The 52,904-nt window shown below is 68.2% G+C and carries 41 protein-coding genes, 1 tRNA gene, 2 rRNA genes and 1 pseudogene (1 of these 45 only partly in view); 17 read left to right on the forward strand and 28 right to left on the reverse strand.

Annotation, left to right across the window (positions count from 1 at the left end; all coding sequences use genetic code 11):
- Positions 1-118: 118 nt before the first annotated feature.
- Genes OG210_RS04745 through OG210_RS04760 form a run of 4 tightly spaced genes read right to left on the reverse strand, consistent with a single transcriptional unit; the run spans position 119 to position 3,544 of the window.
- Positions 119-1,123 (reverse strand): Gfo/Idh/MocA family protein, encoded by a 1,005-nt coding sequence (locus OG210_RS04745; RefSeq protein WP_371535038.1) that lies wholly within the window; start codon positions 1,121-1,123, stop codon positions 119-121.
- Positions 1,120-2,271 (reverse strand): DegT/DnrJ/EryC1/StrS family aminotransferase, encoded by a 1,152-nt coding sequence (locus tag OG210_RS04750; RefSeq protein ID WP_328332137.1) that lies wholly within the window; start codon positions 2,269-2,271, stop codon positions 1,120-1,122. The genes OG210_RS04745 and OG210_RS04750 overlap by 4 nt, the downstream gene beginning before the upstream one ends.
- A complete protein-coding gene (locus tag OG210_RS04755) occupies positions 2,264-3,064 on the reverse strand; it encodes an inositol monophosphatase (protein WP_328332135.1) in 801 nt (266 codons plus the stop codon). Before OG210_RS04755 ends, OG210_RS04750 begins: the two co-directional genes overlap by 8 nt.
- An 18-nt stretch (positions 3,065-3,082) precedes the next feature.
- Positions 3,083-3,544 (reverse strand): NUDIX hydrolase, encoded by a 462-nt coding sequence (locus tag OG210_RS04760; RefSeq protein WP_371535039.1) that lies wholly within the window; start codon positions 3,542-3,544, stop codon positions 3,083-3,085.
- A gap of 412 nt (positions 3,545-3,956) precedes the next feature.
- On the opposite strand from OG210_RS04760, the gene OG210_RS04765 reads away from it, so the two are divergent.
- The 3 genes from OG210_RS04765 to OG210_RS04775 all read left to right on the forward strand — a co-directional run bounded on the left by OG210_RS04765 (position 3,957) and on the right by OG210_RS04775 (position 6,821).
- Complete coding sequence (locus OG210_RS04765) at positions 3,957-4,943, forward strand: diiron oxygenase (protein WP_328332131.1); 987 nt, start codon at positions 3,957-3,959, stop codon at positions 4,941-4,943.
- A 68-nt stretch (positions 4,944-5,011) separates the two neighbouring features.
- On the forward strand, positions 5,012-6,241 hold the full coding sequence (locus tag OG210_RS04770) for an MFS transporter (protein WP_328335634.1): 1,230 nt from the start codon (positions 5,012-5,014) through the stop codon (positions 6,239-6,241).
- A gap of 409 nt (positions 6,242-6,650) precedes the next feature.
- Positions 6,651-6,821, forward strand: a complete 171-nt coding sequence (locus OG210_RS04775) for a helix-turn-helix domain-containing protein (RefSeq protein WP_371535040.1) — start codon at positions 6,651-6,653, stop codon at positions 6,819-6,821.
- A 942-nt stretch (positions 6,822-7,763) separates the two neighbouring features.
- On the opposite strand, the gene OG210_RS04780 is transcribed toward OG210_RS04775, so the two are convergent.
- Positions 7,764-8,273 carry a transposase gene (locus OG210_RS04780; RefSeq protein ID WP_371540170.1) on the reverse strand — a complete coding sequence of 170 codons (510 nt, stop codon included), beginning with the start codon at positions 8,271-8,273 and terminating at the stop codon, positions 7,764-7,766.
- A 133-nt stretch (positions 8,274-8,406) separates the two neighbouring features.
- Between OG210_RS04780 and OG210_RS04785 the strand changes: the two genes are divergently transcribed.
- A protein-coding gene (locus OG210_RS04785; RefSeq protein WP_328322989.1) for an IS5 family transposase occupies positions 8,407-9,215 on the forward strand; the annotation gives its coding sequence in 2 pieces (ribosomal slippage) (positions 8,407-8,746 and positions 8,746-9,215; 810 coding nt in all).
- 5 nt (positions 9,216-9,220) lie between these two features.
- On the opposite strand, the gene OG210_RS04790 is transcribed toward OG210_RS04785, so the two are convergent.
- Both OG210_RS04790 and OG210_RS04795 read right to left on the reverse strand, forming a co-directional pair.
- The gene (locus OG210_RS04790; protein WP_371535041.1) at positions 9,221-10,618 is read right to left on the reverse strand and encodes an ATP-binding protein; all 1,398 of its coding nucleotides are present in this window, start codon (positions 10,616-10,618) and stop codon (positions 9,221-9,223) included.
- 15 nt (positions 10,619-10,633) lie between these two features.
- Positions 10,634-11,323 carry a response regulator transcription factor gene (locus OG210_RS04795; RefSeq protein WP_328332123.1) on the reverse strand — a complete coding sequence of 230 codons (690 nt, stop codon included), beginning with the start codon at positions 11,321-11,323 and terminating at the stop codon, positions 10,634-10,636.
- A gap of 331 nt (positions 11,324-11,654) precedes the next feature.
- Here OG210_RS04795 and OG210_RS04800 point away from each other — a divergent pair, with 331 nt between their 5' ends.
- The 8 genes from OG210_RS04800 (at position 11,655) to OG210_RS04835 (ending at position 18,595) form a co-directional block, all read left to right on the forward strand.
- Positions 11,655-12,449: an amino acid ABC transporter ATP-binding protein gene (locus tag OG210_RS04800; RefSeq protein WP_328332121.1), complete on the forward strand. Its 795-nt coding sequence runs from the start codon at positions 11,655-11,657 to the stop codon at positions 12,447-12,449.
- Between the two features lie 55 nt (positions 12,450-12,504).
- Positions 12,505-13,425 (forward strand): glutamate ABC transporter substrate-binding protein, encoded by a 921-nt coding sequence (locus OG210_RS04805; RefSeq protein ID WP_328332119.1) that lies wholly within the window; start codon positions 12,505-12,507, stop codon positions 13,423-13,425.
- A 138-nt stretch (positions 13,426-13,563) separates the two neighbouring features.
- Complete coding sequence (locus OG210_RS04810) at positions 13,564-14,211, forward strand: amino acid ABC transporter permease (RefSeq protein ID WP_328332117.1); 648 nt, start codon at positions 13,564-13,566, stop codon at positions 14,209-14,211.
- Positions 14,208-15,095, forward strand: coding sequence for an amino acid ABC transporter permease (locus tag OG210_RS04815; protein WP_328332115.1), 888 nt, complete (start codon positions 14,208-14,210; stop codon positions 15,093-15,095). The genes OG210_RS04810 and OG210_RS04815 overlap by 4 nt, the downstream gene beginning before the upstream one ends.
- Positions 15,096-15,442: 347 nt before the next feature.
- On the forward strand, positions 15,443-17,332 hold the full coding sequence (locus OG210_RS04820) for an FAD-dependent monooxygenase (protein WP_328332113.1): 1,890 nt from the start codon (positions 15,443-15,445) through the stop codon (positions 17,330-17,332).
- A gap of 47 nt (positions 17,333-17,379) precedes the next feature.
- A complete protein-coding gene (locus tag OG210_RS04825) occupies positions 17,380-17,451 on the forward strand; it encodes a putative leader peptide (protein WP_327299548.1) in 72 nt (23 codons plus the stop codon).
- 128 nt (positions 17,452-17,579) lie between these two features.
- The gene (locus OG210_RS04830) at positions 17,580-18,119 is read left to right on the forward strand and encodes a cysteine dioxygenase (RefSeq protein WP_328332111.1); all 540 of its coding nucleotides are present in this window, start codon (positions 17,580-17,582) and stop codon (positions 18,117-18,119) included.
- Positions 18,116-18,595 (forward strand): rhodanese-like domain-containing protein, encoded by a 480-nt coding sequence (locus OG210_RS04835; protein WP_328332108.1) that lies wholly within the window; start codon positions 18,116-18,118, stop codon positions 18,593-18,595. The genes OG210_RS04830 and OG210_RS04835 overlap by 4 nt, the downstream gene beginning before the upstream one ends.
- 88 nt (positions 18,596-18,683) lie before the next feature.
- On the opposite strand, the gene recX is transcribed toward OG210_RS04835, so the two are convergent.
- The 4 genes from recX to OG210_RS04855 all read right to left on the reverse strand — a co-directional run bounded on the left by recX (position 18,684) and on the right by OG210_RS04855 (position 22,366).
- Complete coding sequence (gene recX / locus OG210_RS04840) at positions 18,684-19,373, reverse strand: recombination regulator RecX (protein ID WP_328332106.1); 690 nt, start codon at positions 19,371-19,373, stop codon at positions 18,684-18,686.
- A 3-nt stretch (positions 19,374-19,376) separates the two neighbouring features.
- On the reverse strand, positions 19,377-20,510 hold the full coding sequence (gene recA / locus OG210_RS04845; RefSeq protein WP_328332104.1) for a recombinase RecA: 1,134 nt from the start codon (positions 20,508-20,510) through the stop codon (positions 19,377-19,379).
- 220 nt (positions 20,511-20,730) lie between these two features.
- Positions 20,731-21,903 (reverse strand): AI-2E family transporter, encoded by a 1,173-nt coding sequence (locus tag OG210_RS04850; RefSeq protein ID WP_328335633.1) that lies wholly within the window; start codon positions 21,901-21,903, stop codon positions 20,731-20,733.
- A gap of 268 nt (positions 21,904-22,171) precedes the next feature.
- Positions 22,172-22,366, reverse strand: coding sequence for a DUF3046 domain-containing protein (locus tag OG210_RS04855; protein WP_328332102.1), 195 nt, complete (start codon positions 22,364-22,366; stop codon positions 22,172-22,174).
- Positions 22,367-22,445: 79 nt separating this feature from the next.
- On the opposite strand from OG210_RS04855, the gene OG210_RS04860 reads away from it, so the two are divergent.
- Positions 22,446-23,360: a hypothetical protein gene (locus tag OG210_RS04860; protein WP_328332100.1), complete on the forward strand. Its 915-nt coding sequence runs from the start codon at positions 22,446-22,448 to the stop codon at positions 23,358-23,360.
- A 66-nt stretch (positions 23,361-23,426) separates the two neighbouring features.
- Here the strand turns inward: OG210_RS04860 and OG210_RS04865 are convergent, their stop codons facing one another.
- Genes OG210_RS04865 through OG210_RS04875 form a run of 3 tightly spaced genes read right to left on the reverse strand, consistent with a single transcriptional unit; the run spans position 23,427 to position 25,430 of the window.
- Positions 23,427-23,732: an AzlD domain-containing protein gene (locus OG210_RS04865; protein ID WP_328332098.1), complete on the reverse strand. Its 306-nt coding sequence runs from the start codon at positions 23,730-23,732 to the stop codon at positions 23,427-23,429.
- Positions 23,729-24,538 (reverse strand): AzlC family ABC transporter permease, encoded by an 810-nt coding sequence (locus OG210_RS04870; protein WP_371535042.1) that lies wholly within the window; start codon positions 24,536-24,538, stop codon positions 23,729-23,731. The genes OG210_RS04865 and OG210_RS04870 overlap by 4 nt, the downstream gene beginning before the upstream one ends.
- Before the next feature lie 16 nt (positions 24,539-24,554).
- Positions 24,555-25,430 (reverse strand): AraC family ligand binding domain-containing protein, encoded by an 876-nt coding sequence (locus OG210_RS04875; RefSeq protein WP_371535043.1) that lies wholly within the window; start codon positions 25,428-25,430, stop codon positions 24,555-24,557.
- A 59-nt stretch (positions 25,431-25,489) separates the two neighbouring features.
- On the opposite strand from OG210_RS04875, the gene OG210_RS04880 reads away from it, so the two are divergent.
- Positions 25,490-30,115 carry an ATP-dependent helicase gene (locus OG210_RS04880; protein ID WP_371535044.1) on the forward strand — a complete coding sequence of 1,542 codons (4,626 nt, stop codon included), beginning with the start codon at positions 25,490-25,492 and terminating at the stop codon, positions 30,113-30,115.
- Between the two features lie 62 nt (positions 30,116-30,177).
- On the opposite strand, the gene OG210_RS04885 is transcribed toward OG210_RS04880, so the two are convergent.
- The gene (locus tag OG210_RS04885) at positions 30,178-31,071 is read right to left on the reverse strand and encodes an LLM class flavin-dependent oxidoreductase (protein WP_371535045.1); all 894 of its coding nucleotides are present in this window, start codon (positions 31,069-31,071) and stop codon (positions 30,178-30,180) included.
- A gap of 190 nt (positions 31,072-31,261) precedes the next feature.
- On the opposite strand from OG210_RS04885, the pseudogene OG210_RS04890 reads away from it, so the two are divergent.
- Positions 31,262-32,050: pseudogene (locus tag OG210_RS04890) on the forward strand (DNA-formamidopyrimidine glycosylase family protein); the annotation flags it as partial.
- Between the two features lie 191 nt (positions 32,051-32,241).
- The gene (locus tag OG210_RS04895) at positions 32,242-33,021 is read left to right on the forward strand and encodes an SDR family NAD(P)-dependent oxidoreductase (protein ID WP_371535046.1); all 780 of its coding nucleotides are present in this window, start codon (positions 32,242-32,244) and stop codon (positions 33,019-33,021) included.
- 497 nt (positions 33,022-33,518) lie between these two features.
- Here the strand turns inward: OG210_RS04895 and OG210_RS04900 are convergent, their stop codons facing one another.
- The 9 genes from OG210_RS04900 to OG210_RS04940 form a co-directional block, all read right to left on the reverse strand.
- Positions 33,519-33,989, reverse strand: a complete 471-nt coding sequence (locus OG210_RS04900) for a DNA starvation/stationary phase protection protein (protein ID WP_328332083.1) — start codon at positions 33,987-33,989, stop codon at positions 33,519-33,521.
- Between the two features lie 126 nt (positions 33,990-34,115).
- Positions 34,116-34,499: a helix-turn-helix domain-containing protein gene (locus OG210_RS04905; protein ID WP_164266895.1), complete on the reverse strand. Its 384-nt coding sequence runs from the start codon at positions 34,497-34,499 to the stop codon at positions 34,116-34,118.
- 109 nt (positions 34,500-34,608) lie between these two features.
- A complete protein-coding gene (locus OG210_RS04910; protein WP_328332080.1) occupies positions 34,609-35,118 on the reverse strand; it encodes a nicotinamide-nucleotide amidohydrolase family protein in 510 nt (169 codons plus the stop codon).
- Positions 35,115-35,771, reverse strand: a complete 657-nt coding sequence (gene pgsA / locus OG210_RS04915; protein ID WP_266852389.1) for a CDP-diacylglycerol--glycerol-3-phosphate 3-phosphatidyltransferase — start codon at positions 35,769-35,771, stop codon at positions 35,115-35,117. The genes OG210_RS04910 and pgsA overlap by 4 nt, the downstream gene beginning before the upstream one ends.
- A complete protein-coding gene (gene rimO / locus OG210_RS04920) occupies positions 35,768-37,231 on the reverse strand; it encodes a 30S ribosomal protein S12 methylthiotransferase RimO (RefSeq protein WP_328332077.1) in 1,464 nt (487 codons plus the stop codon). Before rimO ends, pgsA begins: the two co-directional genes overlap by 4 nt.
- Before the next feature lie 48 nt (positions 37,232-37,279).
- A complete protein-coding gene (locus OG210_RS04925) occupies positions 37,280-38,089 on the reverse strand; it encodes a helix-turn-helix domain-containing protein (RefSeq protein ID WP_328332075.1) in 810 nt (269 codons plus the stop codon).
- Positions 38,090-38,320: 231 nt separating this feature from the next.
- Positions 38,321-41,098, reverse strand: coding sequence for a DNA translocase FtsK (locus OG210_RS04930; protein WP_328332073.1), 2,778 nt, complete (start codon positions 41,096-41,098; stop codon positions 38,321-38,323).
- A gap of 144 nt (positions 41,099-41,242) precedes the next feature.
- Positions 41,243-41,923, reverse strand: coding sequence for a response regulator (locus tag OG210_RS04935; protein ID WP_328332071.1), 681 nt, complete (start codon positions 41,921-41,923; stop codon positions 41,243-41,245).
- A gap of 255 nt (positions 41,924-42,178) precedes the next feature.
- Complete coding sequence (locus tag OG210_RS04940; RefSeq protein WP_328332069.1) at positions 42,179-47,662, reverse strand: HAMP domain-containing protein; 5,484 nt, start codon at positions 47,660-47,662, stop codon at positions 42,179-42,181.
- Positions 47,663-47,924: 262 nt separating this feature from the next.
- Between OG210_RS04940 and OG210_RS04945 the strand changes: the two genes are divergently transcribed.
- Positions 47,925-50,582 carry a SpoIIE family protein phosphatase gene (locus OG210_RS04945; RefSeq protein ID WP_328332067.1) on the forward strand — a complete coding sequence of 886 codons (2,658 nt, stop codon included), beginning with the start codon at positions 47,925-47,927 and terminating at the stop codon, positions 50,580-50,582.
- Positions 50,583-50,643: 61 nt separating this feature from the next.
- Here the strand turns inward: OG210_RS04945 and OG210_RS04950 are convergent.
- The 4 genes from OG210_RS04950 to OG210_RS04965 all read right to left on the reverse strand — a co-directional run.
- Positions 50,644-50,716: transfer RNA gene (locus tag OG210_RS04950), tRNA-Thr, on the reverse strand.
- A gap of 95 nt (positions 50,717-50,811) precedes the next feature.
- Entirely contained in the window at positions 50,812-51,498 is a 687-nt protein-coding gene (locus OG210_RS04955; RefSeq protein ID WP_328332065.1) for a DegT/DnrJ/EryC1/StrS family aminotransferase, read from the reverse strand.
- A gap of 96 nt (positions 51,499-51,594) precedes the next feature.
- Positions 51,595-51,711: ribosomal RNA gene (gene rrf / locus OG210_RS04960) — 5S ribosomal RNA — on the reverse strand.
- A 78-nt stretch (positions 51,712-51,789) separates the two neighbouring features.
- Positions 51,790-52,904: ribosomal RNA gene (locus OG210_RS04965) — 23S ribosomal RNA — on the reverse strand (it continues 2,010 nt past the right edge of the window).

Raw genomic sequence — 52,904 nt, forward strand, 5'->3', positions numbered from 1 at the left:
GAATCTCCCCGCTTCGTCACCCTGCAGCCCTCCGTAGGAGATAAGACAGGCACTGCCTCTCTTGCACGGGTTGCGCCCGTGATGTCCCGGTCTCCCGGGCTCTTGCACTCCACCACTGCTACCGGAGGATCTGTTCCGGAGCTGTTTCTCCGGCCGACGCCTCCGCGGAATCGAGTATTGCGGCGATCATTTCATGGCTCGGCAGGATGGACAGAGCCTCCGCGGATGCATCCGCTTTACCCTCTATGAGATCCACGAACTTACTGCACTGGGCGGCCAGGGGCTCACCGCGATCGGAGCACTCTATTCGTTCCAGGATTTCGTGGGCGGAACTGGATTCATCCGCAGGGCAGGAGGGAACACAGTCCGGCCCGGAGTAAATAGTGACAGACGGGTTCAGGAGATCTGCCACAATACTCCTGCCCTCGTCCGATATGACCAGTTGCCGGACACGCTGAGCTGAAACCCGGCTTGCCGACAGAGCTGCGGTCCGGGACTCCGAAAACTGCAACAGGGCAGCCACGGTGTCCTCTCCACTTCTGCCTTCGCCACTGTAGCGCCCCGTGCAGGCGTTTATGATTTTTGGCGATCTGTCGTGGAGGAGGCGAATAGCAATGTCAACGTCATGAACCAGCAGGTCCCAGGAGACACCCGCGTGCATGCGCCGGGAGTAACTCGAGAGCCGGCGCGTCCGCACAGCACTCGGAGATTTCACACGCGACAGAGCCTCAAGCACTGCGGGGTTGAATCTCTCGATGAACCCGCACATGAGTGGCACACCGCTGCTCAGCGCGGTATCAACAATCTCCCGGCTTTCGACCAGACTCGCGCACAAGGGCTTTTCCACGAACAACGGGATGCCCTCAGCCAGTACGTCAAGAGCGATGCTCCGATGCTGGTCGGTCGACGAAGCGACAACAACAGCGTCCACGCCGGCCAAACTCTCGACCTTGGGCATCCAACGCGCCCCGAAACGCCTGGCCAATTTACGCCCACGGTCCTCCGTCGGGTCCACCACGGATACCAGATCGCAGCGGGCGCTCTCAGCAATGACCCTGCTGTGGTGGCTCCCCATCACCCCGGCCCCGACGAGAAGGATGCGGGGCAGGGCGGGCCCTGTCATGAGAGGAGAGCCGCTCGGGTCTCGGCAATGATGGAATCCAGGTCCGCATCCGTCAGCCGAGGATGCACCGGAAGGGAGAGAACCTCCGACGTGATCCTCGATGCGACGGGAACTTCCGCTGCCCTTACCTGTGGATGGTCCTTGTAGCACGCGTAGTCGAACACCGGCCGGGGATAATGAATACCCGAAGCGACGCCTCGGACAGTCAACTCGGATGCCAGCTCGTCTCGCGTACAGGAGGCGTCACCAGTGATACGAACCGTGTATTGATGCCATACATGGCTACGCCCGTCCAAAGTCCGGGGAAGCACAAGACCCTCTATCCCTTCGAGCCCTTCGGAAAGCTTCTGCGCATTATATCTTCTCCGTTTGGAGAACGTCCGGAGATGGGCGATCTGCGAAAGCCCGATTGCCGCGTGGACATCGGAGAGCCGATAATTGCCACCAGCGCAGGAGTAGTCATAGCGGCTGCGCATGCCCTGGTTACGGAGCAGGCGAACACGCTCGGCAAGATTCCTGTTGTCCGTCGTGATGACACCGCCTTCACCTGCGGTCACGTTCTTGGTCGCGTACAACGAGAAGCAACCCACGCCGAAACTTCCCGCTGATCGGCCGTTGAGACTCGCGCCCAAGGACTGAGCCGAATCTTCCACGACCGCGAGCCCGCGCCCGGTCGCCAGCGTCTCTATTTCCGCCATATCCGCCGTCTGGCCGTACATGCTGACAGGCAGCAGCACCTTCGTCCGCTCGCTCAGTCGATCTTCAATCAATGCCGGATCAATATTGAAATCGTCAGGGCGAATATCCGCGAATACCGCCGTGGCGCCACTGGCCAGGATGGCGTTCAGGGTGGCTACGAACGTGAACGGAGAAGTGACCACCTCGTCTCCCGGCCTCAGATCCAGAGCCGCCAGGCTGAGGGTCAGTGCTGCCGTCCCGCTGTTGACTGCCACTGCCTGCTCGACGCCGGTCACCTTGGCGACAGCCTGCTCCAGCCGCTCCACCATGGGCCCCTGGGTTATTTGTCCGGACCGCAGGACTTCCAGAACCAGAGGCTCCGCATCCTGCACATCAACAGAAACCAGCGGGATCAATGGATACTCTCCCCTAAGTGAATGATGAAGGTCTGAGCTGATGGTTTCAGTCAAGAAGATGCTGTCGAGTTATACCTGTTATAGCGTCATGGAAACTGGGCCCTGAGGCCAGCATGGAGAAGTTGTCCGCCGTCTTTTCCAGCGGATCCGTGAAGTCAAGCGCGCTGCCGTCCATGGCAGAGAACACTCCACCGGCTTCTTCAACGATCACCTGCGCGGCGACACAGTCCCAGATCCGGTTGTGGCGAGTCATGAATCCACCGTATGAGCCATTGGCCACCATCATGCAGTCAAATATGCTGTTGCTCATGCGGATACCCCTGCAACAGAGTCCGATACCAGTAAAAATGCGGTAGTCAAGTGCTATCTCAGACGGATAGATATCAATTCCATAAGCGACCAACTGCTGTGCCAGATCACCTTCCTCCTTGATCTGCAGTCTGTTTCCATTCTTATGGGCTCCCTCCCCGTCTTCTGCGACATATATTTCGGAAAATGCAGGCAGAGCCACCCCGCCGGCCACCGGCTTCCCGTGCTCGAGGATCCCCACCATGACACCGAACAACGGGCTTCCCGCAGCGAAGTTGGAGGTTCCGTCGATCGGATCGATGACCCACGTGACGGGCGACGTCCCTCGTACCGGGCTCGACTCCTCGTCAATGACGCTGTCGTATGGAAATTTTTGACGTATCCGACGCTTCATCCGGCTTCCGATAACCATGTCCGCCGGCGTCACCACCTGATTCACATCTGCATCTTTTATGCGTTGTGGCATATGTCGCGGAAAGGTCATGGCGAGTTGGCCTGCATCGTGGAGCAGGGACTCCAGAAAGGACAGATATGTCATTCAGGAACGCTCCAGCAGCTATCGAGAATTTTTGACCATTCTGGAGTAATGCTCCATGATCGGCACCTCTGGATCGATCAGATCGGACGGAAGGCTGTCCACGGAAAAGAGCTCTGCCCTCGTTGCTTCCAGGGGATCAAGGCGAAAGGACCAGTGACGCGCTGTCGCCGTGTACACGGTGGTCACGTTGAACACCTGATCACCGTTCGGATACTGGAAGTACTGCTCGGGTCCGGAGAACACATTCATGAGGGTCAGTTCCCCCAGTTCCAGGCCCGTCTCTTCTGCGACCTCTCTCCGCGCCGTCTCCTCGAGGCTCTCCCCCGGTTCCGTGAACCCGCCGGGAAGCCCCCACCCTCCTGTGTCGGCTCGCCCCAGGAGCAGAACACGGTGATCGTCGTCGACAACTATGACGGCTGCCCCGGGAAGAATGAGAGGACGCGTACCCACCAGAGCACGCAGTTCTGGGATATAGGTCATCCAAGATCCTTCGACTGATTGAAGTGTGGCCTCGCCGTCGACCCGCATCAGTGACCTCCGCCGGGAAGAAAAGTGCGGATGGCTTCGACAGGCAGCCAGAGTAATGGCATCCGTATGCCGGCGCACAGTCATTCGTTCCCGGCCGAATCTTCCGTTTTGATCCCCTCGGATTTCGGTGTGCCAAGAGCCTCCGCTCGATGCCACCGAAAAATTTGGATCCGCACTCTTGACACTACGTCGGTTCCTGAAATGATAAGTGGGTCGGCCGGAGCTTGCCCGCGAATGACCAAGCGGTGCCCGCAGCCCATCGGTCAATTGAACAGATACGCAGGAAATTCCACAGACCGTACGTCGAAATCACTGCACGGATTCCGCGGTCACCTTTTGCTTGAGCACGAGACGGGATATGCGCGTGAATAACGTACAGCCCCACGAATTCGTTTCTCAGAATCCCGAAGCCGATACCGATCCGCATGTCGGCCCCAGCACTCTCAAACGTATCGTCGCAGCATGGCCTCGACGAGCCACCATCCGTACGGACATGGCTGCTTTCATGGATTCTGGAATTGACGATTCAGGGGCGACGGACTACCCCCTCCACCTCATTCCGTTCGTCCGGCACCCGAATTTCCTTGCCGCTTCCGACGAGTCGCGTCAGCTCGTGAACACCTTGGCATGGCAGGCATACAACGCCCGGGTGATCGCCGCGGAGGAGTACGTCGCCAACCCGACATTCGAGATGCTTGCCCACGGGGTGTTCCCGGGCGTCGACCGGTATGAAGCCAAAGAGGCGGTGCAGCAGTCGCATATCGATGAGGTGTGGCACACCTATATGCACATGATAGCCATGCAGCGCACAAAAGAAGCACACGGACTTACCGCGCAGCCTGACTACTCCCACCCGATAACGAACAGGCGGCTCTTCGACCTGGTGGCTGAGCGAAGTGAGAAATGGGAGCGCGACATACTGTTCCTGGTCTGGACAGTAGTCGGCGAGCTGCACATCAATAATTTTCTCGAACTACTCGCACATGACAAGACCATCCAGCCCATGCACTCGCTTGTGGCACGTTTGCATGCAAGGGACGAAGCTGCGCACGGGCCAATAGTGGCAGAGGTCATGAAGGATATTTTTGTCCATCTCAACAAAGACCAGCGCGATCTCTTCATCCATACACTGCCCGCTGCCATAACAGCCCTCGGGGCACAGGACTATGAGATCTGGTCCGACATCTTGAAATTCGTGGGGATCGCAGGTGCCACGGAAATCGTCGCGGATACGCGCCGGCTTCCCGGCACGGAAATGATGCTCACTGATTTCTCCACGGTGGAGCGCCTGATCCGTGACCTGGGGATCGAAGACCGAGTGGACTATGATTTTTCGAATACAACAGCGTAGCGAACCGAGGGAGAAGACACACATATGCGGGGACATCACTCCGCGACCCGAGGATAGGATTGTTCCTGGTGCTGCTCCGCACTCCCGAAACGATTCAACCGCCAGAGCGTCTCTGGTCTCGTAATTTCACGCTTCTTTTCGCTGCACGGACCATTTCGGCCCTCGGCGATCAGATGCTTGTTCCGACCGCGATCACTGTCGCGGTGCTGCACGCGGGTTACGGCGTGACTGGTGTGGGATACGCACTCGCCAGCCAGGCTGCGCCGCTGGCCATCTTCGTCATATTCGGCGGTGTTCTCGTCGACCGCTTCACGCCGGTGCGAGTGATGATCATCGCGGACATAGCCCGGCTGATTCTCCATGGCACCCTGGCGTACTCGTTCGCCGTCGGCAAACCAAGCCTCTGGCTGATCGTCACGTTACTTGCATTGGGCGGCCTCGGGACTGCCGCCTTCCAGCCTGGTTATGTGAGCGTCATCCCGCGCACGGCCCGAGATGTCCAGAAGGCCAACGCGGCTATCCGTGTCTCAGAATCGCTCATGACAGTGGCTGGGCCTGCCATCGCCGGGGTGCTTCTGGCCTTCTCGCCCATTGCGCTCGTCCTGGCGATCGATGCCGCCACATTCGGAGGCAGCGCCATCTGTCTGCTCGCCCTGCGGCTGAAGATATCTCGTTCGACGCAGCGGACTTCTCTCCGCCGCGATCTCGTCCAGGGATGGCAGGAGTTCTCTTCGCGCACGTGGCTCTGGGGCGTCATCGTAATTTTCATGCTTTACCAGATGACTGTGAACGGCCCTTTCCTCACTCTCGGGCAGAGCCTCATCACGATCGATCACGGAGAAAGCGATCTCGGCTTCATCATGTCGATGTTCGGCCTGGGCAGCGTTCTGGGTGGGCTAGTCGCCGCACGCATCAAGCCACGGTATCCGCTGCGCTCAGGCGCCATCGCCTTGTCCTGCACAGTCTTCGGCATTCTCGCGGTCGCCCTGCAGCTTTCTCCGACGATGATCGCGGCCGGCTTCGGTCTGTGGGGCATGGGGGCCGCGTTCTGGCTGGTGATGTTCCACTCGAGCGTCCAGACGAAAATTCCTCCCGATGTACTCGGGAGGGTGCACGCCTACGACGTCGCGGGATCGGTCATTATGCGGCCCGCGGGCCAGATGGCGGCCGGACCCGCCTCCCTGTGGATCGGTGCCATTCCCGTTCTGTTTTTCTCCTCGGCGTTGCTCATCGTCACCGTCGGGCTGCTGCTCGCCGTTCCCGCGATCCGTAACCTTCGACGTGGGGAGACCGACTGACCGGCTCCGGCGTCCTGGCGCGCAAGCGACTTCTTCTCGTACGCGCACCTGCCGCAGGGCCGGCCAGGCAGGCTCGTTCCAGACGTAGCGGCGACAGCTCCAGGGTGAGCACGGCCTGGCCGGCGGCCACCGCGACGGCCGCGACCGATCGACGGTCCGGTCGGCGGGCCGCGGTGTTCGTCACGGTCGCCCGCCACCGGCACCGTCCGCCGCGTACACCTGCGCCCGCACGATCACTCAAGGGCCCGGGCGTCAAACTTTCCGATCCGGCCGCAGCCGAGCGCCGTCCGGCGCAGCGCTCAGGCCCGCCCAACCTCGATGAGCCGACCTGCCCATGCAGCCGCAGTCGAACAATCGCCACATCGAGACCAGTCGCTCACGCGAGAAGCAGCCCGCAGAACCTGTCCTTATGGACACTTCCGAAGTCGCCGCGATGCTCAGCATGTCCACGAGCTGGGTCTACAAAGAGGCGTCGAAACTGGGCTTGAAGGGCTACAAGCTCGGCCGGGGCAGGAACGCCATGGTGCTCTACGGACGGGCTGAGATTCTCAAGTGGCTGGAGCAACAACGGGTTCGCTGAACCTTATTCAAAGTCAGAATCCTGACCGCCGCACCCCCCTGCGAAATCGCATTTCACAGGGCGTGCATGGCGCCGATCACTTGTACGTCAAGCAAAAGGAGACAGCGCGGGGCGGGCTCGCCGTGAACATCATCGAGTGTTAGGGAAACAGGCCCTGACCAGCGCCTTGGCGCCTTTCAGCGCTGTCAGGGCCTTCCCTGCTTACGCGACGGAAAATCTCTGTGCCAGACGTGAAAGTCCCTGAAAAGTCCCTGGGATATCTCCGGTGCGCCTTGCTCTTGAGAAGGTCTGCGCCGCTCCGAAGGGCCATGCCGCCTCATCGTGGGGCACGCAGCTGGCCGCAGGCGGCCATGTCACCATACCCACGCATTACGAGACCGAGAGCGTTCCTGCCGCGTCATGTCCTTAGGTGCCGCCAGATCTCGTTTTCCCTGATCAGAAGACGTGAGCAGAGTTCGTCTGTGTTGTCTCGTGCCGGCAAGTACAAAGGCGTCCGCGCTCCCCCTGCGCTCCCCTACTTCTCTCAGCAAGTCTCGTCTCGAAGCGGGGTTCGCCAGCAGTGGGCCGCCATGGCGCTGTTCTCCCGACCGTACGTGCGGGAGCTCTTCGGGTGAGGGCCGGCGTTTGGCCTGCTGGCGGCGCCTAGAACTCTTAGCATCGTGCGGGTTGTAGCGTTCTCACAAGTTCAACCGTCTCCTTCCCCGGCCGAACGGCCTATGCAGATGCCCGGTGGCGGTATGACAGCCGCCACGGGGACCGCACGCCGCTGGCAGAGGACCTGTCCGAGCATGACCTGGCCCGGGCCCGGGTGCGGCTGGAGCACCTGATGGAGGCCGAGACCGGCTTTCGCAGCGGCAGCTGTCACTGGGCCAGGCCGGGTGAGCCCGGGCACGCCGCACAGCGCCGCGCGGGACGGACCCCGGGCCACCTGATCAGCACCCCTTAGAGGTCCTGACAAAGGCGTTGGACGTGGCGGTGAGTGACGAGGCAGGTGGCGAGGCCGAGGAAGGCTTCGTGGATGTCGTCGCGTCGTTCCCATCGGATGCGGAGTCGACGGAAGCCGTGGAACCAGGCGATCGTGCGCTCGACGACCCAGCGGTGAGCACAGAGGCCGGAGCCGTGTAGGACTCCGCGACGTGCGATCACTGGTTTGATGCCCTGAGCCCGGAGCTTGCCCAGCAGCACGACATGCAGCCGATCCCAGACGCCGGCCGCGTTCCACGCGGCGAGACGCCGCCAGCACGTCATGCCCGAGCCGAAGCCCAGCTCCTGCGGCAGGTACTCCCACTGGATCCCCGTATGCAGCACGAACAGAATCCCGCACAACGCCTGCCGATCAGGCACCCTCGGCCGCCCTGCCACCAACTTCGGCCCTGACCCGGGCAGCAACGGCTCTATCAGCAAACACAGCTCGTCCGAGACGATCCACGGACGCGACTCCCTCTTCGCCACGAACAGACCGACGAGCAACCAGGCCGACAGTCACACCATCAGAGACTTCTGTTAGGAGTTCTAACTGATCGTTTCAGAATGAAGTTTCATGTGTCCTTTGGCAGTTGGGTGATGTGTCGGCAGGATCTGTTGGGTGTCTGCTGATCTTGTGTCTGATGACCTGTGGGAACGTGTGTCTCCGCTGCTGCCGGTTCGTGCGCCGCGTCGGCACCGCTACCCGGGGCGGTTGCCTGCCGATGACCGTGCTGCTCTGCGTGGGATCGTTTACGTGCTGCGCAAGAGTGTGAGCTGGCGAGACGTCCCCGCTGAGCTGGTCGGGTGCAGTGGGGTGACGGCCTGGCGTCGTCTGCGGGACTGGACCGAGGCCGGAGTGTGGCCCCGCCTGCACGAAGTCCTGCTGGCAGAACTTCGTAGAGAGGGACTGCTGGAGATGGACGACGCGGCGATCGATGCCTCGCACGTCAGGGCCCTCAAAGGGGGGCTCACACCGGACCTTCGCCGGTTGACCGAGCGCGGCCGGGCAGCAAGCACCACCTCATCGTCGACCGGAACGGAACTCCGCTCGCTGTCTCTCTGACCAGCGGAAACCGTCACGACGTCACTCAGCTCATGCCCCTGCTGGACGCGATGCCCCGTATCCGTGGTCTGCGCGGCCGGCCACGGCACCGGCCCCGGCGGCTGTTCGCCGACCGCGGCTACGACTACGACAAGTACCGCCGTCTCATCCGAGCTCGCGGCATCACACCCAAGATCGCCCGCCGTGGAGCCCCGCATGGTTCCGGCCTGGGCAAGACCCGGTGGGTTGTCGAGCGGACCTTTGCCTGGCTCCACCAGTTCAAACGGCTCCGCATCCGCTACGAGATACGCGCCGACCTCCACCTGGGACTCCTCCAACTCGCCTGCAGCATCATCTGCTTGAGACGACTCAGAACCTCATTCTGAAACGATCAGTAAGTCTCCGGGGCCGAGCGCGGCAGCGTCACGGTCACCCGGAGCCCGTGCGGTTCGTTCTGCTCGTACGAGATCGTGCCGCGGCCCGCCGTGAGCAGGGCGCGCGAGATGGAGAGGCCGAGGCCCGAGCCCTTGATGTTCTGATGGCGGCCGCTGCGCCAGAAGCGGTCGCCGATCCGGGCGAGTTCGTCCTGGCCGAGGCCGGGTCCGCCGTCGGCGACCGTGATCCGGGAGGTAGAGCCGCAGGAGTCTGCCTCGACCCGCACCTCCTCCCCCTCGGGGGTGAACTTCAGAGCGTTGTCGATCACCGCGTCCAGAGCGCTGGAGAGCGCTACGGGGTCGGCCCAGGCGGTGACCGCCCCGGCGCCTCCCCCGGTGAGCCGGACGCGCTTTTCCTCCGCGACCGGGCGCCAGGCCGAGATCCGCTCGGCCGCCAGCTCGGCGATGTCGGTGAGCCGCAGCTCCGCGGCGGTGTGCTCGGCCAGCGCGAGGTCGAGAAGGTCGTCGAGGACCTGGCCGAGGCGCTTGCCCTCGGTACGCACGGAGGCGATCTCCTCGTTGCCCTCCGGGAGTTCGAAAGCGAGCAGTTCGATCCGCAGCAGCAGCGCCGCCAGCGGGTTGCGCAACTGGTGCGACGCGTCGGCGACAAAGGCGCGCTGCTGCTCCAGCACGTCCTCGACGTTGTCGGCCATCTCGTTGAACGACCGGGCCAGACGGCGCAGTTCCGGCGGGCCGCTGCCGGATGCGACCCGTGACTTCATCAGCCCGGTCGCGATGCCGTGAGTGGCCGCGTCCAGGGTGCGCACCGGAAGCAGCACCCAGCCGGTGAGCCGGAAGGCGGCGCCCACCGCGAGCAGCATCGCCCCCGCCTCGCCCGCGGCGATCAGCAGCCAGCCGCGGAGGGTCCGGGAACGCATCTGGTCGGTGGGCGAGTCGGTGACCACCACCGCGATGACATCACCGTTCCTGACGACGGGCGAGGCGACGATCAGCCGCCCGTGCTGCCAGGGCCAGATCTGCCCGGGGTCCCGGCTGCGCCGTCCCGCGAGCGCGTCCTCGAAGGCGATCCGGCCCTCACCGCTGACCGGCACCGTCCAGGACTGCGGGGCCGCGGCCATCGCGATCCGGTCGCGGTAGAACACACCGGCCCGGATGCCGTACACCGTCTCGTAGCGGGCGAGTTCCTCCTGGAGCGTGTCGTGCCGCTCCTGTTCACTCGCCGGTATCTCGGTGACGAACTGCGCCTCCTCGGCCATCCGCGCGGTGTCGTCGATCCGGTCGACGACCACGTTCTGCTGCGCGGCGGCGGCCACGCTCAGCGCGAGCGGGAAGCCGAGCGCGAGCAGCACACCGGCCATGAGGACGATGAGCAGCGGAAGCAGTCGGGCGCGCACGGGCCTTGACGCGCCTCAGGCCGGGACGACGAGGCGGTAGCCGACGCCACGCACCGTCTCGATCAGGGCGGGCAGATGCAGTTTGGAGCGCAGCGACGCGACGTGCACCTCAAGGGTGCGGCCGGTCCCTTCCCAACTGGTCTGCCAGACCTCGCTGATGATCTGCTCCCGGCGGAACACGACGCCGGGGCGCTGGGCTAGCAGCGCCAGCAGATCGAACTCCTTGCGAGTCAGCTGGATTTCGCTGCCCTCCACGCTGACCCGCCGGGTGGGGAGCTGGATCTCGACGGAACCGACCCGGAGTGCGGCCGCCGGGATCGCCCCGGTGTCCTCGCCCGCGCTCTTGCGCCGGCTGACGGCGTGGATCCGGGCGAGCAGCTCACCGGTGTCGTAGGGCTTGACGACGTAGTCGTCGGCGCCGAGGTTCAGGCCGTGGATGCGGGACCGCACATCGGCCCGGGCTGTCACCATGATCACCGGGGTCGCCGTGCGCTTGCGGATCTTGCCGCAGACCTCGTAGCCGTCCAGGTCGGGCAGGCCGAGGTCGAGCAGTATGACGCCGAAGGGCTCCTGTTCGTCCGGCAGGAGGGACCGGAGTGCCTCCTCGCCGTTACGGGCGTGCACGACTTTGAAGCCGTGCCTGGCCAGTACGGCGGACAGGGCGGCGGCCACGTGGTTGTCGTCCTCGACGAGCAGCAGTCTCATGGGCCCCTTCCGTGGTGCGCGGTTCCGTCATCCGTACGTTCCGTGATCGGTACGTCCCGTCATCCGCACGTCCCGCCATGCGTACGTCCCGTCATCCACGCCGATGGCTCCGTACCAGTCAAGAGGGTTCCGGATACTGCCGGGTTTCCGTTACGCACCCGGTACTCCGGTCATGATCCCGTTCACCAGGAGTGCCCGGCCCGTGCCCACATGCAATCAGATCGTGATCCTCAATTTCCGCTCAGATGTAATGACGCTGGTAGAAGCGCCTCATTACTGTCCTACCAACCACGACCGCACTTGCGGTTGAGGAGGACGGAGCGAACAGCCGATGAGCGGAGTGCCAGTGACCAAGTCCGCCGAATCCACCGAAAATCCCCTGCCGGTGTCGGACGACCTGGTCGTACTGAGCAACGTCAACAAGCACTTCGGCGCGCTGCATGTGCTCCAGGACATCGACCTGACCATCGCCTCTGGCGAGGTCGTGGTCGTCATCGGACCCTCGGGGTCCGGTAAGTCCACACTGTGCCGCACCATCAACCGTCTGGAGACAGTCGACTCCGGCGCGATAACGATCGACGGAAAGCCCCTGCCCCAGGAGGGCCGGGAACTGGCCAGGCTGCGTGCCGATGTCGGCATGGTCTTCCAGTCGTTCAACCTCTTCGCGCACAAGACCGTTCTGCAGAACGTGATGCTCGGCCAGATCAAGGTGCGCAAGACCGACAAGAAGGTCGCCGAGGAGAAGGCGCGTGCGCTGCTGGACCGGGTGGGCGTCGGCACTCAGGCCGACAAGTTCCCCGCACAGCTCTCCGGCGGCCAGCAGCAGCGCGTCGCGATCGCGCGGGCGCTGGCGATGGACCCCAAGGTCATGCTCTTCGACGAGCCGACCTCGGCGCTCGACCCCGAGATGATCAACGAGGTCCTCGAGGTCATGCAGCAGCTGGCTCGTGACGGTATGACGATGATCGTCGTCACCCACGAGATGGGCTTCGCCCGCTCCGCGGCAAACCGGGTCGTCTTCATGGCCGACGGGAAGATCGTCGAAGAGGCCGTCCCGGACCAGTTCTTCAGCAACCCCCGCAGTGACCGCGCCAAGGACTTCCTGTCGAAGATCCTTCACCACTGACGAGACAACTGATGAGACAGACGTCCAACGTGCGCCGAAATAGAGGATGTTCAGCATGAAGTTCCGTAAGTCCGCCGCCTTCGCGACGATCGCCGTGCTCGCTCTCACCGGAACCGCCTGCGGCGGCAAGTCGGGTTCGGCCGGCGACAACGGCGCGGCGGAGCCCGGCGGTGCAGGCGCTCCCAAGCTCCCCGCCTACACGGTCGCCAAGAACGTCTCCCTCGACTCCCCCACGCTCAAGAAGGCTCAGAAGCGCGGCAAGCTGGTCATCGGCGCGAAGGCCGACCAGCCGTACCTCGGCTTCGAGGACCAGTCGACCAAGGAGCGCTCCGGCTTCGACGTCGAGGTCGCCCGGATGATCGCCGCGGACCTGGGCTTCTCGAAGGACCAGATCGAGTGGAAGACCGTCGACTCCGGCATCCGTGAGACCGCCATCTCCAAGGGCCAGGTCGACTACTTCGTCGGTACGTACACGATCAACGACGAGCGCAAGAAGCTCGTCGGATTCGCCGGCCCCTACTACAAGGCGGGCGCCGCGCTGCTCGTCCGCAAGGACGAGAAGGCCATCACGGGTCCGGAGACCCTGAAGGGCAAGAAGGTCTGCTCGATCAAGGGCTCCACCCCGCTCGCGGAGATCGAGAAGCCGAAGTACGGAGCGAAGACCACCGAGCTCGCCAAGTACTCCGACTGCGTGCAGGAGCTGCTCACGAAGCAGGTCGACGCGGTCACCACCGACGACGCGATCCTCAAGGGGTACGCGGCGCAGAACCCGAAGAAGCTCCAGGTGGTCGGCAAGCCGTTCACCGAGGAGCCCTACGGCGTCGGTATGGGCAAGAGCGACAAGGCACTGCGCGACTTCATCGACTCCTCCCTGGAGAAGCACGTCAAGGACGGCACGTACAAGAAGATCTACGACGCCACCCTGGGCCTGTCCGGCTCCTCGTACGTCGCACCGCCGGCCGTCGAGCGCTACTGACCCACCCCGGCACCGCGGACCGGCCGGCCCGACGGCCGGCCCGTCCCGCCTGTCCTTGAGCGCTGAAGCGCCCCGTACCCGGGTACGGGGCGCCACGCCCCCTGTCTTCCAGCTGCTGCCCGCCGACGCGGAGACCTCATGAACGTACTTTTCGACCACTTCTCGGCGTTCCGCGACGGCTTCATAGGAACCCTGGAGATCACCGTCATCAGCACGGTCATCGCCTGTGTCCTCGGCATCGTCATCGCCGGCTGCCGGGTCTCGCCCGTGCCCCCGCTGCGGTTCTTCGGAACGGCCTGGGTCACGATCCTGCGGAACACCCCACTGACCCTGCTCTTCCTCGTGGCCACCTTCGTGGTCCCCGAGATCTTCTTCCCGGGCATGAGCCCCTTCCTCCTGGCATCGCTCGCGCTCGGCTTCTACACCTCGTCGTTCATCTGCGAAGCCATCAGGTCCGGTATCAGCACGGTCCCGCTGGGCCAGGCCGAGGCGGCCCGCTCGCTCGGTCTGAGCTTCTCGCAGACCCTGCGGATGGTCGTGCTGCCACAGGCCACCCGTACCGTCATCGCCCCTCTGAGCAGCATCATCATCGCGCTCACCAAGAATTCCGCCATCGCGGGTGCCTTCAGCGTCACCGAACTCTTCGGCTGGCAGAAGGCCATGAGCGATCTGGGGTACGGGATCGTCCCCATCTTCATCTGGGTCGCCATCGGCTACCTGATCATCACCTTCGCGATCAGCGGCATCTTCCGCCTCGTCGAGAGCCGTATGGAGGTCGCCCGATGAGTGCCAGCGTGCTCTACGACGCACCCGGCCCCAAGGCCGTCGTACGCAACCGCATCTACTCGGTCCTCGGCAGTGCGGCTATCGTCGCGCTGATCGTCGTCGCCGTCGTACGTCTCTCCAGCAAGGGAGACCTCGACGGCGGTATGTGGGACATCTTCAACTACAGCGGCATCCGCACGAACATCGCCGACGCCGTCGTCGCCACACTGAAGGCGTTCGCGCTGGGCGCGGCGGGTTCACTGGTCCTGGGTGTGGTGCTGGTCGTCGGGCGGCTCTCCGACCACCGCCCCGTACGGTGGCTGGCGACCGCGTTCATCGAGCTGTTCCGTTCCCTCCCGCTGCTGATCACCATCTACGCGATCTGGGTCGGGTTCCTCACCGACTACTCGATGTGGGCGCTGGCGATGGGTCTGGCGATCTACAACGGCTGTGTGCAGGCCGAGGTGCTCAGGGCCGGCATCAACTCCGTGCCGAAGGGGCAGCGCGAGGCCGCGTACGCCCTGGGTATGCGGAAGTCGCAGGTCGTGGCGACGGTGCTGATGCCGCAGGCCATCCGCGCGATGCTGCCGACCATCATCAGCCAGCTGGTCGTCACGCTGAAGGACACCTCGCTCGGCTACATCATTCTCTATCCGGAGCTGCTCGCGACCGCACGGCTGATCGCCAGCAACACGCCGGTCAACGGGCAGTACCCGTACGTCTCGACGATCGTCGTCATCGGCACCATCTATCTGGCGATGTGCCTGCTCCTGTCGGCGCTCGCCACCTGGATCGAGAAGCGCGGCCGCCGGGCGAAGACGGGGATCGCCGTCGGACCCTCGTCCGTACCCCCCGAGGTTCAGGGCGCCGCCGACGCGGTCGAGGGCGGCAAGGTCGGGGTCTGACCACGGCCCGGGTTCCGCTCCTCCGCATCCTCCGCGCACAGGCGGGGCCGGTGAGGTGATCCCCGGTCAGGACGCGCTGGACACCCACGCGTTCGAGGCGTAGGCAATTCCAGCCACGGACACGTTCCGGGCACGGACGGCGGGCAGCTGCGATGGCTGCCCGCCGTCCGGCTGTCCCCGGTGCCTTCCACAGCCCGGGGGCCTGCTCAGGTGGCGGACAGCGGCTCCGCCGCATCCCGCCGTCACTTGACGCAAGCACGCGCAGTGGGTTGCATACGTTCTGTGATCGCGCACCGGGCTCTACCTGCCATCAGTCACTTCTCCGCACGGGTTCGAGGAGCCGCACCGTGGACCCGGTGATCATCGTCGGCGCGGGCCCGGTCGGGCTCGCGCTGGCCCTGGCGCTCGCCGCGCAGGATGTCCCCTCCGTCGTGCTCGACGAGGGAACCGGCGAGGACGCGCCGCGCCCCGCCCGCACAGTCGTACTGCGCCCGGAGACCGCTGACTTCCTGGGCCGGCTCGGCTGCACGACAGCCCCGGGTGAGACCGGGCGCTGGGCCGCCTGGCGGTCCATCAGGCGGAGTCAGCAGATGCAGCGTGTCGTTTTCGACGAGCCGGGCCGCGGCTCCGGCGGTTCCGTCGAGTACGGCGGCCGTGGACTCGCCGGCGGAATCGGCGGTCAAGGAGTCGGCGGTCAGGGAGTCGGCGGCCCCGGCACGAGTGGCAAGCAGGGGCGGCCGGACGGCCTTTCGGACACTTCAGCCCCATCCGGCTCATTCGGTCCGCACGGGTTTCGCGGGTCCGACGAGACCGATGGGACAGGTGTGGTCAGCGGGGCGGGTGTGGTCAATGGCTCCGACGGGCCGAACGGGCCCGACCCGGCCGAGGGGTTCGGCGGACCCGGTCCGGGTGGGCCCTCACCATTCCATCTGCCGCAGCACGCCCTGACCCGGGGTCTGCGGGCCGCGGTGGCGAAGCGGGAACAGGTGCGGCTGGTCACCGGCAGCCGGGTGGACACCATCGAACAGGACCACGGCGGCGTCACCGTGCACACCGCAGGCCCGCAGGGCACCTGGTGGCGCGGGAGCCATCTGGTCGGCTGCGACGGAGCCCGGTCCACCGTCCGCAAACTGCTCGGCATCCGGTTCCCCGGCCGTACGGCGGTGGAGCGGCACGCGGTGGCCGCGCTGCGCGCCGAACTGCCCTGGCCCGGCGAGGCGTTGCTGCACCGGCTGCCGCCCTGGCGGACCGGTGGGGAAGAGGTGACGGCCCGCCCGCTGCCGGACGACGTCTGGCGGATCGACTGGCTGCTGCCACCGCGCGCCGAACTGGTCACCCCCGAGGCGCTGGTGGCACGGGTCCGGGCCGCCCTGGCGGGCTGGTGCGGTGGCGAGACACCTCCGTACGAGCTGATCGACACCGGCGTCTACACCCTGCACCACCGGCTGGCCAGGCGCTGGCGGGTGGACCGGGCGTTCCTGGCCGGTGACGCCGCCCATCTGCTGGGCGCACTCGGCACCCAGGAACTGGACGAGGGGCTGCGGGACGCCGGCAACCTCGCCTGGAAGCTGGCACAGACCTGGCACCACGGGGCCTCCGAGCTGCTGCTCGACAGCTACCAGGCGGAGCGCCGCACTGCTGTCGCCGCCCGGCTGCGCGCCGCTGACCAGTCGCTGCCGATACTGCGCGGCGGCGGTGGGCTGCGCGCGTATCTGCCCGGCAGGGCGCGCGGGCACGACGCCCTCCTCGCGGACGGCCATCTGGGCAGCGGCGCGCTGGGCGCGCCCCCGGTGTACGCCCATTCGCCCCTGGCGCCGCCGCGCACCCCCTCGCAGACCACGGTGGGAACCGCTGCCGGCGCTCAGGTCGCCGATGTACGGGTCACGGCGCCGGACGGTACGGCCGTACGGCTGCGCGAACGTCTCGGGCGCGGGCAGCTGCTGGTCCTGCTGATCGCACCGGGTACGGGGGTGTGGGACCGGCGGCACTGGGTGAAGGCGGGCGTGATGCCGAGGCTGGCCGCCGCGGTGAGCGCGCTGCCGGTCAAGGGCGAACTCCTGGTGGCCGAGACCTATCCGGGCGCTTCGGCGCACACGGTGCTGCTGGTGCGTCCCGACGGACATCTGGTGGCGGCCTTCAACGGGGTGCGCCCCGCCGAACTGTACGAAGCGGCCGACGCCGCACGGGGCGGGGCGGCGACGGCGGTCCGGGAGGAGAGCACCGCGGAGGTCAATTGACCGCCCTGGGCGCACATGGTGTACTGCGGAGCGTGACCGACACCGATGTGCGCCTGTGGCGGAGGGTCCATATGGACCTCGTCCGCTATGCGGGCTGCATGTGTCGCCCGTCCCGCTGATTCGCCCTTTCTCCTCGTGCCTGCGCCGCCCTGCGCTGTTCCGGACTCCGGCCCGCTGTTCCGGACTACCGCGTGCTGTTACGGGTTGCCGCGCCGCACGTCCCCGCGAACCATTCCGGACGGTCATCATGTCTCTCTCCGCACCCCTGCCTGCCCCGGCTCCCGCGCGCTCCGCGCCGCCCACCACCAGCCGGCTCCTCGATTTCGTACGCCGTACCGCCGCCGACTCCGAACTCATCCGCTCTCTCCCGCTCGACCCCGACGGCCGCACCTGGATCCGGCTGGACGGTCCGGGCGGGAGCGAGGCCTGGCTGATCGGCTGGCCGCCCGGCACCGGCACCGGCTGGCACGACCACGGCGGCTCCCAGGGCGCGTTCGCCACAGCGGCGGGCGTGCTCACGGAGGACTCGCTGGCCGCGCGGTTGCCCACCGAAGGGTGGAAGACCCTCGAACTGGCCGACGGGGTCGACCGCACCCGGCAGCTGGCGCGGGGCGACGGGCGGGCCTTCGGTGCCCACCATGTCCACCAGGTGCTCAATGAGTCGCCCGCCGAGCACGCGGTCTCGGTGCATGCCTACTATCCGCCGCTGCCGCTGATGCGCCGCTACAGCCGCAGTGGCCCCCTGCTGCGCCTGGAGCAGGTCGAGCACCCCGGGGAGTGGGAATGAGCGAACCGCGCGCCCTGTCCGAACCGCTCCCAGCGTCCGAACCACTCCCCGTGTCGGAACGGCTTCCCGTGTCCGAACGGCTTCCCACGCCCGGACCGCTCTCCGTGGACGAGCTGCTGGAGAGGGTCCGGTCGGAGCTCGACCGGATCGGGCCCCGGGAGGCCTTCGAAGCCGCGGCGCACGGGGCGCTGCTGGTGGACATCCGGTACGCGGAGCTGCGGGAGCGCGACGGACTGATCCCCGGGGCGCTGGTCGTCGAACGCAACGAGCTGGAATGGCGGCTCGATCCACAGGGCAGCCACCGTGCGCCGGAGGCCACCGGCCACGGTCTGCGGACCGTGGTGATCTGCAACGAGGGGTACGCCTCGTCCCTCGCCGCGGCGTCCTTGCGACAGCTGGGCCTGCACCGGGCGACCGACCTCATCGGCGGCTTCCAGGCCTGGCGCGCGGCCGGACTCCCGGTCGACGCGTCCTGAAACGCCCGGGCGGCGGCGCGAGCCGTCGCCCGGCCTCCCACCGCAGCTACCGACCCGCAGCTACCGACCCCAGCCATCCAGCGAACGGCTACCCGTCGCCCTGGAACCCCCCGTGTTCCAGGTCCGCCAGGTCCTCGCCCTCCGCCTCCAGTGCCTGCCGCACCACCCTCAGGGCCATGCCCTCCGGGTACCCCTTGCGGGCGAGCATGCCCGCAAGACGGCGCAGCCGTTTGTCGCGGTCCAGCCCCCGTGTCGAGCGGAGCCTGCGGGTAACCAGCTCCCGGGCGGTCTCCTCCTCCTGCTCGGAGTCCAGCTGTCCTACGGCCTCCTCGATGAGTTCGGAGTCCACACCTTTCGTACGGAGCTCCCGCGCGAGCGCCCGTTTGGCGAGCCCCCGTCCGTGGTGGCGGGACTCCACCCAGGCATCCGCGAAAGCCGCATCGTTGATGAGCCCGACCTCTTCGAAGCGGGACAGCACCTCCTCGGAGACCTCGTCGGGGATGTCCCGCTTCCGCAGTGCTTCGGCCAGTTGCTTACGGGTGCGTGCGGTCCCGGTGAGCAGGCGCAGGCAGATGGCCCGCGCCTGCTCCGCCGGATCCTGAGGTTTCCGCGGTCCCTGGTCCTGGGACCGCTTCTGCTGGGACCGCTGCCGCCGCGGTCCCACTCCTCCGTCCCCCTGGCCGGCCTCGCCCCCGGAGCCCCCGGAGCCCCCGGAGTCCGTGGAGCCTGTAGCGCCCGTAGAGCCTGTGGCCTCCGGCCATTCGGTTCTCCGGACCACGGGTCAGCTCTTGGCTGCGGCGGTCTTGGCCGTCTTGGCCTTGCCGCCGGCCGGAGCGGGAACCGTCTTCGCTGCCTCGTCGGCCACGACGGCGCCTGCGGCGTCCGTGCCCGGCTCGGCTCCGAGCTCGGCCTCCCGCCTGACACCGATGCCCAGCTTCTCCAGGATCTTCTTCTCGATCTCATTGGCGAGATCGGGGTTGTCCTTCAGGAAGTTCCGGGCGTTCTCCTTGCCCTGTCCGAGCTGGTCGCCCTCGTACGTGTACCAGGCGCCCGCCTTGCGTACGAAGCCGTTCTCCACACCCATGTCGATCAGGCCGCCCTCGCGGCTGATGCCCTGGCCGTAGAGGATGTCGAACTCGGCCTGCTTGAAGGGCGGCGAGACCTTGTTCTTGACGACCTTCACCCGGGTGCGGTTGCCGACCGCGTCGGTGCCGTCCTTCAGCGTCTCGATCCGGCGGATGTCGAGCCGTACCGACGCGTAGAACTTCAGCGCCCGGCCACCCGTGGTGGTCTCCGGGGAGCCGAACATGACGCCGATCTTCTCGCGGAGCTGGTTGATGAAGATCGCGGTGGTCTTGGACTGGTTCATCGCGCCGGTGATCTTGCGGAGCGCCTGGCTCATCAGGCGGGCCTGCAGACCCACGTGCGAGTCGCCCATCTCACCCTCGATCTCCGCACGCGGCACCAGAGCCGCGACGGAGTCGATGACGACCAGGTCGAGCGCGCCGGAACGGATCAGCATGTCGACGATTTCCAGCGCCTGCTCGCCGTTGTCCGGCTGGGACAGGATGAGGTTGTCGATGTCGACGCCGAGCTTCCTCGCGTACTCGGGGTCGAGTGCGTGCTCGGCGTCGATGAAGGCCACCTGGCCGCCGAGCCGCTGCGCGTTCGCCACCGCGTGCAGCGTCAGCGTCGTCTTGCCGGAGGACTCCGGTCCGTACACTTCGACCACCCGGCCGCGCGGCAGACCGCCGACACCGAGCGCGACGTCGAGGGCGGTCGACCCGGTGGGGATGACCTCGATGGGCTCGTTGGGCCGCTCGCCCAGGCGCATCACCGCACCCTTGCCGAATTGCCGTTCAATCTGGGCGAGAGCGGCGTCCAGCGCCTTCTCGCGGTCGTTGCCTGCTGCCATGGGTTCCACCCGATTTGCTTGAGTCGATCGCTTCACGTCAATGACGCTAACCCCTGCCACTGACAATGGGCTCCGAAGCCCGTCCCACCTGTGGATAACGTGGCGGACAACTCGGTGGACAACGCAGTGGAGAACACAGTCGACGGTTCGTCCGAGTACCGGGCCAGAACCCCATAAGAACGGCTGTTCGATTTTACTGTCAAGCGCACCACACGGATGTTCAGCCGTCGGTGTCCTCGGCGCCGTTCCCCGGTCGCGGGACCCGCCCCTGGAACAGGGAGTCCCTGAGCCGCGCGGGCGCCGTGGCCGCGTCCCGGAGCCCCGCCACGTCACGGGGTCCGCGCCTGCCGTGGACGCGCGGATCGTCCGTCACGTCGTACCGCCTCACATAGGCGCCCAGGAACGCCTGGAGGGTCGCCACCGCCGGAATGGCGATCAGCGCACCGACCGCCCCCAGCAGCGCGGTACCCACGATGACCGATCCGAAGGCCACCGCGGGGTGGATGTCGACGGCCTTGGCCGTGAGCTTCGGCTGGAGCCCGTAGTTCTCGAACTGCTGGTAGATCACCACGAAGACCAGCACCCACAGCGCGTACCAGGGGTTCACCGTGAAGGCGAGCAGCATGGGCAGGGCGCCCGCCAGGTACGTGCCGATGGTCGGGATGAACTGGGAGACGAGGCCGACCCACACCGCGAGCGCGGGGGCGTACGGAACATTCAGCGCGACCAGCAGTATGTAGTGCGCGACGCCGGAGATCAGCGCCATCACACCGCGCGAGTAGAGGTAGCCGCCCGTCTTGTCGACCGCGATCTCCCAGGCCCGCAGCACCTCGGTCTGCTTCGACGGCGGCAGTACGGAGCACAGCGCGCGCCGCAGCCGTGGCCCGTCGGCCGCGAAGTAGAAGGCGAACAGGAAGATCGTCAGAAGCCGGAAGAGGCCGCCCAGCACGGTGGTCGACACGTCGAGCACACCGCTCGCGCTGTTCTGGACGTACTTCTGCAGCCAGTCCGAGTGCAGCAGGCTGTCCTGGACCTGCACCCGCGACAGCTCGCTGTGGAAGGAGTGGTTGGTCCAGTTGATCACCAGGTCCAGGTACTTGGGGAACTCCTCGACCATGTCCACGATCTGGCCGGCCAGCATCGAGCCGAGCAGGAAGACGAAACCGGCCGCCGCGAGCGCCACCGCGAAGAAGACCAGGAAGGTGGCGAGACCTCGGCGCATCCCGCGCGCCGCCATGCGTCCCACCGCGGGCTCGATCGCGAGAGCCAGGAAGAACGCGATGAGGATGTTGGTCAGCAACCCGATGAGCTGGTAGAACGCCCAGCTGCCCAGCTGGAAGCAGGCGATGAGGGCGAGGGCGAGCACCATCGCCTTGGGCAGCCAGCGGGGCATCGACGCACGGCCCTGCGTGCCATGCCCGGCGGCGGGAGGGTGCGGCTCGGCGCCCGGGGCCCGGTCCTCAGTCATCCCGCCCGCGGTCGTCCGGTCCGCGGTCGTCCGGTCGGCGGTCGTCCGGTCCGCGGCGGTCTCGTCCGGGGTCATCTGGTCCTCGGCAGTCTCATCGGTCATCGGTCGGTAGTCGCACAGGCGGTCGGTGGCACAGGCCCAGTCTCGCGTACCCGTGTGACAGCGCGGGCGCCCGCCCCGGACCCGGCTGCGCTCAGCGCCGGTCCTCGGGGATGCCCGCCGCCGCGCAGACGCCCCGCCAGACGTCCTTCGTCTCCCAGCCGGCGGCCAGTGCCTCGTGCACCGTACGGCCGCCCAGCTCCGCCATCACATGGTCGCGGGCGAACGAATCGGCGTACCCCTCGCCGAAGTGGTCCGCCATTCGCTCCCAGAAAATCGTCAACCGCATGACTTCAGTATCCAGCCCCTGAGAGTGCAGCCTCGCCCGCCGCCCTTGCCCTGGGCTCTTTCCGCTCTACCTTCGGAACATGGCTGGAACCGGAGCATCTCCTCTCGCACGCGCCGAGCACTTCATCTGGCTGACGGCCCGGGTGCTGGAACAGCGGCGGTTCGCGTACCACTTCCTCGACGGACGTGCCGACGCGGTGGAGGCCGCGCTCGCCGCCCATCTCAACGAGGACGGCGGGTACGGACACGCGCTCGAACCCGATCTGCGCGGCCCGGTGAGCCAGCCGCTGCACACGGCGCACGCGCTGCACGTACTCGACTCGGTGGGGCGCTGCGGCGGTATGCGGGTGGAGCGGGTGTGCCGGTATCTGACCGAGGTGTCCACCAGGGACGGCGCGCTGCCCGCGGTCCACCCCTCGCAGCGCGGCTATCCGTGCGCGCCGTTCATCCCGGTCGTCGACGACCCGCCCAGCGAGTTGCTGGCCACCGGGCCCGTGGTGGGCGTGCTGCACCGCAACGAGGTCTGGCACGCCTGGCTCTTCCGGGCGACCGAGTTCTGCTGGAACGCGGTCGACGCGCTGGAGCACTCCCATCCGTACGAGATCCAGGCGGCTGTCGCCTTCCTGGACGGCGTCCCCGACCGGCCGCGGGCCGAGGCGGCGGCCGACCGGCTCGGCCGGCAGGTGCGGGAGCAGCGGCTGGCCGTGCTGGACCCGGAGGACCGCGCATCGTATCCGGTCGCGCCGGGGTACGCGCCGGGGGAACAGCACTTTCCGTACGACTACGCGCGCGTGCCCGGCTCCCTGGCGCGCGGCTGGTTCACCGACGAGGAGATGGCCCGTTCGCTGGACTTCCTGGCGGGCGAGCAGCGCGAGGACGGCGGCTGGCCGGTCAACTGGCGTGCCTGGGCGCCGGGTCCGCAGATCGAGGCGCGGCCCATGGTGACGGTCCAGGCGCTGCTGACGCTCCGGGCCCACGGCCGCGACCTCGCCTGACCGCCCGCCCCTGCCCCCGCGCACAGCGGTGCGGGGCGCGGGCGGCGGGCGTCCGGAACGCCGGGTTCAACCCAGTGCGCGTACGCCGGCGGTCACCGCCACGGCGACCCCGACGACCACCAGGAAGGGGGCGCGCAGCACCAGTGCGAGCGCCGCCCCCGCGACCCCTGCGCCTCGCGCGTCCAGCACGAGGTGGTTGCCGCTCGCGAAGGTCTGCTGAGCGGTGAGGGCCGCCAGCAGCGCGACCGGGAGCAGCGAGGACAGCCGCTTGACGGCCGGTCGCTCGAGTGTCCCTGCGGAGACCAGCAGACCGAGCAGTTTGGCGAGGTAGCAGCCGATGGCCGTCGCCCCGATCGCGATCCAGACGCTCAACGCTCCTGCCCCTTCTTCTCTTCCGTCTCTTCGTGGTCATTCGGGCCTTTCCGGTCCGTCCGGCCGCTCCGGAACCGCATCGGCGCCCCGGTCGTACCGCTGACGCTGCGCCCCTTGAGCAGCAGCACGGCCGGTGCCGCGAGCGCGGCGATCAGTACCGGCACCCCGCCGGGCGCCAGCGGCAGCAGCCCGAGGCCCAGTACGACGGCGAGCCCGGCCACCGCCCGCTCCGTCGGCGTCCGCAGCATGGGGGCGAGGAGGGCCAGGAAGACCGCGGGCCCGGCCGCGTCGAGGCCCCAGGCACCGGTGTCGCCGATCGCCTGCGCGCCCATCGCTCCGAGCAGCGTCGTGAGGTTCCACAGCACGTACAGGGACAGGCCCGTGGCGGTGAATCCGATCCGGGCCGCACGCCGGGTCGGCTGGGCGAGGGTGACTGCGGTCGTCTCGTCGATCACCCAGTGGGCGGCGAAGGGCCGTACGGCGCGCGGCAGGGCGAGTAGCTGGGACAGCCGCAGCCCGTAGAAGGTGTTGCGGACACCGAGGAAGAAGGCACCCGCGGCGGCCGCGAACGGGCTGCCTCCCGCCGCCAGCGCGCCGACCAGCGCGAACTGTGAGGCACCGGTGAAGACGAGCAGGCTGAGAAGACAGGTCTGCAGCAGGCTGAGGCCGGAGCCCGCCGAGGTCACACCGAAGGCGAACCCGGAGAGCCCGACCGCGACGCCGACACCGAGCGCGTCCCTGATGACGGCCGAGTCCGCTCGCTGTTCCGGACCTGTGCCGGAATCCGTGAGTGCTGTCCGATCCATTGCCACCGGGCAGACGCTACGAGGAACGTCCGGGCCCCGTCTTGTACGTTCTTGCGCGGCCCCGCTGGTACGCACCCGGCGGCACCCCCACGATCCGGCTGAAATGCCGGTTCAGATGCGGCTGGTCGGTGAATCCGACAGCGGCGGCCGTCTCCGCTGGTGTCGTCCCCGCGTCCAGGAGGTGTCTGGCCCGCCGTACCCGCGCGTCGGTGAGCCAGGTGTGCGGCGGCATGCCGTACGCCGCCCGGAAGGCGCGCAGCAGGGCGAACGGGCTGGTGCCGAGGTCGGCGGCGAGCCGGTCGAGGGACGGCGGCCGCGCCATCCGCTCCTCCAGAACGGCCCGTGCGCGGGCCGCGTTCGCGGCGCCCGCGCTGCGCGGCGCACGCTCGGGGAGCCCGCCCCCGTGGCTGCGCAACAGCCGGGCGACGGCGAGCCGCAGCAGGCTGTCGGCGGCCAGTGCGTTGCCCTCCTCGGCTGCCCGGTGTACTCCGACGACGAGGCGCGCGGCCTCCGGATCGTCGACGACCGGCGAGGTGAAACCGACCGGACCGCTCAGGGTGCTGATATCGGTGGCGACCTCGGCGATCAGTTCGGCGGACGGATAGAGCGTGCGGTAGATCCAGCCCTCGGGCACGCCGGCGAACCCGGTGTGCGCGGTGTCGGGGTTCACCAGAGCGAGCTGGCCCGGCCCCGCCCTGACCAGCTCGGTGCGGTAGTGGAACGCCTCGACGCCGTAGGTGACCGCGGCCAGGACGAACGACTCGTGTGTGTGCCGGGGGAAGGACTTGCGGATGTAGCGGGCGTGCAGCAGATCGACCCCCGGCAGCTCGTCGAGCTGCCAGTGCCGTGCCCGCTCCTCGCCACCCGGCGCCGGTGTTCCCCTTGGCTCCATGACTTCCATTGTTTCCCCAGGTCCGGGCGGTTGTCAGTGGTGGGGTGCACGATGGGGACATGGTGAGGTCAGCGCTCGACTCCTTCTCCCCCGCGACCCGTAGCTGGTTCACGGGGGCCTTCACCGCGCCCACCCCGGCGCAGGACGGTGCGTGGCGGGCGATCGGTGCCGGGTCCGATGTGCTGGTCGTCGCCCCGACCGGCTCCGGCAAGACGCTCGCCGCGTTCCTGGCCGCCCTCGACCAGCTGGCGTCGGCGCCACCGCCCGCCGAAGCCAGGAAGCGCTGCCGGGTCCTGTATGTCTCCCCACTCAAGGCGCTTGCCGTGGACGTCGAGCGCAATCTCCGCAGCCCGCTCACCGGCATCCGCCAGGAGTCGGTGCGCCTCGGGCTGCCGGAGCCCGATCTGCGGGTCGGTATCCGCTCGGGCGACACCCCCGCCGCCGAGCGCCGGTCGATGGCTCTCCGGCCGCCGGACATCCTGATCACCACCCCCGAGTCGCTGTTCCTGATGCTCACCTCGTCCGCGCGTGACGCGCTGGCAGGCATCGAGACGGTGATTCTCGACGAGGTCCACGCGGTGGCCGGCACAAAGCGGGGTGCGCATCTCGCCGTGTCCCTGGAGCGGCTGGACGAGCTGCTGCCGCGCCCGGCCCGCCGTATCGGACTGTCCGCGACGGTCAGGCCGGTGGACGAGATCGCCCGCTATCTCTCGCCGCAGCGCAAGGCCGAGATCGTGCAGCCGCCCTCCGGCAAGGAGTTCGACCTCTCGGTGGTCGTCCCCGTCGAGGACCTCGGTGAGCTGGGCGGTTCCCCGGCATCCGACACGGACCCGGACAAGGCGGAGAAGCCCTCCATCTGGCCGCATGTCGAGGAGCGCATCGCGGATCTGGTCCAGGCGCACCGCTCGACGATCGTCTTCGCCAACTCCCGCCGGCTGGCGGAGCGCCTGTGCAACAGGCTGAACGAGATCGCGTACGAGCGGGCCACCGGGGAGATCATGCCGGAAGCCCACTCCCCCGCCGAGGTGATGGCCGAGTCGGGCGCCGCCAAGGGCGCGCCCGCGCTGCTCGCCCGCGCCCACCACGGCTCGGTGTCCAAGGAGCAGCGCGCCCAGGTCGAGGAGGATCTCAAGGCGGGCCGGCTGCCCGCTGTCGTGGCCACATCCAGTCTTGAGCTGGGGATCGACATGGGGGCGGTCGATCTGGTCATCCAGGTCGAGTCACCGCCTTCGGTGGCCTCCGGCCTCCAGCGGGTGGGCCGCGCGGGGCACCAGGTGGGCGCCGTCTCCACCGGTGTCGTCTTCCCCAAGTACCGGGGGGACCTGGTGCAGGCCGCCGTGGTGACCGAGCGGATGCGGACCGGCTCGATCGAGGCGCTGCGGGTCCCGTCGAATCCGCTGGACGTACTGGCCCAGCAGCTGGTCGCCATGGTGGCTCTCGACAGCTGGCAGGCCGACGACCTGCTGGCGGTGGTGCGCCGCGCGGCGCCGTTCGCCGCGCTTCCCGAGTCCGCCTTCACGGCGGTCCTGGACATGCTCGCCGGACGCTATCCGTCGGACGCCTTCGCGGAGTTGCGTCCGCGCGTGGTGTGGGACCGGATCGCCGGTACGGTCACGGGCCGCCCAGGTGCGCAGCGCCTCGCTGTCACCTCCGGCGGCACCATCCCCGACCGCGGCCTCTTCGGAGTGTTCCTCGCCGGCGCCGACCCCAAGAAGGGCGGCGGGCGGGTCGGTGAACTGGACGAGGAGATGGTCTACGAGTCCAGGGTGGGCGACGTCTTCACCCTCGGCACCACGTCCTGGCGTATCGAGGACATCACCCGCGACCGGGTGCTGGTCACCCCGGCCCCGGGGGTGCCTGGCCGGCTGCCGTTCTGGAAGGGCGACCAGCTGGGCCGCCCGCTCGAACTGGGCCGCGCCGTGGGCGCGTTCCTCCGCGAGGTGGGCGGCCTCGCTCCGGACGACGCCCGGCTGCGGCTGCTCGCTGCCGGGCTCGACGCCTGGGCCGCTGACAACGTCCTCTCCTATCTGGACGAGCAGCGCCGGGCCTGCGGCCATGTGCCGGACGACCGGACCATCGTCGTGGAGCGGTTCCGTGACGAGCTGGGTGACTGGCGGGTGGTCGTCCACTCCCCGTTCGGCGCGCAGGTGCACGCACCCTGGGCGCTCGCACTCGGCGCCAAGCTGTCCGAGCGGTACGGGATGGACGCGCAGGTCATGCACGCCGACGACGGGATCGTGCTGCGGCTCCCCGACGCGGATCTGATGGGCCTCGACCTGCTGGACGGCGATCCGGCCGCACCGGGCGTCGAGTACGACACCGAGCAGGCCCCGCTCGGAGCGGCCGATGTCGCCTTCGACAAGGGCGAGATCAACCAGATCGTCACCGACCAGGTCGGCAGCTCGGCCCTCTTCGCCTCCCGTTTCCGCGAGTGCGCCGCCCGCGCCCTCCTCCTGCCGCGCCGCAGCCCGGGCAAGCGGACACCACTGTGGCAGCAGCGCCAGCGGGCCTCTCAACTCCTCCAGGTCGCGAGCGAGTTCGGCTCGTTCCCCATCGTCCTCGAAGCCGTACGTGAATGCCTCCAGGACGTGTTCGACGTACCGGGCCTCACCGAGCTGATGGGCGACATCGAGTCGCGCCGCGTCCGCCTCGTCGAAGTCACCACGGCCGAACCCTCACCGTTCGCCCGCTCGCTGCTCTTCGGCTATGTCGCCCAGTTCCTGTACGAGGGCGACTCCCCACTCGCCGAGCGCCGGGCGGCAGCCCTCTCGCTGGACTCCCGGCTCCTTGCCGAGCTGCTCGGCCGGGCCGAGCTGCGCGAGCTGCTGGACGCCGATGTGCTGGACGAACTGGAGCGAGAGCTCCAGTGGCTGACGGAGGACCGGCGGATCAAGGACGCCGAGGGGGTCGCGGACCGGCTGCGGCTGGTCGGCCCGCTGACCGACGCCGAGCTGGCCGAGCGCGGGGCGGAGCCGCACTGGGCATCCGACCTGGCAGCCTCCCGCCGGGCCATCCGGGTCCGTATCGCGGGCACCGGCCACTGGGCGGCGATCGAGGACGCGGGCAGGCTGCGTGACGCACTCGGCACCGCGCTCCCGGTGGGTGTGCCCGAGGCCTTCACCGAGCCGGTCAAGGATCCGCTCGGCGATCTGCTCTCCCGCTTCGCACGGACACACGGCCCGTTCACCTCGTCGACGGCGGCGGCACGCTTCGGCCTGGGCAGCGCGGTCACGGACGGCGCGCTGCAGCGGCTCGCCGCGGCGGGCCGGGTGGTCCAGGGCGAGTTCCACCCGTCCGGCATCGGCCAGGAGTGGTGCGACGCCACGGTGCTGCGCAGGCTCCGCCGCCGCTCCCTCGCGGCCCTGCGCGAGGAGCTCGAACCGGTACCGCCCGAGGCACTCGCCTCGTTCCTGCCGCAGTGGCAGCACCTCGGGGCCGGCAGCCTGCGGGGCATCGACGGCCTGGCGCGCGCCGTCGAGCAGCTCCAGGGGGCGCCCGTCCCCGCCTCCGCGCTGGAGAGACTGATCCTGCCATCGCGGGTGTCCGGCTACACACCGGCCCTCCTCGACGAACTCACCACCACCGGCGAGGTCGTCTGGGCGGGTGCGGGCGCGCTGCCGGGCAAGGACGGCTGGATCTCCCTCTTCCTCGCGGACAGCGCACCGCTGCTCGTCCCACCACCCCATCCGCTGGAACTGAGCGCGCTGCACGAGTCCGTGCTCCAGGCCCTCGCCCCCGGCTACGGACTCTTCTTCCGCCAGCTCAAGGACCACGTCCGCGCCACCACCCACCCGGACTGCACCGATCCCCAACTGGCCGACGCCATCTGGGACCTGGCCTGGTCGGGAAGGCTGACCAACGACACCCTGGCCCCGCTCCGCTCCCTGCTCGGCTCGGGCCGGACGGCGGGCTCCACCGCCCACCGCGCCCGCCGGACGGTCCCGCGGGGGCGGTACGGCACCCTCACCGCGGCGGCGCGCCCCGTCTCGCGGACCGGCCCGCCGACGGTGGCGGGCCGCTGGTCCCTGCTCCCGGCCGCCGAGCCGGAGACGACCCACCGCGCACACGCCCTGGCCCGTACGCTCCTGGACCGGCACGGTGTCGTCACCCGTGGCGCGGTATCGGCCGAGGGTGTCGAGGGCGGCTTCTCCGCGGTCTACCGCATCCTCTCCGCGTTCGAGGACAGCGGGCAGGCACGACGGGGCTATGTCGTGGAGGGCCTGGGCGCGGCCCAGTTCGCGATGGACGGCGCGGTGGACCGGCTGCGCGCGGCGGCCACCGCCCGCGACCGTACGGATTCAGGGGCGCCGGGCCGGGCACTGGTGCTCGCCGCGGCGGATCCGGCGAACGCGTACGGAGCGGCGCTGCCCTGGCCGGAGTCCCCGGGCGGGGTGGGCCACAAGCCCGGCCGGAAGGCGGGGGCTCTGGTCGTCCTGGTGGACGGAGAGCTGATCCTCTACATGGAGCGCGGCGGAAAGAGCCTGCTGGCCTGGCCCACCGAGCCCGACCACCCCGGGCTGCTGGCCGCAGGACAGGCGCTCGCCGCAGCGGCGGCTTCGGGGGCGCTGGGCACCGTGACCGTGGAGCGCACCAACGGCGCGTCCGCCCTCACCTCCGACCTGGGCCGGACCCTGGAGGCAGCCGGTTTCGTCGCCACCCCAAGGGGGCTGCGGCTGAGAGCCTGACTGCGGCATCCCTGAAATCAGTGAGCCCCTGAATCAGTGCGAGCCTGCTGCTGCAGCGGACGTCATACCGAGTCGTGTTCCTGGGCCGACGCGGTGATGAGTTCGTCGGCGACCCACCGTGCGACCCCGGCGGGGTAGGGCGCCGCCAGTCCCAGGACGATGTGCCGGAAACCGGCCACGGTCGCTCTGCCGATCGCGTCCCGGGTGGTGCCGGGATCGGTGTAGGAGACGGGCAGCACGAGCGAGCGCGTGATCGTGGCGGGATCGCGCCCGATCTCGGCGCAGTAGCGGTCCAGCAGTGCGCCACGGGCGACGGCGTCGTCGATGTCGCCGCCGGGGTAGTTCCACAGGTCGGCATGCTCGGCCACCACACGCAGCGTCGAGGACGCGCGTCCGCCGATGAGGACGGGCGGGTGCGGGCGCTGAACGGGTTTGGGGTTGCCGAACGCACCGGTGAGCTGGATATGGGCGCCGTGGAAGTCGAACGGTTCCGGCTCGGTCCACAGCCGCCGGATCACCGTGCACGCTTCGGCGAGACCGGCGACGGCGTGGGCGGCGTCGTGAAAGGGCAGGCCATGTGCTTCGTACTCGCGCCGGGCCACTGGGTGACCGGGCCGTGAGCCGGCGCCGATGCCGAAGTCGAGCCGTCCGCCGGAGATGACGTCGACGGTCGCGGCGATCTTGGCCAGCATCGCCGGAGGGCGGAAGCGGTTGCTGGTCACGAGCACACCCAGACGAAGCCGTCGGGTCTGCGCGGCGAGGGCCGAGAGCAGCGTCCACCCTTCGTAGGCCACCCCGTTCGGGTCGCCTCCGATCGGCATGAGGTGATCGAAGAGCCATGCGTGCTCGATCTCCGGGATCGTGTCGGCCTCGCGCCAGACCCGCAGGATGTCGTCGTAGTCGACCTGCGAGGGGGCGGTCATGATCCCGAAACTGGGCTGAGGTGATGGCGGCATGGGGCCACTGGCTCCTTTCAGTGTCGGCAGCGCCGGGGCAGGAGCGCCGCCGGTGTCACGACCGGGACAGGAAAACGGAACATCGTTCCAGTAACGATACGGAACGGTGTTCCACTTGGCAAATACGCGCAGCGCCAACATGGCCCCCGGCAAGCCCCACCCCACACCCGAGAGCCCGCATCATGGAGACATGCCCGAAGGAGACAGCGTCCACCAGGCCGCTCGGCGGCTGCACACGGCGCTCGCCGACCGCGCCCTCACCCGGTTCGACCTGCGCGTCCCCCGGTTCGCCACCGCCGACCTCACCGGGCGCACCGTCCTCGACGTCACCCCGCGCGGCAAACACCTCCTGATGCGCGTCGAGGGCGGTCTCACCCTGCACAGCCATCTGCGGATGGACGGCGCCTGGAAGGTCTACGCACCGGGCGAGCGCTGGCACGGCGGCCCCTCGCACGAGATCCGCGCCATCGTCGGAACCGCCGGGCCCACCGCCGTCGGCTACCGCCTCCCCGTACTGGAACTGCTGCGGACCGCCGAGGAGAGCACGGTCGTCGGCCACCTCGGCCCGGACCTGCTGGGCCCCGACTGGGAACCGGGCAGAGCACTCACCAATCTGCTGACAGACCCCGGCCGGCCGCTTATCGAAGCCCTCCTCGACCAGCGCAACCTCGCCGGTATCGGCAATGTCTTCGCAGCGGAGATCTGCTTCGTACTGCGCGCCACTCCCTGGCTGCCCGTCGGTGAACTCCCCCGGCCGGAAAGGGCGGTGACCGTCGCGAAGAAGCTCCTGGAGGCCAACCGCGACCGCCCCGTCCGCACCACGACGGGCCGGCCGAATCAACGCCTGTACGTCTACGGACGCGCACCCCGCCCCTGCCTGCGCTGCGGCACCTCCGTACGCCGGGCCAACCGGACCGACAGCGGCAACGGCAGCCGTGAACGCCCGACGTACTGGTGCCCCACCTGCCAAATGAGCCCCACCACCCTCACCACCCCCAGCAACCCCACAGATCCCACCAGACCCACCACCCCCAGCAACCTCACAGATCCCACCAGACCCACCACCCCCAGCAACCTCACAGATCCCACCAGACCCACCACCCCCACCAAGCACCAGACCCCGCCCACCCCTAGTTGACGGGCCGTCAGATTCAGTCGTACGGTCCCGTCATGCCCGTCACGGCGTACGACCTCACCGGCCGCACCGCGTTCATCACCGGCGCCGCGAGCGGCATCGGCCGCGCCAGCGCGGTGCTCCTGGCGGAAGCGGGCGCCACCGTCCACTGCGCCGACCGCGACGAAGTGGGGCTGCGCGAGACCGTGTCCGCGATCGCCGGAGCGGCCGGCGCCGCGCATCCGCACCCACTGGACGTCTCCGACCGCAGCGCCGTGGAGGCAGCCGTCGAGGCGGCCGCCACGACCTCGGGCCGACTGGATGTACTGGCGGCAGTCGCGGGGATCATGCACAGCAGTCCGGTCCTGGAGACACGGGACGAGGATCTGGACCGCGTCCTCGCCGTCAACTTCAAGGGCGTTCTGTACGCCTGCCAGGCCGCGGCCCGCAGCATGATCGCGACGGGTACGGCGGGAAGCATCGTCACGATGGCGTCGGGCGCCGTGGACACCGGCGGCCCGGGGCTGCTCTGCTACGGCGTGACGAAAGCGGCCGTCTTCCAGCTGACGAAGACACTCGCGACCGAGGTGGGCCCACACGGAATCCGGGTCAACGCGGTCGCCCCCGGCTGGATCCGTACCCCCATGACGGAGCGGCACAACAACAGCGAGGCCCAGGCGCACACCGCGGCCCTGATGTCCCGGATGTCGCCGCTGGGCCGGGTGGGCGCACCCGAGGAGATCGCGCACGCCGTACTGCATCTGGCGTCCGACGCCGCCGCGTTCACGACCGGTCAGATCCTGCGCCCGAACGGCGGCGTCGCCATGCCCTGGTAGACCGGCGCACAACAGACCGAGGCACGGCAGACCGAGTCAGAACAGACCGGGGCGCAGCAGACCCGCGCCGCCACGCCCCAGCGGAGCGCGGGGAACGTACCCGCCGCCTTGCCGGCGAACGGCCGCCCGGAAGCTCGACCACGTGCACCGGCAGCAGACTCAGCCCCCACCCTCCGACGGCGACAGCGCCCTCCAGCGGCCCGGACTCACCGGGCGCCAGCACCATTCGCAGGACGGCCCACCACCACATACCGCCCGCTATTAAAGCCAGCATCACCGCCGGCACCCACCGCCGCACCACGGCCGCCTCCTCCGGCTGACGCCGATGCCGCACCGGGACGGGCACACCACGGCCTAGCACGGCCCAGCACCCGGGAGCCCTGTCCGGTGGTGACACCGCCCGGGGCGCCGGCCGTGACACCGCCCGTGACGCCACCCGGGGCCCACCACCCGGCGGGAGGGCGCACGAGGCGCCCGCCCGGCGCGTATCCGCACGGCTACGCGTTCTCCGCCTGGTACATCCAGGCGTGCTTCTCCAGAGCAGCGGTGACTCCGATGAGCAGATCCTGCGTCACCGGGTCCGGGACGTCGGTGGCCGCGATCCGCTCCCGCATGCCCGTGATGACGACTCCGAGGGCGGCGACCAGCGTCCGCACGGCGTCGGTGTCACTGATCCGCCCTTCGGGGACCTCCCGGATCGCGCTCGTCCGGGAAACCGTCGCGGCCCGGCCGTCCGGCGTCACACCGATCGCGGAGGCCCGCTCGGCCACCGTGTCCGTGTACTGCCTCGCGGTGTCGACGACCTCGTCGAGCTGAAGATGGACCGACCGGAAGCGCGGTCCGACCACGTTCCAGTGCACCTGCTTGGCGACCAGCGACAGATCCACCAGATCCGCGAGTGCGCCCTGCAGCGCATCTCCGACCACTTTCAGGTCGGCCTCGGACAGAGAGCTCTTCACGCCAGACATGCGAGGTCCTCTCATATGTTCGTACGTTTCCATCACCATGGCACAAATATCCACAAAGCGGACACCCAGGGCAGAAAAGTGGCTCCGCCCGGCCCCTGAGGACCGGCCGGAGCCAGAAAGCACGTACTAGGCCGCTACTACATTCACGGCCTCGGCGGGCGCCTTGATCGTTACCCGCTCGGTAGGAACACCCGTGACCGACGTCACGGAAACGGAATTGAGCATCGAGCGTACCGGCACAGGTACCGGCTCAGTCGACGCTGCCGACTCGGCCAGCTCGGCGAGCGACAGCTCGTCGCTCACTTCCCGCATGAGCTCGGACATCCGTACGTCAAGCGCGTCGCAGATCGCGGAGAGCAGCTCGGAGGATGCCTCCTTCTGCCCCCGCTCCACCTCGGACAGATAACCGAGAGAGACTCGGGCGGACGAGGAGACTTCGCGCAGAGTACGGCCCTGGCGCTGGCGCTGCCGACGCAGCACGTCACCCAACAGGCGACGGAGCAGAATCATCGGTGGCTCCCTCCTCGGACCGCGTAGCCGCATCCTTCACGCCCCACCGTACCGCCTTGCGCCGCGGCCGTGCGGGGAGCGATGTCGTGTTCACTCAGGGCTGCAAACATCAATTCCCCCCGTTCTCTTCCGTATCCTGTGTCCGCGCATTCGCACGAAGTTCATCGCAGAGCAGTCCGAGAACACCCAGCACACTCTCTCTACGGATTTCCGCCCGGTCCCCGTTCAACCGCAGCGAGGCCATATTCTCCGCCCCGTCCGGCCCGCGGACCGCGACGTACACCGTCCCGACCGGCTGCCCGTCCTGCATGTCGGGCCCGGCGACCCCGGTGGTGGCCATCCCCCAGTCCGCGCCCAGCACCCGCCGCACCCCGGCCGCCATCTGCCGGGCGACCCCGGGGTCCACCGCGCCGCGCTCGGCCAGCAGAGCACCGTCGACGCCGAGGATTTCCTGCTTGAGGGCCGTTGCGTACGCCGTGACGGACCCGCGGAAGACCCGGGAGGCACCGGAGACGGAAGTGAACTCGGCGGCCAGCAGGCCGCCGGTCAGCGACTCGGCGACGGCGAGAGTCTCCCCCCGGTCCGCCAGGAGCTCCAGCACCCGGGCCGCCGAACTCACCGGGCGGCCCGCTCGGCCGCGAGTCCCTTGCGGCGGGCGGTCACGGCCTGCTGCACGTAGTCGAGCCCGGTCACCACGGTCAGCACCACGGCGACCGCCATCACCCAGAACCGCATGGTCGCCAGCGGACCGGTCAGGGCCAGGACGTACATCCCGACCGCCGTACCCTGCGCGAGTGTCTTGATCTTGCCGCCGCGGCTGGCCGGAATGACCGCGTGCCTGATCACCCAGAACCGCATCAGGGTGATCCCGAGCTCCCGGAACAGGATCACGCCCGTCACCCACCAGGGCAGATCCCCGAGGTACGAGAGACAGATCAGCGCCGCCCCCATGATCGCCTTGTCGGCGATGGGGTCGGCGATCTTCCCGAAGTCGGTGACCAGGTTGTACGTACGTGCCAGATGGCCGTCGAAGACATCGGTGATCATCGCGACGGCGAAGGCAGCCCAGGCCCAGGCCCGCCAGACCGGGTCGTAGCCACCGTCATGGAGCAGCAGCAGCACGAACCCCGGCACGAGCACCAGCCGCACCATGGTCAGCAGATTCGCGACGTTCCACAGACTGACCTGATTGACCACCGCAGCGCCCAGCTTTCCGGCGGGCGCCGGCTTGGCACCGGTACCGCCCGTAGCGGATGCCGGGACTCCGGTCATCTGGCTGCCTCCTCACCAAGACATTCGGCCACCAGGTCGACACCTTCGGTACCAACCACCTTCGCCACGACCATACGGCCGGGGACCAGGCCCTCGCTTGCCGTGAAGACGACCTGCCCGTCCGTCTCGGGCGCCTGGTGAGCGGCCCGGCCCACGGCGCCGTCCTCGCCGTCCACGGACTCCACGAGCACCGAGAGGGTCTCTCCCAGCCGCTCCTCGGCCCGCTGCGCGGTCAGCTCCTCGGCGAGCCGCGAGATGTGTTCGAGCCGTTCGGCGATGACCTCGGCGTCCAGCTTGTTCTCGTAGCCGACCGCCTCGGTGCCGTCCTCGTCGGAGTAGCCGAAGACCCCGATGGCGTCGAGCCGCGCGCCGGTGAGGAAGCGCTCCAGCTCGGCCAGGTCGCTCTCGGTCTCGCCGGGGAAGCCCACGATGAAGTTGGAGCGCGCACCGGCCTGCGGCGCCTTGCCGCGGATCGTGCCGAGCAGTTCCAGGAACCGGTCGGTGTCCCCGAAGCGGCGCATCGCGCGGAGCACACCGGGCGCCGAGTGCTGGAAGGAGAGATCGAAGTACGGGGCGACCTTCGGCGTCGACGTCAGGACGTCGATGAGCCCGGGCCGCATCTCGGCGGGCTGCAGATAGCTGACCCTGATCCGTTCGATGCCCTCGACCTCGGCCAGCTCGGGCAGCAGCGTCTCCAGGAGCCGGATGTCGCCGAGGTCCTTGCCGTACGAGGTGTTGTTCTCGGAGACCAGCATGACCTCCTTGACACCCTGTCCGGCCAGCCAGCGCGTCTCCCCGAGCACATCGGACGGGCGCCGCGAGATGAAGGAACCGCGGAAGGACGGGATGGCGCAGAAGGAGCACCGCCGGTCGCAGCCGGAGGCCAGCTTCACGGAGGCCACAGGGCTGTTGCCGAGTCTGCGGCGCAGCGGTGCCCGCGGCCCGGAGACCGGGGCGACACCCTCCGGCAGATCGTCGGGCGGGGTGTCCTGGGCATGGCCGGGAAGCGCCACACCGGCCGTCTCCTGGCGCTCGGCCGGGCTGATCGGCAGCAGCTTGCGGCGGTCCCGCGGGGTGTGCGAGGCGTGGATCCCGCCATTCAGAATGGTCTGGAGGCGGTCGGAGATATCGGCGTAGTCGTCGAATCCGAGGATCCCGTCGGCCTCGGGCAGCGCCTCGGCAAGATCCTTGCCGTACCGCTCGGCCATACAGCCGACAGCGACGACGGCCTGCGTCTTGCCGTGATCCTTGAGATCGTTGGCTTCGAGCAGGGCGTCGACGGAGTCCTTCTTGGCGGCTTCGACGAATCCACAGGTGTTGACGACGGCCACGTCCGCAGCGGCGGCGTCCTCGACGAGGTCCCAGCCGTCCGCTGCCAAGCGGCCTGCGAGCTCCTCCGAGTCCACCTCGTTACGGGCGCAGCCAAGAGTGACAAGGGCGACGGTACGGCGTTCGGGCATGGGCTCAAGACTACTTTGTCCCGGCCCACGCCCGTTCCGCGAGGGTGATCAGCCCGCCTCGGGGTCGCCCTTGGTGTACGAGAGACGCTCGACCTGGCCGGTCTGGAAGTCGTTGTGGACGTCCTTGCCGTTGACGAACAGCTGGATCGCGCCGGCGTTGCCGAGGATCAGATCGACCTGCTGCGCGTCCGTGAAGGTCTTGGACTCGCCCTTGGCCAGCACACCGTCGAAGAGCAGCTTTCCGTTGTGCGCCTTCGCGGAGATCCAGCTCTTGTCGTCGACGGCGGACAGCTTCACCGTCACCTTGTCCTTCGGCACGGCCGCGATGGCGCTGTCCGACGCGGAGGGAGAGCTGGGCTTGGGATCGGCCGGCTTGCTGGGTTTGGGGCTGGCCCCCTTCGTGGCGGTCGTGGAGCCTTCGGCGACCTGCTTGCCGCCCTTGTCTCCGCTGCCGCCACTGAACATGGTGAAACCGACGAAGCCGATCACGACGACGATCGCCGCGACCATGGCCGCCGTCCAGTTCGGACGGCGGCGCTCCGGCTTGATCCGTTCCGCTTCGAAGAGCGGAGCGACGGGGGTGGGTGCGGGACGGCCGCCGTGCTCCGCGTCGTACTGGTCGACCAGAGCCGCCGGGTCGACGGCGACGGCGCGCGCCAGCGTACGGATGTGACCGCGGGCGTACACATCGCCGCCGCAACGGGAGAAGTCGTCCTGCTCGATCGCGTGCACGATGGGGATGCGCACCCGTGTCGCCGAGCTGACTTCCTCAACCGTCAGACCTGCGGCGATCCGGGCCTGGTGGAGGGTGTGACCGATGGAAGGGCGGTCGTCTTCGGGGGAGTTGCCGATGGACACGGGGGCGCCTTTCGAGCGTGAGCCACCTGCTGGATGTTCAGTCTAGGGGGGTGGTGAAAGGGTGGAGCAACCTGAGCGCGCACTTTGTACGCCATCAGGTCGGCGGATCATCTGACGACCCGCCGGGCGGGCCGGGAGACAACCCGGGTGCAGGACATCCCCGGCCCTTTTTCTCTCCGGTTCCTGTCCAAATTGACGTACGGCCGGGGGAAACGGTTGCCCTCCGATGGGCTACGGCTCGGTCTCTCCGCGGATGACCGCGAGCACGCCGTCCACTTCGTCCGGTTTCACCAGCACATCGCGGGCCTTGGAGCCCTCGCTGGGTCCGACGATGTTCCGCGACTCCATCAGGTCCATCAGCCGGCCCGCCTTCGCGAACCCGACACGCAGCTTGCGCTGGAGCATCGAGGTCGAGCCGAACTGGGTGGAGACGACCAGTTCGGCCGCCTGGCACAGCAGATCGAGATCGTCGCCGATGTCTCCGTCGATCTCCTTCTTCTTGGCCGTCCCGACCACCACGTCGTCGCGGAAGACCGGCGCCATCTGGTCCTTGCAGTGCTGGACGATCTCACCGACCTCCTCCTCGGTGACGAAGGCGCCCTGCATACGGGTCGGCTTGTTCGCCCCCATCGGGAGGAAGAGCCCGTCGCCCTTGCCGATCAGCTTCTCGGCGCCCGGCTGGTCGAGAATGACCCGGCTGTCGGCGAGCGAGGAGGTGGCGAAGGCGAGGCGGGAGGGCACATTGGCCTTGATCAGACCGGTGACGACGTCGACCGACGGCCGCTGCGTGGCCAGCACCAGGTGGATGCCCGCGGCGCGCGCCAGCTGGGTGATCCGGACGATGGAGTCCTCGACGTCACGCGGCGCGACCATCATCAGGTCGGCGAGCTCGTCGACGATGACCAGCAGATACGGATACGGGGAGAGCTCGCGCTCGCTGCCCTCGGGCGCCTTGGCCTTGCCGCTGCGCACGGCCTGGTTGAAGTCGTCGATGTGCCGGTAGCCGTACGCCGCGAGGTCGTCGTACCGCAGGTCCATCTCGCGCACGACCCACTGGAGCGCCTCGGCGGCGCGTTTGGGGTTGGTGATGATCGGGGTGATCAGGTGCGGGATGCCCTCGTACGCGGTCAGCTCGACGCGCTTGGGGTCGACCAGCACCATCCGTACGTCCTCGGGTGTCGCCCGCACCATGACCGAGGTGATCAGGCAGTTGATGCAGGAGGACTTTCCGGAGCCGGTCGCGCCCGCGACCAGGACGTGCGGCATCTTCGCCAGGTTGGCCATCACATAGCCGCCCTCGACGTCCTTGCCGAGCGCCACCAGCATCGGGTGGTCGTCCTCGGCCGCGTCCGCGAGGCGCAGCACATCGCCGAGGTTGACCATCTCGCGGTCGGTGTTCGGGATTTCGATACCGACCGCGGACTTTCCCGGGATCGGAGAGATGATCCGCACGTCCGGGCTGGCCACCGCGTAGGCAATGTTCTTGGTGAGCGCGGTGATCCGCTCGACCTTCACGGCCGGGCCCAGCTCCACCTCGTAGCGGGTGACGGTCGGGCCGCGGGTGAAGCCGGTGACGGCCGCGTCGACCTTGAACTCCATGAAGACGTTCGACAGCGAGGCGACGACCGCGTCGTTGGCGGCGCTGCGGGTCTTGCCGGGGCCGCCGCGCACCAGCAGGTCCAGCGAGGGCAGCGAGTAGGTGATGTCGCCGGAGAGCTGGAGCTGTTCGGCGCGGGACGGCAGCGGCTGGGACTCGGGCGGCTTCGGGGCCTTCTTGGTCAGGTCGGGTACGGCGGCGCCCGCCCCTCCGGACTTCACGGCTCCCGCCGACTCGCGGGCGGACGGCACGGGCACCGCGGCCGACGCGCCGGACGGGGTGGCCTCGGGGCGTTCGACGGAGACGCCCTGGGTCAGATCCGCGACGAGCGGGGAGGGCGGCAGCCCGTGCAGCACGGCCCCGTCCAGCGCGGCGGCAGCCGCGGCCGCGACGTCCACGGCGTCCATCGGCCGGCCGGGCGCGGGCTGTACGGAGGGCCTGCGCGGCTTGCTGCGGCGCTTGGTGAGCGCCTGCTCCTCGGCCGCCTCCGCATCGTAGAGCTCGGGGGTACGGCCACGCGGTGCGGCCGTACGGCGGCCGGCCGGCAGCGACTCGCGCCACTGCTCCTCGTACCGCTCGTCGTCATCCTCGTCCGCCCCGGCGGCGGCGGGCTCGGGGTCGACGATGCCCAGCCGGGCCCCGAGCGCCCTGAGCCGGTGCGGAATGGCGGTGACGGGGGTGGCTGTGACGACCAGCAGCCCGAAGACGGTCAGCAGCAGGAGCAGCGGTACGGCGAGGACATCGCCCATCAGGAAGATCAGCGGCTTGGACGCGGCCCAGCCGATCAGGCCGCCGGCGTCCTGCAGGGCCGATGTGCCGTCCCCGCGCCCGGGAGCGCCGCAGGCGATGTGGACCTGGCCGAGCACCCCGAGGACCAGTGCGGAGAGCCCGATGACGATCCGGCCGTTCGCCTCCGGCTTCTCCGGGTGGAGGATCAGCCGTACGGCGATGGCGCCCAGCAGTATCGGGACCAGCAGGTCCAGCCGGCCGAAGGCGCCGGTGATCAGCATCTCGACGAGATCGCCGACCGGGCCGTGCAGATTCGACCAGGTGCCGGCCGCGATGACGAGCGCCAGGCCGAGGAGCAACAGGGCGACCCCGTCCTTGCGGTGGGCCGGATCGAGGCCCTTCGCGCCCCGTCCTATGCCGCGGAACATCGCCCCGACGCCGTGGGCGGCCCCGAGCCAGACGGCCCGTACGAGCCGGTACACACCCCCGGTGGGGGACGGCGCCGGTTTCGGTGCGGGCTTCGCCGCCGCCTTCTTGGCGGGCGCCCGCTTCGCGGGGGCGGTCTTCTTCGCAGCGGTCTTCTTCGCCGGAGCCGCCTTCTTGGCTGGGCCGGTACGGCCGGCACGCGGCTTGGCGGTCCCCGCCGCGCCTGGGGAACCCTTGCCGGACGTACGTGAGGCCATGGAGCCGAGGTTACCTGTGTCCGCGGCGGCGGACACGTGTGCTGACCTCTTCACCCGTTCGTGTCGCCGGGGTGAACACGCCTTCTTGACGCGCGGCGACGGGTGGTGACACGCACTCAGCAGGGGCGGCCACCGGACAGGCCGTCAACTCTGCGAGGGAAGCGCGGCAGTCGGGCCGCCCGTGCCCGGTTCCAGCGCGTCCAGAGCCCTGCGGAGACCGGTGAGCTTGCGCTCCAGATGGGCCGCGGTGGCGACCGCGGCAGCGTCAGCCGACTCCTCGTCGAGCTGCTTGGAGAGCGCCTCGGCCTGCTCCTCAACTGCCGCGAGGCGCGCGGACAGTTCGGCCAGCAGCCCGGCGGGCTCCTTGGTGTCGCCGACGGCTGGTGCGCTGCCGTCGAGCTGGAGGCGCAGCAGCGCCGCCTGCTCACGCAGTTGGCAGTTCTTCATGTAGAGCTCGACGAAGACCGACACCTTCGCGCGCAGCACCCACGGATCGAAGGGCTTCGAGATGTAGTCCACGGCCCCCGCGGCGTACCCCCGGAACGTGTGGTGCGGCCCGTGGTTGATCGCGGTGAGGAAGATGATCGGGATGTCCCGGGTCCGCTCCCGCCGCTTGATGTGCGCGGCGGTCTCGAAACCGTCCATACCTGGCATCTGGACGTCCAGCAGAATCACTGCGAAGTCATCCGTCAGCAGCGCCTTCAGCGCTTCCTCCCCGGACGATGCCCGCACCAGTGTCTGATCGAGCGCGGAGAGAATGGCCTCCAGCGCCAGCAGATTCTCCGGCCGGTCATCGACCAGGAGGATCTTGGCCTTCTGCACCATGGCCCGTCCTCCTCGTCCCGGCAGTGCACCGGGCGCCGCCCCAGGGGACAGCTCCGTAACGCCGTCCGTCCTTGTGCCGGTCATGGTAACCGCACCCCGCCCGTCGCCACACCCTGTCACCGCTATGTCACCGCGATGTCACGGCACATGTAGCAGAAACGCGCCGGGAGACCAGAAGGTTCCCCGAATACGCCCGCCTCACACGCCTTCGGCCACAGCCAGTCAGCAACTCATGGCGATTTACCCATCAACCGATCACTCACCGCGCATCCACTGCTCCATTACCGTGAGCAAATGATCAGGATCCACAGGCTTGGTGACATAGTCGGAAGCGCCGGATTCGATGGCCTTCTCCCGGTCGCCCTTCATCGCCTTCGCGGTGAGCGCGATGATCGGCAGCCCGGCGAACTGCGGCATCCTGCGGATGGCCGTCGTCGTCGCGTAGCCGTCCATCTCCGGCATCATGATGTCCATCAGAACGAGCGTCACATCGTCGTGCTGCTCCAGGACTTCGATGCCCTCGCGCCCGTTCTCCGCGTACAGCACCGCGAGACCGTGCTGTTCGAGGACGCTGGTGAGCGCGAAGACGTTACGGATGTCGTCGTCGACGATCAGTACCTTCTCGCTGTTGAACTGGAAGACCCGGCGCGGCTTCGCCACCTCCTCGGTCTCCCCCACCCACGTCTCGGGCTCCGAGGTCGCCGCCTGCACACCTGAACTGGCGGGCAGCGCCGGCTGTCCGCCGGCCGACCCCAGCGACCTGCGGCGCTGCCGCCGGAACAGCTCCGCGGGACCGCCCTGGCCGTCCGTGGGCGCCATGGGCGCCTGGCCCTCTTCGGCCCGCACCCCTTCGTCGGGCCCGCCGCGCGTCCGCTCCCGGCTGCCCGGGGTCAGCTGCGGATACCCCTGAGGAGGCAGCTCGCTGGCGTGCAGCGGCAGATAGAGCGTGAACGTCGAACCGCGCCCCGGTTCGCTCGCCGCGTGGATCTCACCGCCGAGCAGCCGCGCGATCTCCCGGCTGATGGACAGGCCGAGGCCCGTACCGCCGTACTTGCGGCTGGTGGTCCCGTCCGCCTGCTTGAAGGCCTCGAAGATCACCCGCATCTTGCTCGACGCGATACCGATCCCCGTGTCGGTGACCGAGAAGGCGATCAGATCCGCGTCGGCGTCGCGCAGCGAGCCTGCTTCGAGCAGCTGCTCACGGATGGCGTTCGGCACATTGGCGTTGGCGGGCCTGATGACCAGCTCCACCGCCCCGGTGTCGGTGAACTTCACCGCGTTGGAGAGGAGGTTCCGCAGCACCTGCAGCAGCCGCTGCTCGTCCGTGTGCAGCGTCGCGGGCAGTTCGGGCGAGACCCGTACGGAGAAGTCCAGCCCCTTCTCGGCCGTGAGCGGCCGGAAGGTGGCCTCCACATAGTCGACGAGCTGGACCAGCGCGATCCGGGTCGGGCTGACATCCATCTTGCCCGCCTCGACCTTGGACAGATCCAGAATGTCGTTGATCAGCTGGAGCAGATCCGAACCCGCACCGTGAATGGTCTCCGCGAACTCCACCTGCTTCGGGGAGAGATTCCCCTCGGCGTTGTCGGCGAGCAGCTTGGCGAGGATCAGCAGCGAATTGAGCGGTGTACGCAGCTCGTGCGACATGTTCGCCAGGAACTCGGACTTGTAGCGCATCGAGACGGCGAGCTGCTCGGCACGCTCCTCCAGCACCTGCCTGGCCTCCTCGATCTCGGTGTTCTTCACCTCGATATCGCGGTTCTGCTGGGCCAGCAGCTCGGCCTTCTCCTCCAGTTCGGCATTCGACGCCTGAAGTGCCTTCTGCCGGTTCTCCAGTTCGGCCGAACGCTCCCGCAGCTGCTCGGTCAGTTCCTGCGACTGCTTGAGCAGCACCTCGGTCTTCGAATTGACGCTGATGGTGTTGACGCTCGTCGCGATCATTTCCGCGATCTGGTTGAGGAAGTCCTTCTGGATATGCGTGAACGGCTGGAAGGAGGCCAGCTCGATCACCCCGAGGACATTCCCGTCGAAGAGCACCGGCAGCACGATCACATGGGCGGGCGGCGCCTCGCCGAGACCGGACGAGATCTTCAGGTACCCCGGCGGCACGTTCTCCACCAGGATCGTGCGCTTCTCCTCGGCGGCCGTGCCGATGAGCGTCTCCCCCGGCCGGAACGTCGTCGGCATGGAGCCGGCGGAGTAGCCGTAACTGCCGTGCATCCGCAGCTCGTACGAGTTCTCCGCGCCCGCGCCGCTCTCCGCGGCCGGCCCGGTCGGCACCGCCAGGAAGAACGCGCCGTGCTGGGCCGATACGACCGGCGTGAGCTCGCTCATGATGAGCGACGCCACGTCCACCAGTTCCCGGCGCCCCTGCATCAGGCCGGAGATACGGGCCAGGTTGCCCTTGAGCCAGTCCTGCTCCTTGTTGGCGACCGTGGTGTCACGCAGGTTGGCGATCATCGTGTTGATGTTGTCCTGCAACGCCTGGATCTCACCTGCGGCGTCCACATCGATCTTGAGATTGAGATCGCCGCGGGTCACCGCGGTGGCCACGGCCGCGATGGCGCGCACCTGACGGGTCAGGTTCCCGGCCATCTCGTTCACGGACTCGGTCAGGTCGCGCCAGGTGCCGTCCACATCACGCACCCGCGCCTGCCCGCCCAGCTGGCCCTCGGTGCCCACCTCGCGGGCCACCCTGGTCACCTGCTCGGCGAAGCTCGACAGCTGGTCGACCATGGTGTTGATGGTGGTCTTCAGCTCCAGGATCTCGCCCTGGGCGTCGATGTCGATCTTCTTCGTCAGGTCGCCCTTGGCGATGGCCGTGGTGACAGTGGCGATCTGACGCACCTGCCCGGTCAGATTGGACGCCATCGAGTTCACCGACTCGGTGAGGTCCTTCCACGTACCGGCGACTCCCGGCACCCGGGCCTGCCCGCCGAGCGAGCCGTCCGTACCCACCTCACGTGCCACCCGCGTCACTTCGTCCGCGAACGAGGACAGCGTCGTCACCATGGTGTTGACCGTGTCCGCGAGCTGCGCGACCTCGCCGCGCGCCTCCACGGTGACCTTCTTGGTCAGATCACCGTTGGCGACCGCAGTGGCGACCTGGGAGATGTTCCGCACCTGGCTGGTCAGGTTGTTGGCCATCAGGTTCACGTTGTCGCTGAGGTCTTCCCAGATGCCGGTGACCCCGCGCACCCGCGCCTGGCCGCCGAGGATGCCCTCGGTGCCCACCTCGCGGGCCACCCGTGTCACCTGCTCCGCGAACGACGACAACTGGTCGACCATCGTGTTGACGGTCGTGACCAGCTCGAGGATCTCGCCCTTGGCGTCGACAGTGATCTTCTTCGACAGATCGCCCTTGGCGACCGCGGTCGTCACCTCGGCGATGTTCCGTACCTGCGAGGTCAGGTTGTTCGCCATGAAGTTGACGGACTGGGTGAGGTCCTTCCAGGTGCCGGAGACCCCCTGGACCTCCGCCTGGCCCCCGAGGATGCCCTCGGTGCCCACCTCGCGCGCGACCCGCGTCACCTGCTCCGCGAACGACGACAGCTGATCGACCATCGTGTTCAGGGTGTTCTTGAGCTCAAGGATCTCGCCGCGCGCGTCCACGTCGATCTTCTGCGACAGGTCACCGCGGGCCACCGCGGTCGCGACCTGCGCGATGTTGCGGACCTGTGCGGTGAGGTTGCCCGCCATCCCGTTCACGGAGTCGGTCAGATCACGCCACACCCCGGCCACACCGGGCACCTGCGCCTGGCCGCCGAGCCGTCCGTCCGTACCGACCTCGCGGGCGACCCTGGTCACCTGCTCGGCGAAGGCGGAGAGCTGATCGACCATCGTGTTGATGGTGTTCTTCAGCTCAAGGATCTCGCCGCGGGCGTCCACGTCGATCTTCTGCGACAGATCACCCCGGGCCACCGCGGTGGTCACCTGGGCGATCTGGCGGACCTGCGACGTGAGGTTTCCCGCCATGAAGTTGACGGAGTCGGTGAGTTCCTTCCACGTACCGCTGACGCCGTCCACCCGGGCCTGCCCGCCGAGCCGGCCCTCCGTACCCACGTCACGCGCCATCCGCGTCACCTGATCGGCGAACGAGGAGAGCTGCGCCACCATCGTGTTGACGGTGTTCTTCAGCTCCAGCATCTCCCCGGCCACGTCAACCGTGACCTTCTGCGACAGATCGCCGTTGGCCACCGCCGTCGTCACCTGCGCGATGTCCCGCACCTGGCCGGTGAGGTTACGGAAGGCCGTGTTCACCGAGTCGGTGAGGTCCTTCCACGTACCCGCCGCTCCCGGCACTTCGGCCTGACCGCCGAGGCGCCCCTCGACCCCGACCTCACGCGCCACCCGCGTCACTTCGGAACCGAAGGACTGCAGCTGGTCCACCATCGTGTTGACGGTGTTCTTCAGCTCCAGCATCTCCCCGGCCACGTTCACCGTGACCTTCTGCGTCATGTCACCGTTGGCGACCGCCGTCGTCACCTGCGCGATGTCCCGCACCTGCGTCGTCAGGTTGCGGAAGACGGTGTTGACGGAGTCGGTGAGGTCCTTCCAGGTGCCGGCGGCGCCCGGCACCTGCGCCTGGCCGCCCAGCAGCCCCTCGGCGCCGACCTCGCTGGCCACCCGGGTCACTTCGTCCGCGAAGGTACGCAGCGTCTCGGTCATCTGGTTGATGGTCTCGGCGAGCTGGGCGACCTCGCCGCGCGCGCTCACCGTGACCTTCTGCGAGAGATCACCGTTGGCGACCGCTGTGGTGACCTCCGCGATACCGCGCACCTGCGACGTCAGGTTCCCGGCCATCGTGTTCACCGAGTCGGTGAGGTCCTTCCACACGCCGGCCACACCGGGCACAGCCGCCTGACCGCCGAGTTCGCCCTCCGTACCCACCTCACGCGCGACCCGTGTCACCTCGGACGAGAACGAGGACAACTGGTCGACCATCGTGTTGACGGTGTTCTTCAGCTGGAGCATCTCTCCGGCCACATGGACGGTGACCTTGCGGGACAGATCACCCCGGGCGACAGCGGTCGTGACGAGAGCAATGTCACGCACCTGCGCGGTCAGCCGGTACGCCATGGTGTTCACCGAATCGGTGAGACCCTTCCACGAACCGGACATACCGCGCACCTGGGCCTGGCCGCCGAGCTTGCCCTCGGTGCCGACCTCCAGTGCGACACGCGTCACCTCGTCGGTGAACGCCGACAGCTGGTCGACGAGGTTGTTGACGGTACGGGCGACCTTCAGGAACTCGCCGCGCAACGGCCGCTCCACGCCGTCCATGGCCTGCGAGCGCAGGTCCATCCGCTGTTCCAGGTCACCCTCGGCCACCGCCGACAGCACCCTGCCGACCTCGGACACCGGCCGCGCGAGATCGTCCACCAGCTCGTTCGACGCATCGATCGCGGTGGCCCAGGAGCCCTCCAGGGCCCCTGTCTCCAGCCTCTCGGTGAGTTTCCCCTCGCGGCCCACCATCCTGCGCACCCGGGCGATCTCACCCGTCAGATGGAGATTCCGGTCGGCGACCTCGTTGAAGACGGCCGCGATCTCGGCCATCGTGCCGTCGCCGGAGACCGTCAGACGCCGCCGGAAGTTCCCGTCGCGCATCGCGGCCAGAGCCGTCAGAAGTCTGTCCAGGGCGGCGGTATCCACTTCAGTTGTCCCGTGGTGTCGCTTTTTTGGCGACTGTCCGCTTTTTGCGCGCGTGTTCTTGTCACGCGCCGCCGTGCCAGACTCCACCGTGTCCCTCCCGCAGGGGTTGGCCGTACTGCCGGGCTGTAATCGAGAAGCTAACCCAGTGTTTCACCATGGCAGGACCAGGCCATAACAGTTCGGCAGCTTTGCATACCGTCCCCGCAGACTCGGAGCGGAAACCCAGTAACCGGCATCCAAACGGACAGCGAAGGTAAGTAACCTGGCATCCGGCTGTCCAACCGTCCCGGTCAGCCCGGCGGGGGCGGAGACATCAGAACTACCACCGGGCAGCGAGGGGCGGGCCGACATGGCAGAGCCGGGCGTCGAGACGCGTACGAGGAGTTCTGTGATCACCGCGCGGGCGGCTGCCAGTTTCGAACCGGTCGGACGGTCGGTAGCGACCGCCCGTACTTTTGTACGTGACACCCTCCAGGGGTGGGGATATTCCGACGTCGTCGACGACGCGGTCGTCCTCACCAGCGAACTGGTCACCAACGCGGTGGTCCACGCGGGCACCACCGCCGACGTCCTGTGCCTGCGCACCGCGGACGGCATCCGGGTGGAGGTCGCCGACCACTATCCGGAGCGTGAGGTCCCGCTCCAGGGCAGCGGCCAGTCCTTCGGCAGCCCGGACCGCGAGGGCGGCCGCGGACTGCTGCTCTGCGCGGCGCTCGCCTCCCGCTGGGGCGTCGACTACACGCCCACCCAGAAGCAGGTGTGGTTCCAACTCGACCTGCCGCAGCGCCCGGTGGGAGCCCGCTCGGCTGGCCCGCTGCTCCCTTCGGAGCTTCTCCCGGTGGCCGACGGACGGGTCCGCGTGGCAGTGGTCCAGATCGACAGGACCGGTTCTGTCTCCTCCTGGAACGAGGACGCGACGGAGCTTTTCGGCCACCTCGCCGACCAGGTCGTCGGCAAGCAGCTCACCGACTTCGCCGCCTGGCCGCACACTCCGGGCACCAACACCGGTATCGCCGACGCCCTCCAGCTGTCCCGCTGGGAGGGCAGCTACGGCATCCGTGCCGCCGACGGCAAGGTCGTCCCCGTCTACGCCTCGCATCTGCGGGTGCGGGACGCGCAGGGCGAACCGAGCACCGTCTGCCTCCTGGTCAACGACTACGAGCGCGCCGTCCTCCAGACGCCGGCCCGCACCCCGCAGAACGACTCGAACTCCTTCTCCGACCACCGCACCACCGACCCGTTCGAAGTCTTCATCGGCTCCCCCGCCCCCGACGACCTCGACGGCCTCCTCCAGCGCACCGTCGAGCGCGCCCGGGACATGCTCGACGCCGACGCCGCGTTCCTGCTGCTCGCGACGGACGACGAGACGGAGCTCGAAGTACGGGCCACGACGGGGCTGCCGTCCGCCCGCCAGCGCTTCGCCCGGGTCCCGGTCGAAGCGGGCACCGGACGGTACGGATCGGCGCGGATGCCCGCCGTCCACGAGGACCTGGCCGCCGTGCCCGGCGCCGTACCACTGCTGAACGGCACGGGGATGCGCTCGGTCGTCACGGTCCCGCTCAAGGTCGAGGGCCGCCTCACCGGCTCTCTGGGCGTCTCGACCGAAGCCCCCGGCCGGTACTCCAACGAGCAGGCGCTCCGCCTCCAGTTCGCCGCCGACCGCATCGCGCTCGCTGTCGAGTCGGCCCGGCTCGGCGAGCTGGAGAAGCTGCGCCGCGGCTCGCTCTCGTTCCTCGTCGAGGCGTCCGACCTGCTGGCGGGCACCCTGGACCGCGACCAGACCCTGGCGCTGATGGCGCAGATGACCGTGCCGACGCTGGCCGCCTGGTGCGCCGTCTACACGATCGCCGACCAGTCGTCGGAGCCGTACCTCTCCTATGTCCTGCACGAGGACGAGGAGCGCATCGACGGCCTCAAGGCCCTGCTCTCCCGGATCAGCCCGCCCGAGCCTGTCCCGACCCCGGGCGCCCGGAGCTGGGCCGCCCCCGGTGAGGCGGCACACCAGGCGGCGCTGACGTCGTCCATGCGCAGCCTCGGTCTCGGGTCGAGCCCGGCGCTCGGTTCGGGCATCGGCACGACACTCGCCACGGCCGCCGCGGTCGGCGGCGAGACCGTCGTCCTGCCGCTGGTCGCCCGGAACCGGGTCATCGGAATGCTCACTCTCGGCAAACCGTCCGACGACCATTTCCGCCAGGAGATCCTGGAGCTCGCCGAAGACCTCTCGCGCCGGGCCGCACTCGCGCTCGACAACGCCCGCCTGTACTCGGAACGCACCGCCATCAGCCAGGCCCTGCAGCGCAGCCTGCTCCCGCCCGGCCTGCCGGACGTCCCCAATGTCGAGGTGGAGGTCATCTACCGGGCGGCGGGCGAGGGCAACGAGGTCGGCGGCGACTTCTACGACCTCTTCCCCATCCGGGACGGGGCCTACGGCTTCGCCATCGGCGACGTCTGCGGTACGGGCCCGGAGGCGGCCGCCGTCACCGGCCTGGCCCGCCACGCCCTGCGGCTGCTGGCCCGGGAGGGCTTCGGCGGCCCCGCCGTCCTGGAGCGGCTCAACGCCGCGATCCTCGACGAGGGCGCCCGCAGCCGCTTCCTCACCCTCCTCTACGGCGAACTGTGGCCCCAGGAGGACGGCAGCGCCCTCCTCAAGGTCGTCTGCGCCGGGCATCCGCTCCCCCTGCGGCTGCGGCAGGACGGCACGGTGGAGCCCGCGGCGGAACCGCAGCCGCTGCTCGGCGTGATGGAGGACCTGGAGCTGTACGAGCAGAGCGTGACCCTCGAACCGGGCGACGTACTGCTCTGCGTCACGGACGGCGTCACGGAGCGCCGCGAGGGCACCCGGATGCTCGGCGACGACGGCCTGGCCGACGTGCTCAGCACCTGCACCGGCCTGACGGCGGGCGCGGTGGCCGGCCGCATCCTGCGCGCGGTGGAGCGGTTCGCCGCCGAGCCCGCATCGGACGACATGGCCATCCTGGCCATGCGCGTGCCCGAGCCGCCCAAGTAGCCGATATACGAGCGGATACGCGAAAGGCCCCCACCAACCGGCGGGGGCCTTTCGGTGTGAGAGCCCCAATACGGAATCGAACCGTAGACCTTCTCCTTACCATGGAGACGCTCTACCGACTGAGCTATTGGGGCGCAGCAACAAGATAGATCATACCCGAAGTCGACGGTGCTTCCCGCCACCGCGCCCTCGTCGCTCCGCCACCCGGCGCCGGGCCCAAGCCGCCTGCTCAGAAAGCCGGTTGGAGCAGGCCACCGAGCGCGTTACAGGAGGAGACGATGCGCTGCAGCTCGCGCCGGCGCAGCGAACCGTGCACGGGAAGCGCGAGGGTCTCGTCGGCGGCCCGCTCGGTCTCGGGCAGCCGCACATCACGGCGGAAGGCCGGCATACGGTGAACGGGCGTCGTCACGGGCACCTCGCACCCCACACCCCTGCGCCGCAGGGCCTGGGCGAAGGCGTCACGGTCGGGTCGCCCGTTGCCCGGCACACGCACGACGTAACGCCGGTACGTGTGGGCCGCGTTCGGCACCGGTGTCCGGACCCCGGTCAGCCGGTCGCCCAAATACGCCGCGTAGGAACGGCGTTGCTCGACTTCGTCCGCGGCGGCGGTCTCTCCGGTGGGTTCTCCGGGCCCGACGACCAGGAGCCCGTGGATACGGCCGAGTTCACCGATCCGCGCCAGATCCGGCGGGTGTCCGAAGGCGGCGACAGCCACCACGGCGGCGGTACGTGAGGTGAGTACGGCAGCGACCGCGTCCGGGTCGAGGCAGTAACTCTCGGGATCTATGTCGGCGAAGACAGGCCTGGCCCCGGCCATCACCACGGCCGCGGCCGCTTCGGCGTCACCGTACGCCGGCACGACGACCTCGTCGCCGACCCGGACGCCTGCGGACTTCAGGAACCTCGCGGTACTCATGGCTGCATGCTGCTTGCCGCACGTGAACACCAAGTAACAGGGCATAAAAAAACGTCGGCCCCTGAACCGAAGTTCAGGGGCCGACGTTGAAAGATTGTTCGGCGGCGTCCTACTCTCCCACAGGGTCCCCCCTGCAGTACCATCGGCGCTGAAAGGCTTAGCTTCCGGGTTCGGAATGTAACCGGGCGTTTCCCTAACGCAATGACCACCGAAACACTATGAAATTAACGAAACCGGGTGACTTCACGGTCGTTCGTTATTTCAGAACTAACACAGTGGACGCGAGCAACTGAGGACAAGCCCTCGGCCTATTAGTACCAGTCAGCTCCACCCGTTACCGGGCTTCCACATCTGGCCTATCAACCCAGTCGTCTACTGGGAGCCTTAACCCCTCAAAGGGGGTGGGAATACTCATCTCGAAGCAGGCTTCCCGCTTAGATGCTTTCAGCGGTTATCCTTTCCGAACGTAGCCAACCAGCCATGCCCTTGGCAGGACAACTGGCACACCAGAGGTTCGTCCGTCCCGGTCCTCTCGTACTAGGGACAGCCCTTCTCAATATTCCTACGCGCGCAGAGGATAGGGACCGAACTGTCTCACGACGTTCTAAACCCAGCTCGCGTACCGCTTTAATGGGCGAACAGCCCAACCCTTGGGACCGACTCCAGCCCCAGGATGCGACGAGCCGACATCGAGGTGCCAAACCATCCCGTCGATATGGACTCTTGGGGAAGATCAGCCTGTTATCCCCGGGGTACCTTTTATCCGTTGAGCGACAGCGCTTCCACAAGCCACTGCCGGATCACTAGTCCCGACTTTCGTCCCTGCTCGACCCGTCGGTCTCACAGTCAAGCTCCCTTGTGCACTTACACTCAACACCTGATTGCCAACCAGGCTGAGGGAACCTTTGGGCGCCTCCGTTACTCTTTAGGAGGCAACCGCCCCAGTTAAACTACCCATCAGACACTGTCCCTGATCCGGATCACGGACCGAGGTTAGACATCCAGCACGACCAGAGTGGTATTTCAACGACGACTCCACAACCACTGGCGTGGCCGCTTCAAAGTCTCCCACCTATCCTACACAAGCCGAACCGAACACCAATATCAAACTGTAGTAAAGGTCCCGGGGTCTTTCCGTCCTTCTGCGCGAAACGAGCATCTTTACTCGTAGTGCAATTTCACCGGGCCTATGGTTGAGACAGTCGAGAAGTCGTTACGCCATTCGTGCAGGTCGGAACTTACCCGACAAGGAATTTCGCTACCTTAGGATGGTTATAGTTACCACCGCCGTTTACTGGCGCTTAAGTTCTCAGCTTCGCAACCCCGAAAGATCACTAACCGGTCCCCTTAACGTTCCAGCACCGGGCAGGCGTCAGTCCGTATACATCGCCTTACGGCTTCGCACG

This window comes from Streptomyces sp. NBC_00466 (assembly GCF_041433995.1).
In the GTDB taxonomy this organism is placed as follows: domain Bacteria; phylum Actinomycetota; class Actinomycetes; order Streptomycetales; family Streptomycetaceae; genus Streptomyces.

Bases quoted from the DNA above. Each gene is read 5' to 3' on its own strand.
- OG210_RS04745 (WP_371535038.1), bottom strand. From the start codon at position 1,123: ATGACAGGGCCCGCCCTGCCCCGCATCCTTCTCGTCGGGGCCGGGGTG.
- OG210_RS04755 (WP_328332135.1), bottom strand. From the start codon at position 3,064: ATGACATATCTGTCCTTTCTGGAGTCCCTGCTCCACGATGCAGGCCAA.
- OG210_RS04760 (WP_371535039.1), bottom strand. From the start codon at position 3,544: ATGACCTATATCCCAGAACTGCGTGCTCTGGTGGGTACGCGTCCTCTC.
- OG210_RS04775 (WP_371535040.1), top strand. From the start codon at position 6,651: ATGGACACTTCCGAAGTCGCCGCGATGCTCAGCATGTCCACGAGCTGG.
- OG210_RS04795 (WP_328332123.1), bottom strand. From the start codon at position 11,323: ATGAGACTGCTGCTCGTCGAGGACGACAACCACGTGGCCGCCGCCCTG.
- OG210_RS04800 (WP_328332121.1), top strand. From the start codon at position 11,655: ATGAGCGGAGTGCCAGTGACCAAGTCCGCCGAATCCACCGAAAATCCC.
- OG210_RS04805 (WP_328332119.1), top strand. From the start codon at position 12,505: ATGAAGTTCCGTAAGTCCGCCGCCTTCGCGACGATCGCCGTGCTCGCT.
- OG210_RS04810 (WP_328332117.1), top strand. From the start codon at position 13,564: ATGAACGTACTTTTCGACCACTTCTCGGCGTTCCGCGACGGCTTCATA.
- OG210_RS04815 (WP_328332115.1), top strand. From the start codon at position 14,208: ATGAGTGCCAGCGTGCTCTACGACGCACCCGGCCCCAAGGCCGTCGTA.
- OG210_RS04830 (WP_328332111.1), top strand. From the start codon at position 17,580: ATGTCTCTCTCCGCACCCCTGCCTGCCCCGGCTCCCGCGCGCTCCGCG.
- OG210_RS04835 (WP_328332108.1), top strand. From the start codon at position 18,116: ATGAGCGAACCGCGCGCCCTGTCCGAACCGCTCCCAGCGTCCGAACCA.
- recA (WP_328332104.1), bottom strand. From the start codon at position 20,510: ATGGCAGCAGGCAACGACCGCGAGAAGGCGCTGGACGCCGCTCTCGCC.
- OG210_RS04850 (WP_328335633.1), bottom strand. From the start codon at position 21,903: ATGCCCCGCTGGCTGCCCAAGGCGATGGTGCTCGCCCTCGCCCTCATC.
- OG210_RS04855 (WP_328332102.1), bottom strand. From the start codon at position 22,366: ATGCGGTTGACGATTTTCTGGGAGCGAATGGCGGACCACTTCGGCGAG.
- OG210_RS04860 (WP_328332100.1), top strand. From the start codon at position 22,446: ATGGCTGGAACCGGAGCATCTCCTCTCGCACGCGCCGAGCACTTCATC.
- OG210_RS04870 (WP_371535042.1), bottom strand. From the start codon at position 24,538: ATGGATCGGACAGCACTCACGGATTCCGGCACAGGTCCGGAACAGCGA.
- OG210_RS04875 (WP_371535043.1), bottom strand. From the start codon at position 25,430: ATGGAGCCAAGGGGAACACCGGCGCCGGGTGGCGAGGAGCGGGCACGG.
- OG210_RS04880 (WP_371535044.1), top strand. From the start codon at position 25,490: ATGGTGAGGTCAGCGCTCGACTCCTTCTCCCCCGCGACCCGTAGCTGG.
- OG210_RS04885 (WP_371535045.1), bottom strand. From the start codon at position 31,071: ATGCCGCCATCACCTCAGCCCAGTTTCGGGATCATGACCGCCCCCTCG.
- OG210_RS04895 (WP_371535046.1), top strand. From the start codon at position 32,242: ATGCCCGTCACGGCGTACGACCTCACCGGCCGCACCGCGTTCATCACC.
- OG210_RS04900 (WP_328332083.1), bottom strand. From the start codon at position 33,989: ATGTCTGGCGTGAAGAGCTCTCTGTCCGAGGCCGACCTGAAAGTGGTC.
- OG210_RS04905 (WP_164266895.1), bottom strand. From the start codon at position 34,499: ATGATTCTGCTCCGTCGCCTGTTGGGTGACGTGCTGCGTCGGCAGCGC.
- pgsA (WP_266852389.1), bottom strand. From the start codon at position 35,771: ATGACCGGAGTCCCGGCATCCGCTACGGGCGGTACCGGTGCCAAGCCG.
- rimO (WP_328332077.1), bottom strand. From the start codon at position 37,231: ATGCCCGAACGCCGTACCGTCGCCCTTGTCACTCTTGGCTGCGCCCGT.
- OG210_RS04930 (WP_328332073.1), bottom strand. From the start codon at position 41,098: ATGGCCTCACGTACGTCCGGCAAGGGTTCCCCAGGCGCGGCGGGGACC.
- OG210_RS04935 (WP_328332071.1), bottom strand. From the start codon at position 41,923: ATGGTGCAGAAGGCCAAGATCCTCCTGGTCGATGACCGGCCGGAGAAT.
- OG210_RS04945 (WP_328332067.1), top strand. From the start codon at position 47,925: ATGGCAGAGCCGGGCGTCGAGACGCGTACGAGGAGTTCTGTGATCACC.
- OG210_RS04955 (WP_328332065.1), bottom strand. From the start codon at position 51,498: ATGAGTACCGCGAGGTTCCTGAAGTCCGCAGGCGTCCGGGTCGGCGAC.